This is a genomic window from Rhizobium tropici CIAT 899 (genome assembly GCF_000330885.1).
GTDB lineage: Bacteria > Pseudomonadota > Alphaproteobacteria > Rhizobiales > Rhizobiaceae > Rhizobium > Rhizobium tropici.
On the sequence record NC_020062.1, the window covers coordinates 688,695 to 745,426 of the forward strand.

At 60.6% G+C, this 56,732-nt stretch carries 53 protein-coding genes and 1 riboswitch (1 of these 54 only partly in view); of the genes, 29 read left to right on the forward strand and 24 right to left on the reverse strand.

Annotated elements, in window-relative coordinates; translation table 11 throughout:
* The 5 genes from RTCIAT899_RS25290 to RTCIAT899_RS25310 all read left to right on the forward strand — a co-directional run.
* Positions 1-376: the end of a zinc-binding alcohol dehydrogenase family protein gene (locus RTCIAT899_RS25290; protein WP_015342664.1), read on the forward strand. The gene continues 638 nt to the left of window position 1, outside the view; 376 of the gene's 1,014 nt are visible here — the last part of the coding sequence; the start codon falls outside the window, past its left edge; it ends in the stop codon at positions 374-376.
* A gap of 465 nt (positions 377-841) precedes the next feature.
* The gene (gene msuE, locus RTCIAT899_RS25295) at positions 842-1,402 is read left to right on the forward strand and encodes an FMN reductase (RefSeq protein WP_015342665.1); all 561 of its coding nucleotides are present in this window, start codon (positions 842-844) and stop codon (positions 1,400-1,402) included.
* Positions 1,403-1,460: 58 nt separating this feature from the next.
* Positions 1,461-1,631, forward strand: coding sequence for a hypothetical protein (locus RTCIAT899_RS33575; RefSeq protein WP_154660809.1), 171 nt, complete (start codon positions 1,461-1,463; stop codon positions 1,629-1,631).
* 65 nt (positions 1,632-1,696) lie between these two features.
* Positions 1,697-2,281, forward strand: a complete 585-nt coding sequence (locus RTCIAT899_RS25305; protein ID WP_041678379.1) for an RBBP9/YdeN family alpha/beta hydrolase — start codon at positions 1,697-1,699, stop codon at positions 2,279-2,281.
* 106 nt (positions 2,282-2,387) lie between these two features.
* Positions 2,388-3,047, forward strand: a complete 660-nt coding sequence (locus RTCIAT899_RS25310) for a peroxiredoxin (protein WP_015342667.1) — start codon at positions 2,388-2,390, stop codon at positions 3,045-3,047.
* A gap of 59 nt (positions 3,048-3,106) precedes the next feature.
* Here the strand turns inward: RTCIAT899_RS25310 and RTCIAT899_RS25315 are convergent, their stop codons facing one another.
* Entirely contained in the window at positions 3,107-4,009 is a 903-nt protein-coding gene (locus tag RTCIAT899_RS25315) for a LysR family transcriptional regulator (protein WP_015342668.1), read from the reverse strand.
* Positions 4,010-4,103: 94 nt separating this feature from the next.
* On the opposite strand from RTCIAT899_RS25315, the gene RTCIAT899_RS25320 reads away from it, so the two are divergent.
* Positions 4,104-5,138 (forward strand): aldo/keto reductase, encoded by a 1,035-nt coding sequence (locus tag RTCIAT899_RS25320; protein ID WP_015342669.1) that lies wholly within the window; start codon positions 4,104-4,106, stop codon positions 5,136-5,138.
* A gap of 61 nt (positions 5,139-5,199) precedes the next feature.
* On the opposite strand, the gene RTCIAT899_RS25325 is transcribed toward RTCIAT899_RS25320, so the two are convergent.
* Positions 5,200-6,231: an aldo/keto reductase gene (locus RTCIAT899_RS25325; RefSeq protein WP_015342670.1), complete on the reverse strand. Its 1,032-nt coding sequence runs from the start codon at positions 6,229-6,231 to the stop codon at positions 5,200-5,202.
* Positions 6,232-6,493: 262 nt separating this feature from the next.
* On the opposite strand from RTCIAT899_RS25325, the gene recX reads away from it, so the two are divergent.
* Together recX and RTCIAT899_RS25340 are read left to right on the forward strand one after the other, a co-directional pair.
* Positions 6,494-7,030 (forward strand): recombination regulator RecX, encoded by a 537-nt coding sequence (recX, locus tag RTCIAT899_RS25335; RefSeq protein ID WP_015342671.1) that lies wholly within the window; start codon positions 6,494-6,496, stop codon positions 7,028-7,030.
* Positions 7,031-7,094: 64 nt separating this feature from the next.
* Positions 7,095-7,709, forward strand: coding sequence for a DUF922 domain-containing Zn-dependent protease (locus RTCIAT899_RS25340; protein WP_081598454.1), 615 nt, complete (start codon positions 7,095-7,097; stop codon positions 7,707-7,709).
* 52 nt (positions 7,710-7,761) lie between these two features.
* Here RTCIAT899_RS25340 and RTCIAT899_RS25345 read toward each other — a convergent pair whose 3' ends face one another.
* From RTCIAT899_RS25345 to RTCIAT899_RS25365, 5 genes are read right to left on the reverse strand one after another with little or no spacing between them, the layout of a single operon-like run.
* A complete protein-coding gene (locus tag RTCIAT899_RS25345; RefSeq protein WP_015342673.1) occupies positions 7,762-8,487 on the reverse strand; it encodes a ribonuclease activity regulator RraA in 726 nt (241 codons plus the stop codon).
* Between the two features lie 18 nt (positions 8,488-8,505).
* Positions 8,506-10,242 (reverse strand): L-arabinonate dehydratase, encoded by a 1,737-nt coding sequence (gene araD / locus RTCIAT899_RS25350; protein WP_015342674.1) that lies wholly within the window; start codon positions 10,240-10,242, stop codon positions 8,506-8,508.
* Positions 10,243-10,297: 55 nt separating this feature from the next.
* A complete protein-coding gene (locus RTCIAT899_RS25355) occupies positions 10,298-11,161 on the reverse strand; it encodes an ABC transporter permease (RefSeq protein WP_015342675.1) in 864 nt (287 codons plus the stop codon).
* A gap of 3 nt (positions 11,162-11,164) precedes the next feature.
* On the reverse strand, positions 11,165-11,980 hold the full coding sequence (locus RTCIAT899_RS25360; protein ID WP_015342676.1) for an ABC transporter ATP-binding protein: 816 nt from the start codon (positions 11,978-11,980) through the stop codon (positions 11,165-11,167).
* Between the two features lie 51 nt (positions 11,981-12,031).
* Positions 12,032-13,036 carry an ABC transporter substrate-binding protein gene (locus RTCIAT899_RS25365; RefSeq protein ID WP_015342677.1) on the reverse strand — a complete coding sequence of 335 codons (1,005 nt, stop codon included), beginning with the start codon at positions 13,034-13,036 and terminating at the stop codon, positions 12,032-12,034.
* Between the two features lie 129 nt (positions 13,037-13,165).
* Here RTCIAT899_RS25365 and RTCIAT899_RS25370 point away from each other — a divergent pair, with 129 nt between their 5' ends.
* The 5 genes from RTCIAT899_RS25370 (at position 13,166) to nadC (ending at position 18,307) form a co-directional block, all read left to right on the forward strand.
* Positions 13,166-13,858 (forward strand): GntR family transcriptional regulator, encoded by a 693-nt coding sequence (locus RTCIAT899_RS25370; RefSeq protein WP_015342678.1) that lies wholly within the window; start codon positions 13,166-13,168, stop codon positions 13,856-13,858.
* A gap of 108 nt (positions 13,859-13,966) precedes the next feature.
* Positions 13,967-14,869, forward strand: a complete 903-nt coding sequence (locus RTCIAT899_RS25375; protein ID WP_015342679.1) for an NUDIX hydrolase — start codon at positions 13,967-13,969, stop codon at positions 14,867-14,869.
* Positions 14,870-14,938: 69 nt separating this feature from the next.
* Positions 14,939-15,910 (forward strand): quinolinate synthase NadA, encoded by a 972-nt coding sequence (gene nadA / locus RTCIAT899_RS25380; RefSeq protein WP_015342680.1) that lies wholly within the window; start codon positions 14,939-14,941, stop codon positions 15,908-15,910.
* Positions 15,907-17,448 carry an L-aspartate oxidase gene (locus RTCIAT899_RS25385; RefSeq protein ID WP_015342681.1) on the forward strand — a complete coding sequence of 514 codons (1,542 nt, stop codon included), beginning with the start codon at positions 15,907-15,909 and terminating at the stop codon, positions 17,446-17,448. The genes nadA and RTCIAT899_RS25385 overlap by 4 nt, the downstream gene beginning before the upstream one ends.
* A 1-nt stretch (position 17,449) precedes the next feature.
* Positions 17,450-18,307, forward strand: a complete 858-nt coding sequence (gene nadC / locus RTCIAT899_RS25390) for a carboxylating nicotinate-nucleotide diphosphorylase (protein WP_015342682.1) — start codon at positions 17,450-17,452, stop codon at positions 18,305-18,307.
* A gap of 16 nt (positions 18,308-18,323) precedes the next feature.
* Here nadC and RTCIAT899_RS25395 read toward each other — a convergent pair whose 3' ends face one another.
* Positions 18,324-19,100 carry an SDR family oxidoreductase gene (locus RTCIAT899_RS25395; RefSeq protein ID WP_015342683.1) on the reverse strand — a complete coding sequence of 259 codons (777 nt, stop codon included), beginning with the start codon at positions 19,098-19,100 and terminating at the stop codon, positions 18,324-18,326.
* Between the two features lie 101 nt (positions 19,101-19,201).
* Positions 19,202-20,062: a MurR/RpiR family transcriptional regulator gene (locus tag RTCIAT899_RS25400; protein ID WP_015342684.1), complete on the reverse strand. Its 861-nt coding sequence runs from the start codon at positions 20,060-20,062 to the stop codon at positions 19,202-19,204.
* A 227-nt stretch (positions 20,063-20,289) separates the two neighbouring features.
* Between RTCIAT899_RS25400 and murA the strand changes: the two genes are divergently transcribed.
* The 11 genes from murA to RTCIAT899_RS25455 all read left to right on the forward strand — a co-directional run bounded on the left by murA (position 20,290) and on the right by RTCIAT899_RS25455 (position 34,513).
* Entirely contained in the window at positions 20,290-21,546 is a 1,257-nt protein-coding gene (gene murA / locus RTCIAT899_RS25405; protein ID WP_015342685.1) for a UDP-N-acetylglucosamine 1-carboxyvinyltransferase, read from the forward strand.
* Entirely contained in the window at positions 21,543-22,433 is an 891-nt protein-coding gene (locus RTCIAT899_RS25410; RefSeq protein WP_015342686.1) for a glucosamine kinase nucleotide-binding domain-containing protein, read from the forward strand. Before murA ends, RTCIAT899_RS25410 begins: the two co-directional genes overlap by 4 nt.
* Positions 22,434-22,685: 252 nt before the next feature.
* Complete coding sequence (gene murQ, locus RTCIAT899_RS25415; RefSeq protein WP_015342687.1) at positions 22,686-23,609, forward strand: N-acetylmuramic acid 6-phosphate etherase; 924 nt, start codon at positions 22,686-22,688, stop codon at positions 23,607-23,609.
* A gap of 82 nt (positions 23,610-23,691) precedes the next feature.
* Positions 23,692-25,212 carry an ABC transporter substrate-binding protein gene (locus tag RTCIAT899_RS25420; RefSeq protein WP_015342688.1) on the forward strand — a complete coding sequence of 507 codons (1,521 nt, stop codon included), beginning with the start codon at positions 23,692-23,694 and terminating at the stop codon, positions 25,210-25,212.
* 129 nt (positions 25,213-25,341) lie between these two features.
* Positions 25,342-26,301, forward strand: coding sequence for an ABC transporter permease (locus RTCIAT899_RS25425; RefSeq protein WP_015342689.1), 960 nt, complete (start codon positions 25,342-25,344; stop codon positions 26,299-26,301).
* Positions 26,301-27,140, forward strand: coding sequence for an ABC transporter permease (locus RTCIAT899_RS25430; RefSeq protein WP_015342690.1), 840 nt, complete (start codon positions 26,301-26,303; stop codon positions 27,138-27,140). The genes RTCIAT899_RS25425 and RTCIAT899_RS25430 overlap by 1 nt, the downstream gene beginning before the upstream one ends.
* Positions 27,137-28,876 (forward strand): ABC transporter ATP-binding protein, encoded by a 1,740-nt coding sequence (locus RTCIAT899_RS25435; protein ID WP_015342691.1) that lies wholly within the window; start codon positions 27,137-27,139, stop codon positions 28,874-28,876. Before RTCIAT899_RS25430 ends, RTCIAT899_RS25435 begins: the two co-directional genes overlap by 4 nt.
* Positions 28,877-28,897: 21 nt before the next feature.
* Positions 28,898-29,917: a serine hydrolase domain-containing protein gene (locus RTCIAT899_RS25440; RefSeq protein WP_015342692.1), complete on the forward strand. Its 1,020-nt coding sequence runs from the start codon at positions 28,898-28,900 to the stop codon at positions 29,915-29,917.
* 10 nt (positions 29,918-29,927) lie between these two features.
* Positions 29,928-31,043: an anhydro-N-acetylmuramic acid kinase gene (locus RTCIAT899_RS25445; protein WP_015342693.1), complete on the forward strand. Its 1,116-nt coding sequence runs from the start codon at positions 29,928-29,930 to the stop codon at positions 31,041-31,043.
* Between the two features lie 106 nt (positions 31,044-31,149).
* A complete protein-coding gene (locus RTCIAT899_RS25450) occupies positions 31,150-32,100 on the forward strand; it encodes a lytic transglycosylase domain-containing protein (RefSeq protein WP_015342694.1) in 951 nt (316 codons plus the stop codon).
* A 142-nt stretch (positions 32,101-32,242) separates the two neighbouring features.
* Positions 32,243-34,513, forward strand: coding sequence for an FdhF/YdeP family oxidoreductase (locus RTCIAT899_RS25455; protein ID WP_015342695.1), 2,271 nt, complete (start codon positions 32,243-32,245; stop codon positions 34,511-34,513).
* Between the two features lie 54 nt (positions 34,514-34,567).
* Here RTCIAT899_RS25455 and RTCIAT899_RS25460 read toward each other — a convergent pair whose 3' ends face one another.
* The 7 genes from RTCIAT899_RS25460 to putA form a co-directional block, all read right to left on the reverse strand.
* Positions 34,568-35,641, reverse strand: a complete 1,074-nt coding sequence (locus RTCIAT899_RS25460) for an ABC transporter ATP-binding protein (RefSeq protein WP_015342696.1) — start codon at positions 35,639-35,641, stop codon at positions 34,568-34,570.
* 1 nt (position 35,642) lies between these two features.
* A complete protein-coding gene (locus RTCIAT899_RS25465) occupies positions 35,643-37,574 on the reverse strand; it encodes a glycoside hydrolase family 127 protein (RefSeq protein WP_015342697.1) in 1,932 nt (643 codons plus the stop codon).
* 24 nt (positions 37,575-37,598) lie between these two features.
* Positions 37,599-38,462 carry a carbohydrate ABC transporter permease gene (locus RTCIAT899_RS25470; RefSeq protein ID WP_041678381.1) on the reverse strand — a complete coding sequence of 288 codons (864 nt, stop codon included), beginning with the start codon at positions 38,460-38,462 and terminating at the stop codon, positions 37,599-37,601.
* A gap of 8 nt (positions 38,463-38,470) precedes the next feature.
* Entirely contained in the window at positions 38,471-39,388 is a 918-nt protein-coding gene (locus tag RTCIAT899_RS25475) for a carbohydrate ABC transporter permease (protein WP_015342699.1), read from the reverse strand.
* Between the two features lie 67 nt (positions 39,389-39,455).
* The gene (locus tag RTCIAT899_RS25480; RefSeq protein WP_041678168.1) at positions 39,456-40,694 is read right to left on the reverse strand and encodes an ABC transporter substrate-binding protein; all 1,239 of its coding nucleotides are present in this window, start codon (positions 40,692-40,694) and stop codon (positions 39,456-39,458) included.
* A gap of 45 nt (positions 40,695-40,739) precedes the next feature.
* Complete coding sequence (locus RTCIAT899_RS25485; protein ID WP_015342701.1) at positions 40,740-41,696, reverse strand: LacI family DNA-binding transcriptional regulator; 957 nt, start codon at positions 41,694-41,696, stop codon at positions 40,740-40,742.
* Positions 41,697-41,981: 285 nt separating this feature from the next.
* Positions 41,982-45,686 carry a trifunctional transcriptional regulator/proline dehydrogenase/L-glutamate gamma-semialdehyde dehydrogenase gene (gene putA / locus RTCIAT899_RS25490; protein WP_015342702.1) on the reverse strand — a complete coding sequence of 1,235 codons (3,705 nt, stop codon included), beginning with the start codon at positions 45,684-45,686 and terminating at the stop codon, positions 41,982-41,984.
* Between the two features lie 185 nt (positions 45,687-45,871).
* On the opposite strand from putA, the gene RTCIAT899_RS25495 reads away from it, so the two are divergent.
* Positions 45,872-46,333 (forward strand): Lrp/AsnC family transcriptional regulator, encoded by a 462-nt coding sequence (locus RTCIAT899_RS25495; protein ID WP_015342703.1) that lies wholly within the window; start codon positions 45,872-45,874, stop codon positions 46,331-46,333.
* Positions 46,334-46,476: 143 nt separating this feature from the next.
* Positions 46,477-46,743, forward strand: coding sequence for a hypothetical protein (locus tag RTCIAT899_RS25500; RefSeq protein WP_015342704.1), 267 nt, complete (start codon positions 46,477-46,479; stop codon positions 46,741-46,743).
* Between the two features lie 45 nt (positions 46,744-46,788).
* Here RTCIAT899_RS25500 and RTCIAT899_RS25505 read toward each other — a convergent pair whose 3' ends face one another.
* Positions 46,789-46,974 (reverse strand): 4-oxalocrotonate tautomerase, encoded by a 186-nt coding sequence (locus RTCIAT899_RS25505; protein WP_015342705.1) that lies wholly within the window; start codon positions 46,972-46,974, stop codon positions 46,789-46,791.
* Between the two features lie 116 nt (positions 46,975-47,090).
* Here RTCIAT899_RS25505 and RTCIAT899_RS25510 point away from each other — a divergent pair, with 116 nt between their 5' ends.
* Together RTCIAT899_RS25510 and RTCIAT899_RS25515 are read left to right on the forward strand one after the other, a co-directional pair.
* A complete protein-coding gene (locus tag RTCIAT899_RS25510) occupies positions 47,091-47,975 on the forward strand; it encodes a LysR family transcriptional regulator (protein WP_015342706.1) in 885 nt (294 codons plus the stop codon).
* Positions 47,976-48,045: 70 nt separating this feature from the next.
* Positions 48,046-49,050, forward strand: a complete 1,005-nt coding sequence (locus RTCIAT899_RS25515) for a LacI family DNA-binding transcriptional regulator (protein ID WP_015342707.1) — start codon at positions 48,046-48,048, stop codon at positions 49,048-49,050.
* 40 nt (positions 49,051-49,090) lie between these two features.
* On the opposite strand, the gene RTCIAT899_RS25520 is transcribed toward RTCIAT899_RS25515, so the two are convergent.
* Positions 49,091-49,951 (reverse strand): LysR substrate-binding domain-containing protein, encoded by an 861-nt coding sequence (locus RTCIAT899_RS25520; RefSeq protein WP_015342708.1) that lies wholly within the window; start codon positions 49,949-49,951, stop codon positions 49,091-49,093.
* A gap of 118 nt (positions 49,952-50,069) precedes the next feature.
* Here RTCIAT899_RS25520 and RTCIAT899_RS25525 point away from each other — a divergent pair, with 118 nt between their 5' ends.
* A complete protein-coding gene (locus RTCIAT899_RS25525; protein WP_015342709.1) occupies positions 50,070-50,930 on the forward strand; it encodes an urea carboxylase-associated family protein in 861 nt (286 codons plus the stop codon).
* A 101-nt stretch (positions 50,931-51,031) separates the two neighbouring features.
* Here the strand turns inward: RTCIAT899_RS25525 and RTCIAT899_RS25530 are convergent, their stop codons facing one another.
* The 6 genes from RTCIAT899_RS25530 to thiC form a co-directional block, all read right to left on the reverse strand.
* A complete protein-coding gene (locus tag RTCIAT899_RS25530) occupies positions 51,032-51,376 on the reverse strand; it encodes a hypothetical protein (RefSeq protein WP_015342710.1) in 345 nt (114 codons plus the stop codon).
* Positions 51,377-51,537: 161 nt separating this feature from the next.
* Positions 51,538-52,149, reverse strand: a complete 612-nt coding sequence (locus RTCIAT899_RS25535) for a thiamine phosphate synthase (RefSeq protein ID WP_015342711.1) — start codon at positions 52,147-52,149, stop codon at positions 51,538-51,540.
* Positions 52,146-52,919 carry a thiazole synthase gene (locus RTCIAT899_RS25540; RefSeq protein ID WP_015342712.1) on the reverse strand — a complete coding sequence of 258 codons (774 nt, stop codon included), beginning with the start codon at positions 52,917-52,919 and terminating at the stop codon, positions 52,146-52,148. Before RTCIAT899_RS25540 ends, RTCIAT899_RS25535 begins: the two co-directional genes overlap by 4 nt.
* Before the next feature lie 2 nt (positions 52,920-52,921).
* A complete protein-coding gene (gene thiS, locus RTCIAT899_RS25545) occupies positions 52,922-53,119 on the reverse strand; it encodes a sulfur carrier protein ThiS (protein WP_015342713.1) in 198 nt (65 codons plus the stop codon).
* On the reverse strand, positions 53,110-54,087 hold the full coding sequence (gene thiO / locus RTCIAT899_RS25550) for a glycine oxidase ThiO (protein WP_015342714.1): 978 nt from the start codon (positions 54,085-54,087) through the stop codon (positions 53,110-53,112). The genes thiS and thiO overlap by 10 nt, the downstream gene beginning before the upstream one ends.
* Before the next feature lies 1 nt (position 54,088).
* Positions 54,089-55,915 (reverse strand): phosphomethylpyrimidine synthase ThiC, encoded by a 1,827-nt coding sequence (thiC, locus tag RTCIAT899_RS25555; RefSeq protein ID WP_015342715.1) that lies wholly within the window; start codon positions 55,913-55,915, stop codon positions 54,089-54,091.
* Positions 55,916-56,007: 92 nt separating this feature from the next.
* A riboswitch (TPP riboswitch) is annotated at positions 56,008-56,139 on the reverse strand.
* Positions 56,140-56,732 lie beyond the last annotated feature (593 nt).

Below are 56,732 nucleotides of genomic sequence, written 5' to 3' on the forward strand. Positions count from 1 at the left end.
GGAAGATGTCGTTGCGCGCATTGTCGAGCTGACGGATGATCAGGGCGTCGATGTGGCCTTCGAGGCAGTCGGTCTTCCTGAAACTTTTCGTCAGGCCATCGACCTGGCCGGCTTTTGCGGCCGCGTCGTCTATGTCGGCTACGCCAAGGCGCCCGTTAGCTATCAGACGCAGATGTTCAATCTCAAGGAACTCGATATCATGGGGTCGCGCAACGCAACCAGGTCTGATTTCGATGCCGTCATCGCTTATCTCGAGACGATCGGCGATCGTGCTGCCTCGCTCATTTCCAAGGTCATACCCTTCGCAGATGCCGAGAGCGCATTGCCCTTTTGGGACAAGAATCGCGACGTCTTAAAGGTCGTCGTCGAAAGATAAGTATGTAGGTAAGTATACGATGTTCGCTGCGCTGCCCGATTGGGCGCGCAGCCAACTGGGGTTCCGCGCACAGCGGGATCTTCATTGTGTTCCATGCACCAAGGCTTTTGCAGCCTGCTCGAGAAGACGTGCGCCCCGACCGGTATCGTCGTCAAAAATGCCGGGGATAAGGTAACGAGGTGCTCGACGATTGCGGCACCGCATCTTTTCTTGCCCTGCTCCAACTCCGGCGGGACAATCTACCCCCGCATAGGCCGCTATTTGGCGCCCATGATATCTGAAGACGCGTCTGTCGGCTGATCCGCCTTCCGGTCGGCATCCGTTGCGGTCATCCGATGACCTGCGGCGTAGAAAGAGATTTTCCAATTCCCGCATCTTCGGAGATCGCTGTTTCTTTTAATCTACTATTTTTATCGACAATATTTGCATTATCGAAAATGCATGCGATCTTCGGAAGGGATAAGAATGAGTGCGCCCAAACTTGTCGGCATTGCCGGCAGCTTCAACAGGCCGTCGAAGACTTATGCGCTGGTCCAGACTGTCGCGGATCTGGCAAGCGGGCGATATGGCTTCTCAAGCAGGATCTACGATCTGCATGATGTTGGCCCTTCTCTCGGCGCGGCCCAGTGGCGCAAGGATCTCGACGATCAGGCGAAAGGCGTGATCGATGAAATCGTCTCGGCAGATGCGTTGGTTATCGGCTCGCCGACGTTCAAGGGCTCTTATCCCGGGCTGTTCAAGCATCTGATCGACCTTATCGATCCACACGAGCTGCGCGCCAAGCCGATCATCATCACGGCGACCGGCGGGGGCGACCGGCATGCGCTGATGGTAGAGCATCAGCTGCGGCCGCTCTTCGGCTTCTTCATGGCATATACCCTGCCAACCGCCGTCTATGCGTCGGATCGTGATTTTACCGATTACAGGGTTTCCTCGGAGCCGCTCGCCAACCGCATCCATGAAGTCGTCGGTGAGCTTTCGGCTTTCTTCCCGCATCCGGTAACGGTGCTTGCCGCGGCCGAATGACGGGCTAAGGACGATTTGCTTCAGCCGCCTGGAATTCATCAATCAAATGGAGGGTTACATGAAATGGAATGTCATTAGCCGCCTGAAGACGATTTTCGCGGGGCGTGCGTTGCGGGATGAAGATGGACGCATCCGGTCCGTCGATCGGCCCGAGCCCGGCGAGCGAGAGCTCTCCGCGCGCGATTACGAGATCTACTATTGGTGTACATCCCCCGCGCCTTGGCATTGAAGGGATGCATTTTTGATTTCCTGTCGCAAGCTTTGCATTCGATCGCTTTTCCTCGTGAGGCTTCCATGACCAGAGTACTGATCGTGCCCGGCCTTTTCGGCTCCGCCGAGGGGCATTGGCAGCGCTATTGGCTGCAGGATCATTCCGACGTTCGGCTCGTCGAGCAGGATGACTGGGACTTTCCCAATCTCGGCAGCTGGATGGAGAAATTGGAAGCCGCGCTGGAAGAGGCCGGAGAAGCCTATATCGTCGCCCACAGCTTGGGCTGCGTGTTGACAGCAAGATTGGCTGGCCGCCAGGCCGCACGAAGGGTCAAAGGCGCGCTGCTCGTAGCGCCCTGCGATATTCCGGTGACGGAAACCCTGCATGCCGGACATCTATCCTTCGGCACCATGCCGACGGACGCGCTGCCTTTCCCAAGCATGACGATCGGGAGCTTGAATGACATTTATATGAGCCTCGACCGGCTCGGCATGTTCGGACGGCTCTGGAATTCGGATGTCCGCAATATCGGCCTTGCCGGACATATCAACATAGTGAGCGGTTACGGACGCTGGGCTAGCGGCTATCGTTTTCTGGATATGCTGAAGATGCGCAGCCGGCATCGCAGGCCGCAAGGGATTTCAGCAGCAATCGCGGCGTCCATTTGAAACAAGGGCTTTTCATATCCGACATTCGACGCCATTGTGCGACGGATTTTTTCTCGTTCCTCGGCCATCACAAGCGCGCGCCGGGGCAGGTTTTGGAGGTAAGGCAATGAGTTTGCGCATCAACGATATCGCGCCGGACTTTACGGCGGAGACGACGCAGGGCGAGATTAAGTTCCATGACTGGATCGGCAATGGTTGGGCCGTGCTTTTCTCGCATCCAAAGAACTTTACGCCGGTCTGCACGACGGAACTCGGCGCAATGGCCGGCCTCGAAGGTGAATTCAGCAAGCGCAGCGTCAAGATCATCGGCATCTCGGTCGATCCGGTCGAGAGCCATGGTCGTTGGAAAAGTGATATCAAGACGGCTACCGGTTTCGATGTCGACTATCCGCTGATCGGCGACAAGGACCTGAAGGTTGCCAAGCTCTATGACATGCTGCCGGCAGGCGCCGGCGAAAGCTCGGAAGGCCGCACGCCTGCCGACAATGCCACGGTTCGCTCCGTCTTCGTCATCGGCCCCGACAAGAAGATCAAGCTGATCCTCACCTATCCGATGACGACGGGCCGCAACTTCGGCGAAATCCTGCGCGCGATCGACTCGATCCAGCTGACATCCAAGCATCACGTCGCAACGCCGGCAAACTGGCAGCAGGGCGAAGACGTCATCATCACCGCCGCAGTCTCCAACGAAGATGCCATTACCCGCTTCGGCTCATTCGATACGGTATTGCCCTATCTGCGCAAGACCCGGCAGCCATCAGCCTGATCGGCGTGGTGATTAAGAGTTTTAGCTGACACGATGCGGCCCTGGCGGCCGCGTCGCTTTTACAGATGAACGTTTTCGCGCAAGAAATCCAACAAGGCGCGCACGCGCGCTGGTAGAGGACCGCCCTGTCCGATATAGACGGCGTGGAATTCCTCGATATCTCCGGGATTGAATTCTTCCAGCACGGGCTGTAGCCGCCTAGCCGCGATATCCGATCTGACGGTGAAGGCGGCAAGTCGCGCCAGGCCGGCACCGGCAAGCGCAAGATGCCGCATGGCTTCGCCGTCGCCCACCTGCAGGCTGCGCGCCGCCGGTACCGTCGCAATTTCGCCGTCAATGAGCAAAGGCCAGCCTTCGATCGCCCTGGAATAGCTAAAGCTGATGCGGCAATGTTTTGCCAATTCCGCGGCGGAGTAAGGTGTTCCATGCCTGCGCAGATAGTCCGGCGAGGCGACAATGATACTTCGTGTGGTTCCAAGCTTGCGGGCCATGAGGCTGGAGCTCTTCAGCGGTCCAGCGCGGATTGCAACATCGGCGCGCTCCTCCATCAGGTCGATGACCCGGTCCGTATGGAATATCTCGAGCGAGACATTCGGATGCAGCGCCATGAAAGCGGGCACAAGCGGGGCCAACACATGATTGCCAAAGGAGCCGCTGGTGTTGATGCGGATATGTCCCGCAACCTGCTCTCCAGCCGATGCATGGCGTTCGGCTTCGGCAATATCGGCAAGAATGGCGACGCTGCGCTCGAAGAAGGCGCATCCCTCTGGGGTGAGCTGCAATCGCCGCGTCGAGCGGTGGATGAGCCGCGCACCGAGGCGCTTTTCAAGTCTCGTGACGAGTTTGCTGACGGCTGAAGGCGTCATCCGGCAGGCTATGGCTGCAGCGGTGAAGCCGCCGAGTTCCACGGCGCGCACGAAGACTTCCATTTCACCGGAACGGTTGATCTCTTGGCGGCTCATGATGAATTTAAGTCATAAATGAGTTTCTTTTCGGCAATCTATATCATCTCTCTCGTCGCGTCTATCTATCTGAAGAACCAACAGGAGACAGACGATGGAATACAGAAATCTCGGTGCTTCGGGCTTGCGCGTTCCCGTGCTCAGTTTCGGCGCCGGCACCTTTGCAGGCCGCGGCCCCCTCTTCAGCGCCTGGGGCTCGACGGACGCGATGGAAGCGCGCCGTCTTGTCGATATCTGCCTGGAGGCGGGCGTCAATCTCTTCGACACGGCCGATGTCTATTCGGCAGGCGCATCGGAAGAGGTGCTTGGTCAGGCGATCCGGGGCAGGCGGGATGCTGTCCTGATCTCGACGAAGACGGCTTTGCCGATGGGCGATGGACCGGCCGATTGGGGCAGCTCGCGCTCGCGCTTGATCAAATCGGTCGATGCCGCCTTGCAGCGTCTCGGCACCGATTACATCGACCTCTTGCAACTGCACGCTTTCGACGCCTCGACGCCCATTGAGGAAACGCTTTCCACCCTTGATGGCTTGGTGAAGGCGGGAAAGATCCGCTACATCGGCGCTTCCAACTTCGCCGGCTGGGAGCTGATGAAATCGCTCGCGATCTCCGACAAGCACGGCTACGCACGCCACGTCGCCCATCAAGTCTATTATTCGCTCGCCGGCCGCGACTACGAATGGGAGCTAATGCCTTTGGGCCACGATCAGAATGTCGGTGCCCTCGTCTGGAGTCCGCTGGCATGGGGCAGGCTGACAGGCAAGATCCGCCGCGGTCAGCCATTGCCCGAAAAGAGCCGGCTTCATGAGACGGCGTCATTCGGGCCGCCCGTCGATGACGAGAAGCTGTTCGATATCGTCGATGTACTGGAGGAGATCGCCGGCGAGACCGGGAAGAGCGTGCCGCAAATCGCCCTCAACTGGCTCTTGAGCCGGCCGACGGTCGCAAGCGTCATCATCGGCGCGCGCAACGAAGAACAGCTGCGGCAGAATCTCGGCGCGGTCGGCTGGACGCTTTCGAAAGAGCAGATCGAGAGGCTGGATAAGGTCAGTGAGATGACGGCTCCCTATCCCTATTTTCCCTATCGACGTCAGGAAGGCTTTGCGAGACTCAACCCGCCACTCGTTTGACACGGCAGGCGATCCCAACGACGGCGGCGAAGCAAGCAAATGCTTCGCCGCCGGATGAAACTTAACGGCCACCCTCGATCTTGCGATGGCGCTGGTTCCGGCCGCTTTCGCCATAAGGATAGGCGGCGGGTTGCGGCGCGCTGATCTCGTTCAGCCGATCCATCTCCGCCTCCGTAAGTTTCAGTTTGGCTGCACCCAGATTGTCGGCAAGCTGCTCACGCGTGCGGGCGCCGAGGATGACTGAGGTCACCGCCGGTCGTGCTGCCGTCCAGGCAAGCGCCACCTGCGCCATGGTCACATCTCGTGCCTTGGCAATTTCCTCGACGGTGGCAATTATTGCCCAGGTGCGCTCTTGCGCATTGCGCGGCGCAAAGGATTCGCTGCCACGATTGGGGTTTTCGCCAAGTCTTGTGGCGCCGGTCGGCATTTCGTCGCGCTTGTATTTGCCGGTCAGCCAGCCACCGCCAAGCGGCGACCATGGCAGCAGGCCCATGCCGGCATCGAGGCATGCATCGACGATTTCAAGCTCGATGTCGCGGACAAGCAGATTGTATTGCGGCTGCAGCGTCACCGGCCGCGTATAGCCCTGTGCCTTGGCAATCTCGGCTGCCTTGGCGATGTGCCAGCCGACATAGTTGGAGAAGCCGTAATAGCCGATCTTACCGGCACGCACGGCGTCATCGAGAAATCGCAATGTCTCCTCGATCGGCGTCAGGGCATCCCAGGCATGCATCTGATAGAGATCGATATGCTCGACGCCGAGACGGCGCAGCGAATCGTTCAGCGCTTGGCCGAGATGGCGGCGCGACAGACCGATATCGTTCGGTCCGTTGCCCATCGGAAAGCGGCCCTTGGTGGCGATAACGGCCTGGCGCGCTTCCGTCGGACGCGCCTTCAGCCAGCGGCCGATGATCTCTTCCGACTTGCCGGCGCTGTAGACATCGGCGGTGTCGATGAAGTTGCCGCCCCATGCGAAATAATCGTCGAGAAGCCTGTGCGACGCGGCTTCGTCCGCTTCCGCGCCGAAAGTCATGGTGCCAAGGCAATAGGCCGTGACGACGGCCCCGCTTGGGCCGAGCTTGCGATAATCCATTCCTGCCTCCTCTGAACGGAGCGCTGGCACCCGATCGGCAAAGCGATCGGGAGAGCTGCAGGCTCCGTGATCCATAGCAATAATGTGGTGTTTGAGACGGCCTCCACCGTCGATGGGGTTCGACGCTCGGCGTTTGACCGCCTTGGCCGCGAGACGAGCATAACCAATCATCCCATGATTACCAAGCGCATTCATTGCCTGAGCGGCCCGGCTTGCGTAAAATTCTCCGTGATGATTCTTCTCTCGCCGAATGCCTCCCTTCATGGATGAAGCGCCGACAAGCCGCATGCTTTCTTGGGCGCGCAACTCGACCATCTATCGTTTAGAGCGCCGGATGATGACCGAGAAGCAGCTATTCGATGCGATTTCCAAGAAAGCCAAGCAGAAATTCGAGGATATCAGCGCGGCGCAGATCAAGGCACTTGCCGATTTTGCGGTGAAATTCGCCTATGAACTGAAGGTACTCGATGACGTAGCCTTCGCCGAAATCAGCACACGCTCGGCAGTTCGTTCCGGCAAGTCGAAGAAGGCAATCGCCTTCAAGCTCGCATCCAAGGGCATAGATGGTGAAACGGTCGTCGCAGCGGTCGAAGAGGTCGATGATCTCCATTCCGCCGTCATCTTTGCAAGGAAACGCGGTTTCGGGCCTTTCCGGCGCGGTGATCTCGACGAGAAGCGCAAAGCAAAGGAACTAGCCGCCTTCGCGCGCAACGGTTTCAGCTTCGCTGTCGGCAAAAGGATCTTCGAGATGGAGCGGGAGGATGCCGAGGAAGTGCTCGAAGCGAACTCGGCATTTTGAAGCATCATGCTCGTTGAAATAGCCGGGACCAACGGATAGCTTCGCGGCGCTCAAGGCCGTGGACATGAGGATGGTGGTGACAGCAGATTTTCGATTGCTCGCAATGGCGATGTGCGTCACTTCGTTGCCGATGGCGGCCCATGCCGAGTGGCAGGCGGTCGAGATGATTAAGACCTATGCAATTACCGGAACATCGGGACGCGAACTCTATGATTCCATCGGCGAGCGCGGCCCCTTGCTCGGACCCAAGGTGAGGGCGATCGCCCATACGGACTTCAAGCTGACCTGGACGCGGAAATATGAGCCGCAGCCGGATGGTGCCTGCTTGATCACGGTCAACATACCGAAACTGATCATCACCTACACGCTGCCGAAGCCTTCGGCGCAATTGCCGGCATCGACCCGCAAAAGCTGGCAGACATTCATTGCTGGGGTCGAAGCGCATGAGCGCGTGCATGGTGGCTTCATCAAGGACATGGTGAAGGAAATCGAAGCCATGAGCGTCGGCTTTTCCGTGCCCGACGACCCGAAATGCAGCAAGATCCGCACCGAACTCACAAAGCGGCTCGGCGAGATTTCCAACAAGGAGCGGCGGCGCAACAGCGATTTCGACAAGGTCGAATTCAGCGATGGCGGCAATCTTCAGCAGCTTGTTCTGAAGCTGGTCAAGGAAGAGTAATTAAGAGAACCGCAGCCGGACATGTCCGCCGGCTGCGTCACCTAATGTGGCCTTATCGACCCTTCTGCTTCCGCCATTCCGCGAATTTCTGTTTCGGCGCGTCGCTGGTCGCCGGATAGAGGCCGATGATGGTGGCGCCGTTCATGACTTCCTCGGTGACGAAATCCTCATAGGCCGTCATTTCCACGGTCTCAGTGGCAATCTCATCGGCAAGATGCGCCGGAATGACGATGACGCCCTCATTGTCGCCGACGAGAACATCGCCAGGGAAAACTGCGACATCGCCGCAGCCGATCGGGCCGTTGATTTCGATGGCCTGGTGCAGCGTCAGGTTTGTCGGCGCGGACGGGCGGTGATGATAGGAAGGGATATCGAGAGCGGCGATTTCCGGGCTGTCCCGGAAGCCGCCGTCGGTGACGACGCCGGCCACGCCGCGTACCTGCAGACGCGAGATGAGAATGGAGCCGGCGGAGGCGGCACGCGCATCCTTGCGGCTGTCCATGACCAGCACGAAGCCGGGCGGGCATTGCTCGACGGCGGCGCGTTGCGGATGTTCCGGGTTGCGGAAGACTTCCAGCGTATTCAGGTCCTCGCGCGCCGGAATATAGCGCAGCGTGAAAGCCTGGCCGACCATGTTCGCCTTCTTCGGCGAGAGCGGCCGCACATCCTGAATGAACTGGTTGCGCAGGCCGCGCCGGAAAAGCGCGGTGGCGATCGTCGGTGTTGCGACGCCCATCAACTTGTCGCGCGTCTCATTGCTCAGCACATAATTGCTCATGCTATAAATCCTTTGTGATCAATAGATGTCGGGCTCGCCCGGCGTCGGGCCGAAGCTGTTTTCCAGGAAATCGAAGTCGCAGCCGGTATCGGCCTGCGCAACGTGGCGCGAGAACATCCAGCCATAGCCGCGGCCATATTTTTCCGCTGGCTTGACCCATGCGTCGCGCCGTCGCTGCAATTCGTCTTCGTCGACAAGCATGTCGATGCGCCGCGCCTCGAGATCGAGTCGGACGATATCGCCGTTGCGCAGCAGCGCCAGCGGCCCTCCGACATGGGACTCGGGTGAGACATGTAAAATACAGGCGCCGTAGCTCGTGCCGCTCATGCGGGCGTCGGAGAGGCGAAGCATATCCCTGTGCCCCTTCTTCAGAAGCGCCTTCGGGATCGGCAGCATGCCCCATTCGGGCATGCCGGGACCGCCCTGCGGGCCGGCGCCGCGCAGCACCATGACGTGATCGGGCGTGATGTCGAGATTTTCATCGTCGACCGCCGCCTTCATTTCCGGATAGCTGTCGAAGACGAGCGCCGGACCCTGGTGCTTGTGAAAGCGCGGATCGCAGGCGGCCGGCTTGATGACAGCGCCGGTCGGCGCGAGATTGCCCTTCAGCACCGCAAGCGACCCCTCATGATAGACCGGATTGTCGAGCGAGCGGATGACATCGTCATTGTAACATTTCGCACCTTCGAGCGTTTCGCCGAGGGTGACGCCGGAGACGGTGAGCGCGGAGAGGTCGAGCTTCGAGGAGAGCTTCGCCATCAGCGCGCGCAGGCCGCCGGCATAGTAGAAATCTTCCATCAGATAGGTTTTGCCGGTGGGCCTGATATTGGCGAGCACCGGTGTCGTGCGTCCGGCCTTATCGAGATCGTCGAGCGAGAGATTGATGCCGGCGCGCCGCGCCATCGCGATCAGATGCACGACGGCATTGGTGGAACAGCCCGTCGCCATCGCGACAGCGACGGCATTGCTGACCGCGGCCTGCGTGACGATTTTCGAGGGAACGAGATCTTCCCACACCATCTCGACGATACGCCGGCCGACAGCTGATGACATGCGGATATGATTGGCGTCCGGCGCGGGAATCGAACTGGCGCCGGAGAGCGTTAGGCCGAGCGCCTCGGCGATGGCCGTCATCGTACTTGCCGTGCCCATGGTCATGCAGTGACCATAGGAGCGGGCGATGCCAGCCTCGACATCGACCCATTCCTTCTCCGAAATGGTGCCGGCGCGGCGCTCGTCCCAGAATTTCCAGGCATCCGATCCCGACCCCAGATATTCGCCGCGATAATTGCCGCGCAGCATCGGGCCGGCCGGCAGGTAGATCATCGGCAGCCCCATGGAGAGCGCGCCCATAACAAGACCAGGCGTGGTCTTGTCGCAACCGCCCATCAGCACGGCACCATCGACCGGGTGCGAACGCAAAAGCTCTTCGGCCTCCATCGCAAGCATGTTGCGATAGAGCATGGTCGTTGGCTTGACATAGCTTTCCGACAGCGACAACGCCGGCAGCTCCAGCGGAAAGCCGCCGGCCTGCAAGATGCCGCGCTTCACGTCCTCGACGCGATGCTTGAAATGCGCATGGCACGGATTGGCGTCGGACCAGGTGTTGAGGATGGCGATAACGGGCTTATCCGTCCATTCTTCGGGCGCATAGCCCATCTGCATGGTTCGTGAGCGGTGTCCCGAACTTCTGAGGTCATCGGGCGCGAACCATCTGGCGCTGCGTAAATCCTGGGGCTTCTTCCTGCTATTCATTGTGTTCGAGCCTTGTATTCGAATGTTGGTCGAAGGGATAAAAGCATGCGCCGCATCATTCCTTCATGCCCCATTTTAGCAGGGTGCGGCGTTCGATCGTCTGGAAAACCAAGTTCTCGACAATAAGCCCGATGACGATCACAGTCAGCAGGCCGGCAAAGACCGCGGGGATGTCGAGAAGATTGCGGTTTTCGAAAATGAACCAGCCGAGACCGCCCTGGCCTGAGGAGACGCCGAAGACGAGTTCGGCGGCGATCAGCGTGCGCCAGGAGAAGGCCCAGCCGATCTTCAGACCGGTCAGGATCGATGGGAACGCGGCGGGGATCAGGATACGGAAGACATAGGAAAGACCCGTCAGCCCATAGTTGGCGCCGACCATGCGCAAGGTGCGGGAAACGCCGAGAAAGCCTGCGTGCGTGTTCAGAGCGACGGCCCAGAGAACGGAATGAATAAGCACGAAGACGAGACTTGCCGGTCCCAGCCCGAACCAGATGAGGGCGAGCGGCAAGAGCGAGATGGCCGGCAGCGGATTGAACATCGCCGTCATGGTCTCGAGAAAATCGGTGCCGATGCGGGTGTTGATCGCAACGACCGTCAGGACGGCGGCGAGCACCGTTCCCGAGATGTAGCCCGTCACCAGTATCTTCAGCGTGGTCCAGATGCGCGCCGGCAGGACGCCATCGGCGAACCGGTCATAAAGCGCGGTCAGCGTGTCGCTCAGCGTCGGGAACAGCAGTGGATTGTCGAGATGCCGGGCATAGGCCTCCCATATGACGGCGAGAATGACGATCAGCAATGATTTGCGGAACAGGCCCGACTGCCAGAGGAGTTCCATTGTGCCGAGCTTCTGCTCAACGGCTGCGATATGGCCGGCGGCTTCCGTTGTCTGAGGAGCAAGGATGATCTGTGGCGCGCTCATGGTTTACTCCCTGTGTCCCTGCTCGGCAAACAGCATGTGATGGATCTCCTGTTCCAGCTTGGCAGCGGCAGCGGGATCATCACGGACGGCTTCCACATCGCGCACCTCGGCCTTGACGCGGCCGGGATGCGGCGACAACAGCAGGATGCGGTTGGAGATCTTGATCGCTTCGGCAATCGAGTGCGTCACGAAGATGACGGTGAAGCGCGTATCTTCCCAGAGCTGCAGAAGTTCGTCCTGCATCTGCCGGCGGGTGAGGGCATCGAGCGCGGCAAAAGGCTCGTCCATCAGCAGGATATCGGGCTGCATCGCCATGCCGCGGGCAATGGCGACACGCTGCTTCATGCCGCCTGACAGCATGTGTGGGTAAGTGTCGACCGCGCGGGTGAGCTTGACCTTTTCGATATAATCGCGGGCGATCGCCTCCGCTTCGCCGCGCGGCAGGCGGCGGGCCGTCGTCAGCGGGAACATGACGTTTTCCAGTACCGTCTTCCAGGGCAGCAACTGGTCGAATTCCTGAAAGACCATCATACGGTCGGCACCCGGCTTCTTGACCGCTTGCCCCTTGATCTCAATCCGGCCCGCGGTCGGTGTCATGTAGCCGCCGATGGCCTTCAGCAGCGTCGATTTTCCGCAACCCGAGGGACCAAGGAGGACGAAACGGTCGGACTGGGCAACCGAGAAGCTGACGTTTTCCGTCGCGGTGATCAGCAGGTTCGGCGTCTTATAGCGAAGCGTTACCCTGTCGACATTCAGAAGCGGTTTTGCGGTCATTGTTTCCGTCACCGGCATGTCGGCGTGCGTTTTTGCCTGAAGCATGAGCCTTCTCCGAGGGGGGCTTGAAGGCGGCATTTGCGCCGCCCGCAAGCGTCAGTTGCCATTAAGATCGGCTGATTCCGGCAGGTAATAGTCGGTCCAGGCCTTGGGCATGGTCTTCAGCGTGCCGATTTTATGGAGATGGGTCGCGAACTTCATGGTTCCCTGCGGATCCATGCGGAACTCCATCATGTGCGGCTCGTTCAGGATCGCCACGAGATCTTCGACGCTCGTCTTGTCGCCGCTGACGGTCTTGTAGGCTTCCACGGCCGATTTCGGGTCCTTCTTGATGAGATCGATCGCTTCGGCCGTCGCTTCGCGCACGGCCTTGATGATGGTTGGATTGGCGGTTGCGAACTGCGTCGTGGTGAAAAAGGTGCCCTGGGTCAAATCGCCGCCGATGATGTCGCGGGAATCGATGACCTTGTGAACGCCCGGCTGCTTCAGCTCGAGATATTGGAAGGGCGGGGCGGAGAAGTGGTTCTTGACCTCATGGGTCTGGTTGGCGAGCGCTGCCATCGCGTCGGGGTGACCGAGCTGCACCGTGTTGGTGTCGAACTTGTGCACCTGGTCGTCGCCATACATTTGCGCGGCGGCCATCTGCAGCAGGATGGCCTGCGTGGAGACGCCGACCGTCGGCACGGCGATCTTGTCGCCCGGCTGAATATCCTTCAGCGACTGGATGCGCGGATCGCGCGAAACCATGATGACGGGTTGGGCCGAATTGGTGACGATGCCCTTGACCTTGCCTTTCGTGCGGTCCCAAAGCAGCAGCAGATTGCCGGTGCCGGTATTGACGATGTCGACATTGCCGGACAGCAGCGCATCGGTCTGTGCGCCGCCGCCACTGAAGGTGCGCCATTCGACCTTGACGCCCTGTAGGCCATCGGCCGCCGCATGCTTCTCGATCAGCTTCTGCGTCTCCATCACATGGCTGGCGAGATAAAGAATGCCCGGCTGCCGCGTGATCGAGATGTCGGTCTTTTCGGCAGCACCGGCCGAAAAGGTGCCGGCAATTACCACGCCGACCGCGGTCAGACAGCGAAGAAATCCTCTCATTTGCTCCTCCCAATTGATCCAACCTTTGAGAAAGAGGTTGGTGTCGGCTCACTAAAGCACTAATGTATCAGTGCATCAAGCCCCGAACTGTGTTTAATGAGCAAATGCTCTTGATCAGAAAGGCCGCCAGTGAAGCTCAACCCGAAAGAATTTGCCCTCGACCGCTCCCGCCAAGTCGGGCCGCAGATCTTGGAAATCCTGCGATCGCGCATTCTTTCGATGAGCCTGCCGCCAACGACGGTCTTGTCGCGCATCTCGCTGCAAAGCGAATTCAATGTCAGCCAGACCCCCGTGCGCGACGCTCTGATCCGGCTCGAGGAGGAGGGGTTGGTCGAGGTCTATCCGCAATATGCGACCGTCGTTTCGAGGATCGATATCCGCAACGCTATCGAGGCGCATTTCCTGCGACTATCGATCGAGCTTGAAGCCGTTCGACGGCTGACGCTGGATTCACCCGGTGAAACGGCAGCGTCTCTGGAGACCGTTCTGGTGCGTCAGAAGCATGTCATGTCGCCTGAGACCTACGATCTTTTCGATTCTCTCGATAAGGATTTTCATCGAGTGCTTTACGAGAGAGCAGATATCCTCGGCCTCTGGTCGACCGTCCGGCGCCAGGGGGTGCACATCGACCGACTGCGCATGCTGAACCTGCCGATGCCTGGCAAGCTGGAGCAGATCATCGTCGATCATCAGTCGGTTGTCGACGCTGTCCGTTCCGCCGATGCGGAGACCGCCGTCGCCGCCCTGCGCAAGCATCTCTCCGGCACCCTGTCGATCATCGATCTCATCTGCGAACAATATCCGGACTATGTGAGCCGCTAGCCTATTGGCTTTCGCACCGACGTGAGATGTGGAGCGTGCCAGCACCCGCATTGGCTTGCGCCTCGCTTCATGCGACAAAGTCATAGGGAAACAAATCATGGAGTTCGCTTGACCATCGGGCTTGCGCATGCGGAGCTGATCGCGGTTCTGACGGCCGTTACAGGCAGTGATCCCAGGGTAATGACGGTGCGGTCGGGCGATGCCTTGCCGTCCGGTCCGTTCGAGCTTGGTCATCGCACGCTGCAAAGCGGGTTACGCGAATGGGTTCAGGATCAGACCGCCCATCCCGTCGGCTATCTGGAGCAGCTCTATACCTTTGCCGATCGCGATCGAAACAATGACATTCTCGGCGGTCGCACGATTTCGATCAGCTATCTCGGGCTCGTGCGCGAACAGGCTGCCCCCGGCGGCGGCATGCCGGGCTGGCACGGCTGGTACGAATATCTCCCCTGGGAGGATCATCGAGATGGCCGGCCGCCGATTCTCGAGGATATCACCGCTCGGCTCACATCCTGGATCGAGGAGGATGCGATGCGCAGCGGCCAGCGCCGCCGGCGCGCCGATTTCGACTTCGGGCTGAATGGTGCCGTATGGAACGAGGATCTCGTCCTGCAGCGCTATGAATTGCTCTACGAGGCGCGTCTCGTCGCCGAGGCGGGTTGCGATCTCAAGCATAATTTCGGCCGATCGATGTTTGCCGATCATCGCCGCATCCTTGCAACCGGCATGGCGCGGCTTAGAGCCAAAATCAAATATCGGCCCGTCGTCTTCGAACTCATGCCGGAAAACTTCACGCTGCTGCAATTGCAGAAAACCGTCGAGGCGCTGGCCGGTCTGACGCTGCACAAGCAGAATTTCCGCCGGCTGATTGAGCAGCAGGAACTGGTCGAGGAAACCGGCGGCACCGAAAGCGAGACCGGCGGCCGTCCGGCCAAGCTTTTCCGCTTCCGCCGCGCAGTCCTCGAAGAACGCGAATTCGCTGGAACGAAATTACCGCTCTCCCGCAATTGACATATGCTCATATTGAGAATATCCGTTTGCTCACGATATACTCAAGATGAGTATAATAAGGAGCCGGCCATGAATCTTCCCATATCCGCATCCTCCCTCTACGATCGTGTCAGCCGCGTCATCCCGAAAGCCGAATGGCTGTCGTTCCAGGATGATGTCGAGGCGATCCTTGAATTGAAGCGACGGCACAATGCTGTCATTCTCGCCCACAACTATCAGACGCCGGAGATCTTCCATGGCGTTGCCGATATCGTCGGCGACAGTCTTGCGCTCGCCCGCAAGGCCGTCGAAGTGGACGCTGACATCATCGTCCTCGCTGGCGTGCATTTCATGGCAGAGACCGCCAAGTTGCTGAACCCAGAAAAAACGGTTCTGATCCCCGACATGGAGGCCGGTTGTTCCCTTGCGGAATCGATCACGCCCGAGGATATTGCGCTGCTGCGCCAGGCCCATCCGGGTGTTCCGGTCGTGACCTATGTCAATACGTCGGCAGCGGTGAAGGCTGCCTCCGACATCTGCTGCACGTCGGGCAATGCCCGGCAGGTAGTGGAATCGCTTGGAGTGCCGAAGGTGCTGATGCTGCCGGACGAATATCTGGCCCGCAACGTCGCGCGCGAAACCAACGTCGAGCTCATTGCCTGGCATGGGCATTGCGAGGTTCATGAACTCTTCACCGCGGACGATATTCGCCAGCTACGTGAGAATTATCCCGGCGTAACGGTGCTTGCGCATCCGGAATGCCCGCCCGATGTCGTCGAGGCAGCGGACTTTGCCGGCTCGACGGCCGTCATGTCCGATTATGTCGGCAAGAAGCGCCCGTCGCGCGTCGTTCTTCTGACCGAATGTTCGATGAGCGACAATGTCGCCGTGCATCATCCGGACGTCGAGTTCATCCGCCCCTGCAATCTCTGCCCGCACATGAAACGCATCACGCTTGGCAATATCCGCAAGGCTTTGGAAGAGGGGCAGCATGAGGTGATGGTCGACCCGGCGATTGCGGCCGATGCCCGCCGGGCGGTTGAAAGGATGCTGGCGATATGAGCGAGATCCTCGAAGAACTTGGTGGCCGCATCGTCGTTGTCGGCAGCGGCCTTGCCGGATTAATGACGGCGCTGACGCTGGCGCCCGAGCCGACCGTGATCGTCACCCGCGCCCTGATCGGTGCGGAGACATCGAGCGCCTGGGCTCAGGGCGGCATTGCGGCCAGCATCGGCGAGGGCGATAGTGCCGCCCTGCATCTCGCGGATACGCTTGCCGCCGGTGACGGGCTCTGCGACGCGAAGGTGGCGGCAAGGATCGTCGCCGAAGCACCTGCCGCCATCGCGGCACTGGAGTGCTTCGGTGTTGAGTTCGACCGCAACGATGCCGGCGAATTGTCCCTCGGCCTCGAAGCTGCACATTCGTTTCGGCGTATCGTGCATTCCAAGGGTGATGGTTCGGGGGCCGCCATCGTCCGCGCGCTTGCCGAGGCGGTTGCCCGCACGCAGTCGATCACGGTACTCGAGGGCTATCAGGCACAGCGGCTGTTGCTGGACGGCGATCGTATCGCCGGCCTTCTGTGCCTCACCGACAAGGGCAGCGTCGTTCTACAGTCATCGCGCATGGTTCTCGCTACGGGCGGTATCGGCGGGCTGTTCGATGCCACGACCAACCCGGTCGGCAACTTCGGGCAAGGCATTGCGCTTGCGGCAAGAGCCGGCGCGCGGCTTGCCGATATGGAGTTCGTGCAATTTCATCCGACGGCGCTCGACAGCCGCAGGCGCCCGTTGGCGCTTGTCAGCGAAGCCGTCCGTGGGGAGGGCGCGCTTCTCGTCAATGAAAGCGGTGAGCGCTTCATGGCCGACGTCGAAGGTGCCGAGCTTGCGCCGCGCGATGTCGTCGCGCGCGCCATCAGCGCGCAGATCGCCCGAGGCGGCCGGGTCTTTCTCGATGCGCGAGCTGCGCTCGGCAATCGCTTTGGCAGCCGCTTTCCGGTGATCGAAGCCCTTTGCAACGAGGCAGGCGTCGATCCGGCGAGCGACCTCATTCCAGTACGTCCTGCCGTTCACTATCACATGGGCGGCGTTGCCACCGACGAGAACGGCCGCAGTTCCGTTCCTGGCCTTTGGGTCGTGGGCGAGGCGGCTTCCACCGGCCTGCATGGCGCCAATCGCCTTGCCAGCAATTCGTTGCTGGAGGCGGCTGTCATGGGCATGCGGGCGGCGCACGATATTGCAAGTAGCGATGTGAGCCCTGCAAGCTTGCCGAAACATTTCCCCGAGACTTTTGCGCCAGATCCGGCGCTCGTCCGGCCGATTGTGTCGCGGCATCTCGGCGTGCTACGCAATGGCGGCGCCATCCATGGCGCCATTGCTGCCCTCCTGCCGTTTTGTGAGAACGAAAGCACAGTAACCGACCCTGCGCTAGTGGCCTTGCTGATCGCCGTCTTCGCAAGTCTCCGGATGGAATCGCGCGGCGCCCATGCCCGCACTGATTTTCCGCTCAAGCTGCAGCGTGCGCAGCGCCGCATGATGCATCTCACAGACGCGCTGGATATTGCCCGGTCTGTTACCCCCTATTCCATGGCAAGGAGTGCCTGATATGACACTTGCTCCCCTCCCGCGCCTGATCGTCGAGCCGCTGGTGCGCAATGCATTGGCCGAAGATCTCGGCCTTGCCGGCGATGTCACAGCCACGGCGGTCATCCCGGCGGAACATCGGTCCCGCGTTGCGATGGTCACCCGACAGCCGGGCGTGGTCGCGGGCCTCGATGCCTCCGAGTTGGCCTTCCAGCTGGTCGATCCTGCCATCGCCATGACCCGTCACGTCCCCGACGGTACGAAGGTAGAAGCAGGCGATGTCATCGCGACAATCGAGGGACCGTCTCGCGGCCTGCTGACGGCGGAACGCACCGCACTCAATTTTCTCGGCCATCTCTCCGGTATCGCCTCCGTGACCGCCAGCATCGTCGAGGCGATCGCCGGCACGAAGGCCTCGATCGTCTGCACGCGCAAGACGACACCCGGCCTCCGAGCCTTGGAAAAATACGCCGTGCGCGCCGGCGGCGGCATAAACCATCGCTTCGCGCTCTATGACGCGGTGTTGATCAAGGACAATCACGTCGCAATTGCCGGGGGCATCACTGAAGCCATCCGCCGAGCCAAGGCGGGGGTGGGTCACATGGTCAAGATCGAAGTCGAGGTGGATACGCTGGCGCAGCTTCGCGAAGCGATGCAAGAAGGCGTCGATGCCGTGCTGCTCGACAATATGACACCGGATCAGCTGCGCGAGGCGGTCGATATCGTCGGCGGCGGGGCCATCACAGAAGCCTCCGGCCGCATCACGCCGGCAACAGCTGCCGCAATCGCCGCCTCCGGCGTCGATCTCATCTCAATCGGCTGGCTGACGCACAGCGCGCCGACGCTGGATATCGGACTGGACTGGAGGGCGGCGGCTTAGAGCCGCCGATCCCGGGTCAAACGACCACCGGCACTTGTGCGCCATCCATGCTGATCACGACGCCAGTGACGTAGCCGGCTTTGGCCGAACTCAGAAAAGCGACGACATTGGCGATGTCGGAAGGATCGGCCATGCGGCCGATCGGGATGCGCTTCAATGCGTCGGCAAGCGCCTCTTTCTCGGTCGAACCGGAAGCCTTCGCTGCCGCCTTGAGGCCTTCGGCGACGCGATCCGTTTCGGTGAGGCCGGGATTGAGGCCGACGACGCGCACGCCTTTGCCGGCATAGGCACTGGCAAGCCCGACGCTTGCGAGCATCAGCGCGGCATTGGCCGATCCGCCGGCCAGATGGACCGGCGAGGCGATCTTGCCGCCATTACCGATGATATTGATGACGGCACCTGAGCCGCGCATGCCCATGCGCTTGATGACGGGATCGATCACATTGATGTAGGAAAAGTATTTCGCATCCATCGCAGCCCGCCAGATGGCAGGGGTCAACTCATCCGCCGGCGTGCGGGCCGCGGCACCCGCGCTGTTGACGAGGATATCGATCGGGCCGATGTCGGCCTCCACCTTATCCACCACGGCAAGCGCCTGCTCATCGGAGATCAGATCGGCGGCATAGCCATGCGCGCCGGGAAGCCTGGAGAGGGCGGCATCGATATTGGATTGCGAGCGCGAGCAGATCGCGACCCTCGCTCCCTCCTGCAGGAAGAGTTCGGCACAGGCATAGCCAATGCCCTTCGAGCCGCCGGTGATCAGAACGACTTTATCCTTGAGGCCGAGGTCCATGGAATGTCTCCGGTATGATTTGCTTGGATCGCCAAGCTACGTCCCGAAATCACCACCGTACAGGGTCGCGGTCGTCACAGCTTGGTTACCGGAGCGCGATCTTACGAAAGACGCTTCGCCTTCAGCACGGAAACGGCTGTCTCGCTATTATGGACATAGTCGTTGGCATCGGGCTGACGCTGCACCAGCAGAATGAACAGCAGATCGGTCAGCATCAGCTGCGCGTCGCGGGCGGTGATTGCCGAGGAGCGGACGCGATCCTCGTCGCCGACGGTATGGAGGCAGATATCGGCGACGCGGGCGAGCGGATTGTCCTGCAGCCCGGTGACGGCAATGACGGTTGCCTGGCGCTGGCTAGCCAATTCCGCAATCCGCAGCGTCTCGATGCTGGCGCCGGAATAGGAAAGCGCAAAGAGCAGGTCGTCCGGCCCAAGCGTCGACGCGTTTGCCATCTGCACATGACTATCGCTGTCATGCAGCACATTGCGGCCGAGCTTCATCAGCTTGTAGGAAAAGTCGCGCGCAACCAGCGAAGAGGCGCCGACGCCAACCAGATGGATACGCCGCGCGTCATGAAGCGCCTCGAGCGCCTTTTCGATATCGGCTTCGTTGTTGACCGAGATGGTCTGCTGCATGGCCTGCATCTTGCTGCCGAGCAGCTTCTGCAGGATCGTGAGGTAGCCATCGCCCACTTCGATCGTGCCGTGGATCATGCCGGCCGGCGCCTGCCATTCCTGCGCTTTCGCCTCGCTGACGGCAAGTTTCAATTCCTGATAGCCGGCATAGCCGAGCTTCTGGCTGAACTTGACGACGCTCGACTGGCTGCGGCCGGTTTCGACCGCGAGCGCTGCTGAGGACAGGCGCAGCATCTGGTCGGGATTATCGATGATGAACTGTCCGATCTGGCGATCGGCGGGAGCCATGGTTTCGAGTTGCGCGCTGATTTTCTTTAAGATCGACATTTGTCCCTTCGAGCCATAGAGGCCGCTTCACCCGCCGACACGAGCGCACCGAAAATAGCATCCGGTTCAAGCTCGGCAATCTCGCTTTCTGCAAGCGGACATTATCACAGCAAATTGGAATAAAAAATTCCAAATCTTGTTGACACTCTGGAATGGCCGATTAGTCTTTGGAAGAAATGCGTGAAGGACTCGCGGTGTCCTCACCTTTTCCTCGACGGATACTCATCATGGACAGACTTCGCATCTCCGGCGGCAGACGGTTGCAGGGCGCGGTGACCATCGCCGGCGCCAAGAATGCCGCCTTGCCGCAAATCGCAGCGGCGCTCTTGAGCCCGCATCCGCTGGAACTGACGAACCTGCCCGCAGTCAGCGACGTCGAGAACATGCTCGATGTCATTGCCCTTCACGGTGCCAGAGTTGAGCGCGGGCCGCATGGCACCACGATCGATGCGAATAACATCGTCTCGAAGGAGACGTCCTACGATACGGTCAGGCGCATGCGGGCGACCGTGCTGGTGCTTGCGCCGTTGCTTGCCCGCTTCGGCCATGCGCGTGTTTCCCTTCCTGGCGGCTGTGCCATCGGGGCGCGGCCCGTCGATATGCACATCAAGGCCCTGGCGACGCTGGGCGCCGATATTGCGATCGAAAGCGGCCTGATCGTCGCATCGGCTTCAAATGGGCTGAAGGGCGCGCGGATCGTGCTGAGTTCGCCCTCCGTCGGCGCGACGGAAACGGCGATGATGGCCGCCTGCACCGCCAGAGGCGAAACCGAGATCTTGAATGCCGCCCGCGAGCCGGAGGTGGCGGATCTCGCGGCCTGCCTCAGTGCTATGGGTGCGCGGATCGAAGGGGCGGGGACCCATCGCATCCTCATCGATGGTGACACCGATTGGCGTCCCGCCAAGCACCACGGCATTCCTGACCGTATAGAAGCCGGCACCTATGCCGTGGCGGCGGCGATCACCGGCGGTCAGCTCGAGCTTATTCATGCCCGGCTGGAAAATCTGGCCTCGGTCGTCCAGGCGCTTGAGGCCATGGGCGTCAGCGTCTGGCCGAGCGATCGCGGTCTGGTGGTCTCTCGAGACGGCCCGCTCAAAGGCGCCGATATTACCACCGAACCCTATCCCGGCTTCCCGACGGATCTGCAGGCGCAGTTCATGGCGCTCGCCTGCTGCGCTGAAGGCGCGACACTGATCCGCGAGACGGTGTTCGAAAACCGCTTCATGCATGTGCCGGAACTGACGCGGCTCGGCGCCAATATCACCCTGCAGGGCACGACGGCACTGGTGCGTGGCGGAGCGCCGCTCAAGGGCGCACAGGTGATGGCGACGGATCTGCGCGCCTCCGTGTCGCTGGTTCTCGCCGCCCTCGTGTCCAAGGGCGAAACCATCGTCAACCGCGTCTATCATCTCGATCGCGGCTATGAGCAGCTAGACCGCAAGCTGCGCCTCTGCGGCGCCGATATCGAACGGCTGACGTCATGACTGCCGCATCGAAAGGCGCGCCTTATTTCCTCGGCATCGATGGCGGTGGCACCGGCTGCCGGGCGCGCATCGAGGATGCTGAAGGCACGGTTTTAGGGCAAGGGTTGTCTGGGCCGGCGACGACCAGGCTCGGGATCGCCGAAGCATGGGCGTCGATTTCGCGTGCCTTTGACGCAGTAATAGAAGAAGCCGGGTTGAGTGCCGACGATATCGGGCGCATCCACGTCGGCGTCGGGCTGGCGGGCATCGGCCGCAAGGGCGCGCTTGATGCGTTGAAGGCGATAAAACACCCCTTTGCCAGTATCGAGTTCATCAGCGATGGCGAGGGCGCCTGCCTCGGGGCCCATTCCGGCCGCGATGGCGCTATCGTCATCGCCGGTACCGGCTCGATCGGGCTCGGTCTCGTCGAAGGACGGCAATTGCGGGTCGGCGGCTATGGTTTTCCGATTTCGGATGAGGGCAGCGGTGCCTATCTCGGGCTGAAGGCAGTCCAGCTTGCGCTGCGCGCCCATGATGGCCGCGAACAGAAGACGGCGCTGCTAGCCGAAATCATGCAACGCTTCCAGAATGATCCGATGGAGGCGGTCGCCTGGATGGACCGGGCTTCGGCCACGGATTATGCGGCCCTTGCACCGATGGTCCTCCGTCATGCCGATCAGGGCGATGCCGCCGCGCGGCGGATCGTGCAAAGTGCAGCCGCCCATATCGATACGCTGGTTCGCACCCTGTTCGAAAAAGGTGCGCCGCGCGTCTGCCTGCTTGGCGGTCTCGCAAGCCCGCTCGAGCCTTGGCTCTCGCCCGATGTACGCCGTCGCTTGAAACCCATCGACGGTGACGCCGTATCCGGTGCGATCATTCTTGCCAGGAGAGCCATTTGCCAAGATTAACGAGGGATCTGTGGAGGCTGAATTTCGCACGATCGAAATGGAATATTTTATTCCTTTTTAGATTGACGGAAGGAATAAACAGACATAATGTTAACCAAGGTAAACAGGGAATGGACGGGGAACGAAGCCGAAAAGGCCATCCTGCGTCCCGGCTGACTGAAACCGATTTTGCGGCGGCAAGCTCGATCTTGAAGTGATCGAACTTGACACTGCGAGTTATTGATATCGAGGCGTTATTTCGCGAGCAGGCCCATGACAGAGCAGACGTTGATATCCGAACTGGAGCAGTTGGTTTCCGAAGGGCGCAATCCGAATACGATGCATATCGATCTCTTGCCGACCTTCGATATCCTGCGTGAAATGAACTATGAGGATCAGACGGTGCCGCTCGCCGTCGAGAAGGTCATTCCGGCGATCGCCGCCGCCGTCAATCAAATCGTCGCCGCCCTCCAGAAGGGCGGACGGCTGATCTATATGGGTGCCGGCACGAGCGGCCGTCTCGGCGTTCTCGACGCTTCTGAATGCCCACCGACTTTCAGCGTGCCGCCGGACATGGTCGTCGGCCTTATTGCCGGCGGTCCGGATGCGCTGCGGCGCTCGATCGAGGGGGCGGAGGACGATCCGGCGCAGGGGCGCCAGGCGCTGGAAGAGATCAAGCTGAGCAAGGATGACGTGGTCGTCGGCATCGCCGTCAGCGGCCGCACGCCCTATGTGATCGGTGGCCTGAATTACGCCAAGAGCATCGGTGCCTTTACGGTTGCGCTCTCCTGCAACCCGAACTCCATCATCGCCGGTATTGCGGATCTGGCGATCTCGCCGGTCGTTGGTCCGGAAATCCTGACCGGCTCGACAAGGCTAAAATCGGGCACCGCGCAGAAACTCATTCTCAACATGCTGACGACGGCAAGCATGATCCGCATCGGCAAGAGCTATCAGAACCTGATGGTCGATGTCAGCGCCAGCAACAAGAAGCTCGTGGCGCGCGCCTCGCGCATCGTCATGCAAGCGACCGGTTGTACCCAGCAGGAGGCGCGCCGCGTGCTTGATCTGACCGGGAACGACGTCAAGCTTGCCATTCTCATCGAAATTACCGGGATGGGCATTGAAGAAGCCCGCACGGCATTGCAAAACGCTGATGGATTCCTGCGTAAGGCCATCAACGCCAGGACTGCTTGAGACAACCATCGCGGCACGCCGCGACGGCAATCAATAGGCTAAAATCGGCCGGGGACTTTTAAAAAAATTTGGAGGACTGAAAGTGAAAGGGAATTTTGCAAAGACGCTGATTTCGGGAGTGGCGCTGGCCGTGGGGGTTGGTCTGGCGACCGTCGCGATTCCGGCGCAGGCAGCGACGCTGCGTATGGCATGGTCGCAGGACGCGACGGGGCTTGATCCGCATAAGCAGACCGCCTTCTCGTCCATTCGCCTGCTGGAACTGATCTACGAGCCGCTCGTTCGCCTCGATGGCAATCTGCAGATCGCGCCCGGTGTGGCCGAGAGCTGGCAGTTCTCGCCCGACGGCAAGCAGCTGACCTTCAAGCTCAATGCCAAAGCCAAATTTCAAAACGGCGCAGCCGTCACCTCGGCCGACGTCAAGGCCTCCTTCCAGCGCATTCTCGACCAGGCGACCGGCGCGGTCGCCCGCGCCAATTTCCTGTCGATCGCGAGCATCGATACGCCCGATGCCAATACCGTTGTCTTTAATCTGTCGCAGCCCGACGTTCCCCTTTTGACGGCGATGACCAGCCTCAATGCTGCCGTCGTGCCGGCCAGCGAAATCACCGCCGGCACGATCGGTACCAAAGCGATCGGTTCCGGCCCCTTCAAGCTCGACAGCTGGGTTCCGAATTCCAAGGAAGTCCTGAGCGCGAATAAGGATTGGGCCGGGGGCGCCACCGGCGTCGACGGCATCAACATCAGCGTGCTGCCGGATGAAACCGCGATCCTTGCCTCGCTTCGCACCGGTCAGATCGATTTCGCGCTGCTCAACGATCCGCTTGTCGCAACGCTGGTGCCGAAGGAGCCGAAGCTGCAGCTCACCCGCACGCCGATCCTTTCCTACAACGTTCTGCAGCTCAATCCGTCGCGCAAGCCGATGGATCAGCTGGTCGTGCGCCAGGCGATCTCCTGCGCCATCGACCGCAAGGACGTGATGGATACGGCCGCCCTCGGCGAAGGCAAGGTGACGGGGCCGCTGACGATGCCGCTCTATGCGACAGATCCCAGCGCGCTCTTTTGCTACACACGCGATGTCGCCAAGGCGAAGAAGCTGATGGCCGATGCCGGCTTTGCCAATGGCTTCTCCGCGACGGTGATCGCCGCAACCGGCGAGCCGCCGACCGCCACGGCCGAGGCGCAGGTCATCCAGTCGCAGCTTGCCGAAATCGGCATCAAGCTCGATATCAAGGTGATGGAACTCAACGTCTATGTCGACACCTGGCTGAAGGGCAATTTCGACATGGCCGTTGCGCTCAACGGCGGCAGTGCCGACCCCTATTCCATGTACAACCGTTATTGGACCAAGACGGGCAACCTGCAGAAGGTCGCCAACTATATCGACGACACGCTCGACAGCCTGATGCAGAAGGGCCGCGCCGAAACCGATCCCGCCAAGCGCAAGGAAATCTTCGCCGAGTTCGAAAAGCATCTTGCCGAAGTGTCGCCCTGGATTTGGCTCTATACGGCTTATGGCTACACGGCCGAACAAAAGAACGTCGAGGGCTTCGTCCCGACGCCGACCGGCTCGCTGTTCGGTCTGAGCAAGGTCTCGATCAAGTAGCGATGACCGGGACCTGGAGCATTTCCCTTTCGAGCGATATCATGGAGATGCTCTATCTCTTTGTTTTTACGCAATTTCAGCTGTCAGTTCACGTCTTGGTTTAGCTGAAATTGTTCTAGAGGAATTGCAATGTCATATCTGACGCGCCGGCTGATGACATTCCCGCTGATCATGCTGGGCGTATCCATCTTCGTCTTCGTCGCCATCCGGCTGGTGCCTGGCGATGCGATCACGGCGATGCTCGGAACCAATGCGGGCCTGCTGACGTCGGAGCAGCGGCAGGCCCTTGCCGCCTATTTTGGTATCGATCAGTCATGGCCTGTCCAATACTGGCATTGGCTGCTCGGCGTATTCCAGGGCAATCTCGGCATATCCGTTACCTATGGCAAGCCGGTGCTTGATATCATCCTGGAGCGCTTTCCGTTGACGCTCGAGCTTGCCTTACTTTCCATGGTGATTGCGCTTGCCATCGGCCTACCGGCGGGCGTCTTTGCCGCCACGCGCAATGAAAAACTGTCCGATCTTGCCGTGCGCATCGTCGCCATGATCGGACAATCGACGCCGAACTTCGTTCTCGGGCTTCTGCTCATCTATGCCTTGTCGGCCGGCTTCGGCGTGCTGCCGACCATGGGCGCCTTCACGCCCCTTTGGGAGAACCCGCTTGAAAATCTCGGCCAAATGCTCCTGCCGGCGCTGACGCTTGGCTTCGCCTTCGCCGCCTCGGTGACGCGTGTCGTGCGCTCCGCCATGCTCGATGTCTTGAGCGATGACTATGTCCGCACGGCCCGCAGCCGCGGCGTGCCGGCGCGTGGCGTCATCTGGCGGCATGCTCTGCCGAATGCTCTGATCCCCGTGGTGACGCTGAGCGGCGTCGAATTCGGCTATCTGCTCGGCGGCGCCGTACTGGTTGAGCAGATCTATGCCCTGCCGGGACTGGGGCGTCTGGTGCTGGATGCGATCCAACAGCGCGATTATGCGCTGGTCCAAGGCTGCGTGCTGTTCATCGCCTTCAATTTCATGATCGTCAACCTGCTTGTCGATCTCGCCTATGTCGCGCTTGATCCGCGCGTCCGTCTGGGAGAAGGCTGATGCGGATCGCCAGGGCTATTTTCTCACATATGAGCGGCCGGATCGGCGGCGTGATTGTGCTCGTCTATATCGTCATTGCCATCCTTGGTGTGCTTGGCTTGACGCCGCATGATCCCGTCGCGCGCAATCCATTGGCTCGCCTGCAATCGCCCAATCCTGCATATTGGATGGGCACCGATCTGCTGGGGCGCGATGTAGCCAGCCGCTTGATGAATGGCATCGGTGAATCCTTCACCGTCGCCTTCTTTTCGGTTGCGTTTGCGACCCTGATCGGCACCGTGCTTGGCTTGACCGCCGCGTGGTCGGGCAAGCGCTGGGATGGCGTCATCATGCGCACCATGGATGTGCTGCTCGCCTTCCCGGCGATCCTGCTGGCACTCCTGATCATCGCCATCGTCGGGCCTGGCACCTGGACCAGCGTTGCCGCGATTGCGATCGTCTATACGCCGATTTTTACCCGCGTGGTGCGAGGCCCGGCCCTTTCGCTGAAGGCGCGCGATTTCGTCGACGCCGCCCGCACTTTCGGCAGCAGCCGGTCCTACATCCTGACGCGGCATCTCCTGCTCAATCTCGTAGCGCCACTGACGGTGCAGGTGACGCTGGCGCTCGCCTGGTCGTTGCTGACCGAGGCGGGTCTCAGCTTCCTCGGCTTGGGAACGCAGCCTCCGGCCTCGTCTTTGGGCCTGATGTTGAGCGATAGCCGCAATCTCATGGAGACGGCACCCTGGCTGCTGATCTTCCCAGGCGTGACAATCATGATCTCTATTCTCGGCTTCAACCTGCTCGGCGATGCCCTGCGCGATATCCTTGATCCGAAGATGCGGAGGGCGACGGTATGACACCGCTTCTTTCCGTCTCTGATCTCTGCGTCGGCTTCGGACGCAACCCCGAGACCAAGCCCATTGTTCGCGGTGTCAGCTTCGATCTCGATGCCGGCGAGACGCTGGCGATCGTCGGCGAGAGTGGTTCCGGCAAGTCGGTAACAGCATTGTCAATCAATCGCCTCGTCGATTTCGGCGGTGGCCGGATCACCGGCGGCTCGATCCGGCTCAAGCGTGCCGACAACAGCATCCTCGATCTCACCAAGGCGAGCGAAGCAGAACTGACGAAGATCCGTGGTGCCGAGATCGGCATGATCTTTCAGGAGCCGATGACCTCGCTCAACCCGGTTCTAACGATTGGGACGCAGATCGAGGAATCCTTCCGGCTGCATCGCGGCCTGACCGGCGGCCAGGCAAAGGCGGCGGCCAAGGACGCGCTGGATCGCGTGCGCATTCCAGATGCCGAGCGGCGACTTACCTATTGCCCGAACCAGCTTTCCGGCGGCATGCTGCAGCGTGTGATGATCGCAACGGCGCTTGCCTGCAATCCGCGTCTATTGATTGCCGATGAGCCGACGACGGCGCTCGATGTCACTGTGCAGGCGCAGATCATGGCGCTGCTTGCCGAATTGAAGCACGAGACCGGCATGTCGATGATCTTCATCACCCACGATATCGGGCTTGTCGCCGGCATCGCCGACAAGGTGATGGTGATGCAGGCCGGCGAGGCGGTGGAGCAGGGCGAACTCGATCAGGTTCTCGATCATCCCGCGCATCCCTATACCCGGCATCTGCTGCATTCGGTCCCGCATTTTTCATCGGGGCAGGCGGCACGCACCGATTTTCAACGCGATGAGCCAGCACTAAAATCGGTTTTGAAGGTGGATGGCTTGACGGTTCGCTTTCCGGTCAAGGGGAGTTTCCTGCGTCGATCGACCGATGCGGTTCACGCCGTCGAAGGCGTCGGTTTCGACCTGATGCCCGGCGAGACGCTGGCGATCGTCGGCGAAAGCGGCTCGGGCAAATCCACCACCGCCCGGGCGATCCTCGGATTGGTGAAGTCGATCCGCGGCACGTTTACGACCAATGGCGGCAAAGCCGCCGATCGCACCAGCGCGGTGCAGATGGTCTTCCAGAACCCCTATGCCTCGCTCAATCCGAGACTCCGCATCGATAGCATCCTTGCCGAACCGGTGATTGCATCGGGTGCGCGCGTTTCGGCCGAGATGCGCGAACGCATGCTAATGCTGCTGAAGCGCGTGGGATTGCCGGAAAATGCTCTGGAGCGCTATCCGCACGAATTTTCCGGCGGCCAGCGTCAGCGGCTTTGCATCGCGCGCGCATTGATGCTCAATCCGTCCGTGCTGGTGCTGGACGAAGCGGTGTCCGCGCTCGACGTCTCCGTTCAGGCGCAGGTCCTGGAATTGCTGATCGAACTGCAGCGCGAATATGGGCTCGCCTATCTCTTCATCTCGCATGACATGGCGGTCGTGGAGCGGATCGCCCATCGCATCGCGGTGATCTATGCCGGGCAGATCGTCGAGATCGGCGATGCCGCCTCGGTCTTGTCGGAGCCCAAGCATTCCTATACCAGGCGGCTGATCGCGGCGGTTCCGACGGTTGCGCGGCGCAAGGAAAACTTTACGCTCGATACCCGCCAGGTTCCGTCCCTGGTGCGTCCTTTGGGCTTCGAGCCCGCCCTTCCTGAGTGGCGCCGCTTTGCGCCGGATCACATCGCGCTGGCGGAAGCTTGAGCGAGGCCGAGGAGAGGCGAGATGGCAAGCAGGGGGAGCATGCAGTTTCAAGAGCGTTTTGATCGAGCCTTTGCACCGATCGAGCAATCGGTTTCGGCGGCGCGCATCCCAGGCGGCGTGCTTGGTATGGTCGACCTCGACGGTATCAGGCAGGTCCGTGCCGTCGGTTCGGCACAGAAGGTGCCTGATATCAGGCCGATGCTGGTCAATACCTGGTTCGATCTTGCCTCGCTCACCAAGGTTATTTTCACCACGCCGCGCATCCTGGCCCTGGCCGAGGCGGGCACGATAGACCTCGATTCTCCCTTGATCGAACTCCTGCCTGATCTTCGCCAATACAGTGCCGAGGCCTGGGAACGGAAGGTGACGTTCCGCCAATGTCTCGGTCATCAGACACCATTTCCGGCGGTCGAGCCGATCTACACCTATGGCCGTGACCCCGACCTCCTGCGCACCTTCATCCTGCAGCGCGAATGGCGCGCCGGCCCGCCCGTCTATTCCGATATCAATTTCATACTGCTCGGCTTCGTGCTGGAGCGGCTGAACAGAAAGACAATTCGCGCCATGGATCCGGGGCCGGGATTTGCCTTTTCCGCGCCGCCGGAATTGGCCGCCGCAACGGAAGACTGCACCTGGCGTCACCGCGTTCTATCGGGCGAGGTTCATGACGACAATTGTTCGGCATTGCAGGGTGCCGGCCATGCCGGCCTGTTCGGCACGGTGGATTCGATCCTCGATTTCGCCAAGGGATTGCTTGACGGTAGCGGCGCGTCGGCGCAGTCAATCGCGCTGATGCGGACACCGCTTTCCGCCACTCGCACCCATGGCTGGGAACGGCCCCATGACGGTTGGCATGGCGGCACTCTCTGCTCGCCCGGCACGATCGGCCATACGGGGTTTACAGGCGTGGCCCTCTGGGTCGATTTCGACCAAGGCCGAGCCTGGACCCTCCTTACCAACCGCATCCATCCGACGCGCCACTTCGACAGCGGCATACTGGCGCTTCGTCAGTCCGTCAGCGATCTCGTCAACGCAGCATAGGAGCCTGACCATGGAACCAATCTGGGCAGTCGGTCTGATGACCGGGACCGTCCTCGACGGCAATATCGATGTCGCCATGCTGAAGACGGACGGCGAGCGGATCGAGGAGTTCGGCCCCTATGTTCTGGCTCCCTATCCCAGCTGGATTCGGGAGCTGCTGGAAGAGACGCTGCGGCAGGCACGCCCATGGAATTTCGAGGGACCCGAACCGGCGATCTTCAAGGCGGCCGAGGAGGCTTTGACGCGGGCGCAATCGGAGGCGGTGAGAGAACTGGTTGAAGGAAACGGCATGACGATGGCCGATATCGGTGTCGTCGGTTTCCATGGCCAGACTGTCCTGCATCGCGCGCCACAGAAGGATCGGTTGGGGCAGACGCGCCAGCTTGGCGATGGCGAGCTGATGCGGTCCATTCTCGGCACCAAGGTCGCCTATGATTTCCGCTCGGCCGACATGCGCGCCGGCGGGCAGGGCGCACCGCTTGCTGCCGCCTACCATACCGCGCTGTTGCGCGGTGCAGGTGCTGCGGGCGAGGCGGCTATTCTCAATCTCGGCGGCGTTGCCAATGTCACCTGGTGGGATGGAGAAGGCAATTTCGTTGCTTTCGATACCGGCCCGGCCAATGCGCCGCTCAACGACTTCATCAAGTCGCACGGGCTTGGCGAGATGGACCGCGACGGTGCGCTTGGACGTGCCGGCAAGGTCGATGAAGCGCGGCTCGAGCGGCTGCTGCAGCATCCTTATCTGACCGCACCCTATCCGAAATCGCTGGATCGTTTCGATTTCGGCGCCTCGATGGCGGATGGCCTTAGCCCGGAGGATGGCGCCGCCACGCTTTCGGCCTTCACGGCAAGCGCAGTCGGCAAGGCGCTGGATCTCCTTCCTCGCAGGCCCACCAAGGTCGTCGTCAGCGGCGGCGGCCGGCACAATCCGACGATCATGTCGATGCTCAGGAGCCGGGCTGGCGTCGAGCCGATCTTTGCCGAAGATCTCGGTTGGCGCGGCGATGCGGTGGAGGCGGAGTGCTTTGCGTTTCTCGCGGTGCGCGTGCTGCGGGGCCTGCCGATCAGCTTTCCCGGCACGACGGGCGTGCCGGCGCCGATGCGCGGTGGTCGCCTCGCGCAATAGCCGCCCGCGAACCAGCTGTCGCCTGAGAGGTTTTCGCTTCCGTCCATCGATGATATGAAGAGGCCGCGAATTTGCGATCGGTTGGTCTCGGACGGATATCGCTTATATGGCAGGCAGGCAGTATAAGGCAGGCTTCGTCGGTATCATTGTCGCTTTCGCGACCGCACTTGCCATCGATGCTTTTGTTTTTAGCCCAGCAGCTGCGCAACCGGAATGGCGCGTTGCGCCTCCCGTCTGCGTTTCCGGCCCAATGACGACGGAGACGGGCGAGACGCTTTGCCTGCGCAAGGACAGCTACAATCGCGATCTCTGTACGGCCATCGAGTATTTCGCTCACAGCAATCGTCTGCCGCCGGAATATCTGGCGCGGCTGGTCTGGCGCGAAAGCCTGTTTCGCTCCGATGCCGTCAGCCCTAAGGGTGCGCGCGGCATCGCGCAGTTCATGCCGGGAACGGCGAAGCTGCGCGGCGTGCGCGACAGCTATGATACGCTCGAAGCGCTCGGCAAGGCGGCGACCTATCTCGATGAGTTGCGTGACCGTTTCGGCAATCTCGGTCTTGCTGCCGCTGCCTATAATGCCGGGGAAGGCGGTCTTGCCAATTTCCTCAATTCTGGCGGGCTTCCCTATGAGACGCGCAACTATGTGAGCGCGATCACCGCGCACAGCGTTGAGGAATGGCGCGACGATCCGCCCGAAATCGCAGCTCCCGTGCTGGATAAGAGCAAGCCGTTCGTCGATTCTTGCGTCGCGCTCGCGCAAAGCCGTCGCCTGAAGCCCATTCCCTTGGAGCAGGAGCGGCCTTGGGCGCCCTGGGGCGCACAATTGGCCGAGCATTTTCAGGTGGATGCCGCTCGCCGTCTGTTTACCGCAAGCATAAGAAAACTGCCGTCACCGCTGAATACGGAGAGGCCGTTGATCGTGCGGCAGCGCAATGCCGACTTCGGCCGCCGTGTCCGTTATGCGGCGCGCATTCCGCGGCAAACGCGGGAGGAAGCGGATGCCGTTTGCACGGAGGTCCGGCAGCAGGGCGGCTCCTGCCTGGTCTTCAAGAACTAACGCAACGCACAGCTCCATCGTGCTCGTTGGTTGTTTGATTTTCTGTCGCTTGATTGTGCTTTACTCCCTGATGTCGCAAGCTTATTCCTTGTAGGCCCGACCTTTGGGAGGAAGCCGTTTTGGGTAGCCAAAGGAGCGTATGATGACGCAGAAGCGTGAAGTCCCCGGTATTCGTCCCTACAACAGCCCCGCCGGCGGTTGGGGCGCGCTAAAAGCCACGGCAAAGGCTGTCCGCGACCAGATGGATGTCACTGAGGCGCCTGGTCTTCTCCTGCGCACCAATAAACCCACGGGTTTCGATTGTCCCGGCTGCGCATGGCCAGACAAGGAGCATACCTCCACTTTCCAATTCTGCGAAAACGGCGCCAAGGCCGTCACCTGGGAGGCGACGAACAAGCGCGTAACGCCGGAATTCTTTGCCGAGCACACGGTCAGCGAACTTCTGACCTGGAGCGATTACGAGCTGGAAAACTCCGGCCGGTTGACCCATCCGATGGTTTATGACCACGCATCCGATACCTACCGGCCGATTGCCTGGGAGGACGCCTTTGCCCGCATCGGCGAGGTCATGCGCAGCCAGCCCGATCCGGATATGGTCGAGTTCTACACCTCTGGCCGTGCTTCCAACGAAGCTGCCTTCCTGTTTCAGATATTTGCCCGCGAATACGGCACCAACAATTTCCCCGATTGCTCGAATATGTGCCACGAGGCGACCAGCGTCGGCCTGCCGCAATCGATCGGCATCGGCAAGGGTACCGTCTCTCTCGACGACTTCGACGAATGCGATCTGATCATCTCAATGGGGCACAATCCCGGCACCAATCATCCGCGCATGATGGGTACGCTGCATGAATGCTCGCGTCGCGGCGTGCCCATCATCGTCTTCAACCCGCTGAAGGAGCGGGCACTGGAGCGCTTTGCCGATCCGCAGGATCCGATCGAGATGGGAACCTTCGGCTCGACGCGGATCGCGTCGTCCTATTATCAGGTCAAGATCGGCGGCGATGCCGCAGCACTCAAGGGCATCATGAAGGCGGTTCTGGCGCTGGCCGAAACCTCGGAAGATGTTCTCGATCATGCTTTTATCGCGGAGCATACCAACGGCTTCGATGCGCTCGTTGCCGACATCAACCAGACGGAATGGACTGACATCGAGCGTGTCTCTGGTCTTGCCCGCGCTGATCTGGAGCGGGTCGCCGACGCCTACGTCAAGTCAAAGGCGACGATCGTCGCCTATGGCATGGGCATCACCCAGCATGCCAAGGGGACGGCGAATGTCCAGCAGATCGCCAACCTCTTGTTGCTGCGCGGCAATTTCGGCAAGCCGGGTGCCGGCATCTGCCCGCTGCGCGGCCATTCCAATGTGCAAGGCAATCGTACCGTCGGGATTACGGAGAAGCCCACTCCTGCGCTGATCGAAGGCATCGAACGCGCCTTCGGTTTCACCTCGCCGGCTCATCATGGTCACGATGCCGTTGCCGCCATGCAGGCGATGGCGGAGGGCCGCTCCAAGGTGCTGCTTTGCCTCGGCGGCAACTTCTCGATCGCGCTTCCCGATCCGGAACTTTGTGCGCAAGCGATGCGCAAGCTCGATCTCGCCGTTCACATGAACACCAAGCTCAATCGCTCCAATCTGCTTATTGGCAAAGAATCCTTCCTGTTTCCTGTGCTCGGCCGCACCGAGCAGGACGTTCAGGCAACCGGCGCGCAGTCGGTTACGATCGAGGATTCGATGTCGATGGTGCATGCGTCGCGCGGCAGGCTGAAACCGGCCTCCGACCAGCTGCGTTCGGAGCCGGCCATCGTTGCCGCTATGGCGCAGGCGACCCTGCCGAACAGCAAGGTCGCCTGGATGGAACTCATCACCGACTACGATCTGATCCGCGACAAGATCGAGATCGTCTATCCGGATTTTGCCGATTACAATGAGCGCATCCGCGTGCCGGGCGGCTTTCGCCTGCCGCTTGGGCCGACGGAACGCATCTGGAAGACACCTTCCGGCAAGGCAGAATTCAAGCTCTTTGATGGTCTGAACGAAGACATTTCGCTTTTGGATGGTACCATCCTCAAGCTCGCCACCATCCGCAGCCATGATCAGTACAATACGACCATCTATGGTCTGGACGACCGCTATCGCGGCGTCTTTGGTCGCCGCGACGTGCTGTTCATGAACGATAGGGATTTGAAGGCAAAGGGGCTGGAGCATGGCGATCTCGTCGAGATCGAGACCGCGTTGCCCTCAGGCGGCAAGCGGCTCTTGAAGCTGACGGCGATTTCCTACGATATTTCCGAAGGCTCTGTCGCTGCCTATTACCCGGAGGCAAATTGCCTGATCCCGATCGACTACCAGGATAAGGAAAGCGGCACTCCTTCGTATAAGTCCGTTCCGGTGCGGGTCAGCAAGGCGGCTTGATTTTCACGCGATCATCCAGCCAACGTTTGTTACCTTGTTGGCTGGGTAAAGCGCCTACCGCAGCCGATCTCCTTGTTTGTCGAAATAGCGGCGGCGCTCAGACGGGCAGTAAAGATGCAGCGTGTCGCCGCGCTCGATCTCCGGCCCGTCGCGATATTCGGCGATGATCGCCTGGCCGTCCTCTGTCTGGCAGTAGAGATAGCGGGTGCCGCCCAGATATTCGGTGACGTCGACCGTGACCCGCACGGCATCGGCCGCATTGGACGCGACGACGAAATGTTCGGGGCGCATGCCGAGCAGGATCTTTTCTCCGGATGATGGCTTGGTCTGTGAAAGGTCGACCTTGATACTGCCGTTTCCGACCTTCGCCGTCCCGTCGCCAGACCACGCGGCTTCGATCATGTTCATCCTCGGCGAGCCGATAAAGCCGGCGACGAAACTGTTGGCTGGGTCTTCATAGACCTCGCGGGGGCTGCCCACCTGCTCGATCCGGCCGTCCCTGAGCACGACGATCCTGTCGGCAAGCGTCATGGCCTCGGTCTGATCATGGGTGACATAGATCATCGTATTGCCGAGCTCGCGATGCAAGCGGGCAATTTCGATGCGCATGGAGACGCGCAGCTCCGCATCCAGGTTGGAGAGTGGTTCGTCGAAGAGAAAGACATCCGGCTCGCGAACGATGGCGCGTCCGATGGCGACACGCTGGCGCTGGCCGCCGGAAAGCTGCCCCGGCCGGCGTTCGAGTAGATGGTCGATCTTGAGGATCGCGGCGGCGGAGCGCACGCGCCTTTCGATTTCGGATGCGTCGGTCCGGGCCATTTTCAGCCCGAAACCGAGATTGTCGCGAACGCTCATGTGAGGATAGAGCGCATAGGACTGGAAGACCATGGCGATGCCGCGCTCGGACGGATCGAGATCGGTGACATCTCTGCCCTTGATGGCGATCTCGCCGTCGGTGACTTCCTCCAGCCCGGCAATCATGCGCAGCAGCGTGGACTTGCCGCAGCCGGACGGGCCGACGAAGACGACGAAAGCCCCTTCCGGTATGTCGAGGTCGATGCCGTGGATGACCGCGAGCCCGCCGAAGCTTTTGCGGACGCCGGTCAGGCGCATGCCGTTCTTCGTCATGTCAGGCTCCGTGCTGCATCTGATCGGCGCGGATCCAGACAAGCATCTCGCCGGGCTCGCGATTGTCCCAAAGATGATAGGGGATGAAACGTGCGGTGGAGGCGGTGCTTTTCGGCGGTGCCGTCCGGTAGAGATCGGAACCCCAGTCGGCCGTCTCGCGCGTCACGGAAACATCGAGCGCCACAGCCCCATCCAGCGCGGCAATTTCAGCCGTCTTGGCGGATGCCGGATCGCTCGAAAGCGAAATGCCGTTGAGGTCGTGGCCATTGTCCGTCGTCTCGACGCAATAGACGAGCGGGCCGCGCATCAGGGTAGCGCGTCCGGCGTCCTGGCGGACTTTCGGATTGGCAAACAGCGTGCGCGGGATGAGCGGAAGGGTAAGGTCGACGCTATCGCCCGCCTGCCATTCCCGCTCGATGCGGGCATAGCCGTCGACGGTAACCGTTGCGAGATCGACCGATGCACCGTTGATTGCGAGCGTCGCGCCCTCGGCCCATTCGGGAATGCGCAGCGATAGTGCAAATTTAGCTGCGCGATCTGGATTGACCTCGAAGCGAATGGCGCCGTCCCAGGGGTAGCGTGTCTCCTGAGAGAGTTGCACGGTCACGCCACCGGCGAGTGGCACGCGGGCTTTGCTCTCGCCGTAGAGATGAACGGCAATCTCGTTGTCGGCAGCCGCATACATATAGGAGCCGACCGAGGCGAGCAGGCGCGCGATGTTCGGCGGGCAGCAGGGGCAATGATGCCAGGTCCAGCGGTGATGCTTGCCGGCGCTTTCCAGGGGGTTTTCATAGAAGAAGGTCTTGCCGTCCTGCGACAGGCCCGCCATCGCGCCGTTATAGAGCGCCACTTCCATGATGTCGGCGTAGCGGCGGTTCGGACCGCGGCCGAGCATGCGGTTGGCCCAGAAGACCAGGCCGACGGAGGCGCAGGTCTCCGCATAGGCGCTTTCGTTCGGCAGGTCGTAATAGTCCGTAAAGCCCTCGTTGGAGGCAGCCGGTCCGATGCCGCCGGTCACATACATCTGCTTGGTGGTCAGGTCGTCCCAGAGCGTTTCGAGGGTCGAGGTCAGCGTATCGTCATTATATTCCGTGGCGATATCGGCCATGCCAGAATAGAGATACATTGCACGCACGGCATGGCCCACGACCTTGGTCTGTTCGCGCACCGGCAGATGCGACTGGCTGTACTCATAAGTCTTCTGTACGAAATTCTTCGGGTCGCGGCCGTCGCGAAGCGCTTCCTCAGTGAAGAAATGCGGTTCCTGGCCGCGCTCGTCGATGAAGTATTTCGCGAGATCGAGATATTTCTTCTCGCCGGTGACGCGGCCGAGCTTGACGAGCGCCAGCTCCACCTCTTCGTGGCCGCAATAGCCGCGAAGCTGGCCTTCGCCGTGCCCGAAGACGGTGATCATGTAATCGGCAAAACGGCTCATGATGTCGAGCAGCTTGCGCTTGCCCGTTGCCTGGTAATAGGCGACAGCCGCCTCGATCAGATGGCCGGCGCAATAAAGCTCATGGTGGTCTCGCAGATTAGTCCAGCGACGGCCGGGCTGAACGCGCTGGAACCAGGCGTTCAGATAGCCGTCTTCCTGCTGCAGCTTTTCATACATGTCGATGATGGCGTCCGCGCGCGCCTCCAGTTCCGCATTGGGACGGCGATAGAGCGAATAGGCGATGGTCTCGATCGATTTGCCGAGGTCGCTGTCCCAGAACATCTGTGTGGAGCCCGACCATGTCTGCAACGGAATGACGATGCCAGGACTTGGCTGGCTGACGTCAATCGCCTGGATCATGCCGGCTTCGACGCAACGGTCGAGCAAGGTTGCGGCGGTCGAATTGCAGATTGCATCCTGGCGAGAGCCAAACAGGCCGGCTAGCTCGACATTCGGGACGGGCAGGGGGCGAAACTGGCGGTTTTCTCTGTCAGACATAGCTTTGATCCGTTGTTGAAAGGGTTATTTCACCGCGCCGGCCATCAGCCCGCGCATGTAGTAGCGTTGCAGAAGCAAAAAGACGATGACGCAGGGGATGGTCATGACGGCGATGCCCGCCTGGACCGCGCCCCAGTTGACGGCGCCGAGGCGGCCGGTCCTGACGGCGATCATCAGCACCGGCAGGGTGAATTTCTCGTTGCTCGACAGGAGCACCAATGCTGCCAGGAATTCGTTCCAGGCGTTGAGGAAGGCGAAGATCGCGACGGTCGCGACACCCGGCAGCACCAATGGGAAGAGGACGCGAAAGAGAAGTTTCAAATGGCGTGCGCCGTCGATGCGTGCCGCTTCCTCGATTTCCTTCGGCACCGCGTCGAAGGCGTTGCGCATCATGAAGACCGAGAAGGGAAGCTGTAGCGTCACGTAGACGAGCGTCAGCCCGATCAGCGAATTGTTGAGGCCGAGCCTTGCCAGGATGATGAAGAGCGGTGTCAGGATCGACTGGAAGGGGATCATCAGCGTCGCGATGATCAGGATGAAGAGCGCGCCCTTGAAGGGAAAATGATAACGCGAGAAGCCGTAGCCGGCGAGCAGGCTGACGATGACGGTCAGAAGCACCGTTGCGACCGAGACGAAGAGCGAGTTCAGCGTATGCTGGATGACCCCGGCGCCGAAGCCATCGAGCGAGCGATAGGCGTCGAAGCTGAAGCCCGTCGTCGGCCATGGCGGTAGCGGCGGCAGGCTCGCCTCGGTTCCATGCCGGAACGACGATAGCAGCGCGATGGCGAACGGCGCGAAGAAGAAGATGACGATGACGACGCCGATGCCGTGATAGCCGATGCCATCTAAGAGCTTGCGCCGCGCGCGGCGTTCCTTTGCCGTAGTCATGGTTTGGGTCATGGCTTGTCCTCCCCGACACGCAAGAGCCAGAGCTGAACGATGCTGATCAGCACCAGGATGACGAGGAGCGCGATCGAGAGCGCCGCGCCATAGCCGAGGTTGAAGGAGACGAAGGACTGGTTGAAGATGTAATAGACCACCGAAATCATCCGGTTCTGCGGGCCGCCTGATGTCATGATGTAGAACTGGTCGAACGCAAGCACCGAGCCGGTGATGGAGATGATCAGCGCGAGTGCGATCGTGCGGCGCATCAGCGGCAAGGTCAGGTGCCGGAAGCGCTGCCAGCGCTTCGCACCATCGATCCGGGCGGCCTCGGTCAGTTCGGAGGGAATTGCCTGCAGGCCGGTCAGGAGGATGATCATGGTGAAGCCGGCGATCTTCCACACCACCATGACGATGATCGTTGCGAATGCCATGTCGAAATCGGCAAGCAGGTTCGGCCTCTTGTCGACGAGACCGAGCGCCAGAGCGACTGGCGCGAAGAAGCCGGCGTCGACATTGGCGAGCCAGACCCAGAGCAGCGACGCCGTTGCAAGTCCGACGACGACGGGAAGGAAGATGATCGTTCGGTAGAAGCCGACGAACGGCCGATGCTTCTCGACGAAGAAGGCGAGCGGGAAGGCGACTGCGAAGATCGCGATGGTGACGATGACGGTGTAATAGGCGGTGAAGCGCAACGCCGCCATAAAGCGCACGTCCGAGACCATGCGGATATAATTACCGAAGCCGATCCAGCGGGGATTGCCGAGCAATGGCCAGTTGTGGAAGCTCATCCAGAAGGTAAAGACCACGGGTAGCACGAAGAAGACGATCACGAGCGCCATGGCCGGCGCGATATAGAGAAACCCGTGCCAGCCGGCACGCCGTCGTCGTTTTCGGGGACGTGCGGTTGCGATAGCTCCAGGGCCAGCCATGGAATGCTCCCGATATTGCGATGGAGGAACCGGGGAGCGTCAAAGCTCCCCGGCGCGGGTGAGTTTACTATTGTTGGGCATTGTCGATGATCGACTGCATCTCCGTTTGGGCGTTGGAGAATGCGCCATCGACGTCGCTTCCGAAGATGGCTGCATTGGTGAAGCCTGCCCAGGGACCGTTGGCGCTGTTGATCAGGTCGTTGAACTGCAGCGTATAGGGCGTCTTGGCGACGGCGATCGCCTTCAGCCCGACCTGCATACGCGGATCCAGGCCCTGAAGCACCTGGTCGGCGATATCGCCGCGGGTCGGCAGGCTGCCGTATTTCGCCATGATCTTCTGTCCGTCGAGCGAATAGGTATATTCGAGGAACTTCTTCACGGCATCGAGCTTCTTCGTGCCCTTGGAGATGACGAAATTGTCGCCGCCGGCAAAAGAGGACGGTTTACCGTCGACGCCGGGGATCAGCGTCACGCCGAAATGGATATCGGGATATTGCGTGATCAGCGTACCGATCGAAAAGGCGCCGATGCTCTGCTGGCCGATCTTGCCGTTGCTGATGCTGAGGAAATTGGCGCCTGTGTCGCTTGCGGCACCCGCTGGCACCAGATCCTTCTTGACCATGTTGCGGTAGATGTCGACCGCCTTGCGCATTTGCGGCGTGTCGAGCGTCGCCTTCTTGCCGTCCTCCGAGAGAATGTCGGCGCCCGCGCCCCAGACGAGCGGCGTGAAGGTGAAGATCATGCAGCCGCCACAGCCACCGCCGGAGAAATAGAACCCATAGGTATCGCCGCCGAGCGCGCGTATCTTTTCGGCGTTGTTCGTAATCTCCTCCCATGTGGTCGGAGCCTTTTCAGGGTCGAGGCCGGCCTTCTTGTAGAGATCCTTGTTCCAGGCGAAAACCGAGGTTTCGACGGATAGGGGCAGGCCATAGATGTGACTGTCATAGGTGCCGAGCTTCACATGCGAGGGCGACAGCGAATTGAAATAGGGCAGGCTCTTGGCCCAGTCGGTCAGGTCCTCGAGCTGGCCGGCCGCGGCGAAAGCCGGCGTATAGATGAGATCCATCGACAAGGCGTCGGGTGCCTGGCCGCCGGCAATGGCCGTCGCATATTTCTGCACGAGTTCGGCAAAGGGCACTTCGGTCAGCGTGACCTTGTCGTCATGGCCGGCATTATAGGCCTCGACGACTTTCTTGAAGGAATCGCCGATGCCGCTTCGAACCCACATGGAGATGTTTTCGGCGGATGCGGCGGATGCAAGGCATAGAGATATGAGGCCGGTTGCGGCCAGAAATCGCTTCATCATGTTCTCCTCCCATGGGGCTACTCCCGTCAGCCCCTTTTTCCTCTATCAACGATCGGGGCTTCCCCCGCATGATTGCCGGACGATAAGCTCGCACGGCAAAGTTCTGATACCCGGGTCGACGCTGCGTCCCTCCGCAAGTGCGAGTACCGTCAGCCCGGCTTCGCGGCCAAGTGCCTTGAGATTCATGTCGACCGTCGTCAGCGGTGGCCGGGTCTGGGCGGCCACGATCTCCCAATTGTCGAAACCCACCACCGAGACATCCTCCGGCACCCTTACGCCGCGCTCACGAAGCGCATCGACGACCGCGCGGGCGATCTGGTCGTTGCCGCAGAAGATCGCGTCCGGCTTTGCTCCGGCCACGCTCCAAAGCTGTGCGACGGCACGGTGTCCCCAGGCCTCGGACCATGTACCATACATGACCGGCAGCCCGTCTCCGGCGAGGTCGCGATAGGCCTTGGCGCGCTCACGCACTGAAACGAAGCTTTCAGGGCCGGTCACATGGGCGATCCGGCTTCGGCCGAGCCCCTGCAACCATTCGACCGCAAGGGCGGCCCCCTGATAGTCATCTGCGCAGAAGGTGACGCTGCCCGGTGCGCCCTCGGTGAATGCATAGATGACCGGGACAGGCAGATTGGACAGATCCACCGGTAGGCGGCGATCGATCCGCTTCCCCGAGGCGATGATGCCATCCACATGCTTGTCCAACAGCGCGTCCACATGAACCTTTCCAAGCGCCGGATCGTCCTCGATCGTGCAGAGGAAGACCGATACCCCGTGATCGACGAGCGCTTCCGTGATTCCGGCCATGACCGGCAGCGTGAAGCGGCCATATGTATCGTTGGTCAGAAGACCGATCGTGAACGTGCGATTGCTGAGCAATCCCTTGGCGAGCGCGTTCGGACGGAAGCCGATTTCGGCGGCGGCGCGCTTGACCCTTTCGCGCGTCTCGTCGCCCATGCGGCCGGTGTTGTTCAAGGCCTTGGATGCCGTTGAAATGCTCACGCCTGCAACCGCCGCAACGTCATGGATCGTTGCGCGTCCGCTTTTCGCACGCTGATTTTCCAGATGTCTTCTCCCAGTCAGTTTTCATGAGAAAAGCTTTTCTCATGGCGAGAGTCAATATGAGAAAAGCTTTTCTCAAAAATTTTGGGGCGGAAGAGAAGGAGGCCGAAAAGCTGCGTGAGGGCCGTAGCGAATTGGCAGGTCACTGCAGAATGTACGCCATGAAACGAAGCGGCGGCCGAGACCTTGCCGGTTCGGCCACCGTGTTCTAGATCGCCATTAGTTTCAGCCGATCGTCATCAGACTGGCATTGCCGCCGGCAGCCGCGGTGTTGATCGATGTCGTCACCTCTTCGAGCAGCCAATTCAGGCAATAGGCGTCAGCGTTTTTAGCGATTTCTTCGCTCGAGGCCGCCTGGGTGAGAACCAGCGGACCTGGAGTTGCCGAGATCGTCTTGATCGCCTGCTGGACGCGTGCAGCGTCACCTTCGATGAGAGCGCCAGCGAAAGGTCCATCGGCGGCCCAATCTTTCGTCCAGGAAATGCGGTTTGCGACCTGCGTCGGCAGGCTATGAAGCTCTTCCTGCCAGCCGGATGCCGCATCAATGACGATCGAATTGCCTGTTGCAAGGCCTGCGGCGATCTGGACATGGAGGCCAAGTGCCGTCTGCGGAACGAGCAGGATTCTGCCGCGGGGATGCAGAGCATAGAGATTCAGCTCGCCGACCGGCCCTTGCAGTTCGGTATTGAAGCCGAGCGGCGACTGGCTGGCGACAGCACGGGCCTGTTTGGTCACATCCACAGCACCCTTGCTTTCGAGCCAGGCGATAAACTGCTGCGCAGCCGGATCGACCTGCACGGAGGCATCGCGCAACGGTTCCGTCGAGGAGGCGACCAGACGGCGCAGATACATCGGGCCGCCGGCCTTCGGACCGGTACCGGAAAGGCCGCGGCCGCCGAAGGGCTGGACGCCGACGACGGCGCCGATGATGTTGCGGTTAACATAGAGATTGCCGGCGCGCACGCGCTCCGTGACATGGGCGATCATATCGTCAAGCCGGGTGTGCAGGCCAAAGGTCAAGCCGTAGCCGGAGGCATTGATATCGGCAATCAGCTTGTCGAGCCCCTTGCGTTGATAACGCATGATGTGAAGGACCGGGCCGAACACCTCGCGCTTCAGATCGCTCAGCTTCTTCAGCTCGATGATGGTGGGAGCGACGAAGGTACCCTTGGCAGCGCTTTCGGGAAGGTCGAGCTGTTCGACATTGCAACCGAGCTTGCGCATGCGTTCGATATGTTCATCGATGCCGCGCTTGGCGTTGTCGTCGATGACGGGGCCGATATCGACGGCAAGACGGTCGGTCCGGCCGACCGAGAGCTCGCGAAGGGCGCCGCGCAGCATGGTCAGCGTACGATCGGCTACATCCTCCTGCAGGCAAAGGACGCGCAGGGCCGAGCAGCGCTGGCCGGCACTGTCGAAGGCCGAGGCGATGACATCGCCGACGACCTGTTCGGCAAGGGCGGAGGAGTCGACGATCATGCCGTTCTGCCCGCCGGTTTCGGCGATGAGAGGGATCGGCTTGCCGAATTTGGAGAGCCGTTCGGCAAGCTGAGCCTGGATCAGGCGAGCAACTTCCGTCGAGCCTGTGAACATGACGCCGGCGGTTTCGGGAGCACCGACGAGGGCTGCGCCCGTTCTGCCACCGCCGGGGACAAATTGCAGGACATCGCGCGGGATGCCGGCTTCATGCAGGATGCGGACGCCTTGGGCTGCGATCAGCGGCGTATTGCCGGCGGGCTTGGCGACGACCGGATTGCCGGCGACCAGCGCGGCCGCAACCTGACCGGTGAAGATCGCCAGCGGGAAGTTCCATGGGCTGATGCAGACGACAGGGCCGAGCGGCACGCTCTCCGGCTTCAGCACCTGGCGCGCCTGAACGGCATAATAGCGAAGGAAGTCGATCGCTTCCCGGATTTCGCCGACGGCGTTTGCGGCCGATTTGCCAGCTTCGCGGATAGTCAGGCCGACGAGAACAGGCATCTCGCTCTGCATGAGCTCGGCGGCGCGTTCAAGGATGGCGGCCCGCTCTGCGGGGCTCACGGCGGCCCAACGCTCGGCTGCCGCGGCTGCAAGCCGCATGACGTCGGGCGCATCTTCCGGCTCCAGTTCGGTGACATGGCCAACGAGGTCCGTATGGTCGGCAGGATTAAGAACTGCACGGGCCACGCCGCGCTCGGAGCGGTCGGCGAGAAGTGGCTTGGCGGTCCAGTCTTTGGCTGCCGAAGCTTGCAGCTGCGCAGAGAGATCGTTGAGCGCGGTTTCATTTGAGAGATCGACACCAGCGGAATTCTGCCGCGCGCCGCCGAACAAATCGGCCGGGAGAGCGATCTTGTCGTGCTGTGCGCCGACCACGGTCATGCCGCGCACGATCTCGACGGGATCGGCGATCAGCTCGGATACCGGGACGGCAGGGTCGGCGATCTTGTTGACGAAAGACGAGTTGGCGCCGTTTTCGAGCAGGCGGCGGACGAGATAGGCGAGCAGCGTTTCGTGGGTGCCGACTGGCGCGTAGATCCGGCAGGGGCGATTGAGATTTTCGGCGCCCACGACCTCTTCATAGAGCGGCTCGCCCATGCCGTGCAGGCACTGGAATTCGTATTTGCCGACCGCAAACTCGTCGCCAGCCATATGGTAGATGGTGGCCAGGCTCTGGGCGTTGTGGGTGGCAAACTGCGGGAAGACCACGTCGGTCGCGGCCAGCAGCTTCTTGGCGCAGGCGATATAGGAAACGTCGGTGTAGATCTTGCGGGTATAGACGGGGAAACCTTCGAGGCCGTCCAACTGCGCGCGCTTGATCTCGGCGTCCCAATAAGCGCCCTTGACGAGGCGGACCATGAGGCGATGCCCGGAGCGGCGGGCGAGATCGATGATGAAATCGAGGACGAAGGGGCAACGTTTGCCATAGGCCTGCACCACGAAGCCGATGCCATCCCAGCCAGACAGATCCGGATCGAGGCACAGTTCTTCCAGAAGGTCGAGCGAGAGTTCGAGACGGTCTGCCTCTTCGGCGTCGATGTTCAGGCCAATATTATAGCCTTTTGAAAGTAGCGCGAGCGCCTTCACCTTCGGCAGAAGTTCGCCCATCACCCTGTCGGCCTGCGAGCGCGAATAGCGCGGGTGCAGCGCGGAGAGCTTGATGGAGATGCCGGGGCCTTCATAGATGCCGCGGCCGGCTGATGCCTTGCCGATTGCATGGATGGCGTTTTCATAGTCGCGATAGTAGCGCTCGGCATCGGCGTGGGTCGTCGCCGCCTCGCCGAGCATGTCGTAGGAATAGCGGAAGCCTTTCGCTTCAAGCGCACGTGCTCGCTTCAATGCTTCATCGATGGTCTCGCCGGTGACGAATTGTTCTCCCATCATGCGCATGGCCATGTCGACGCCACGGCGGATGACGGGCTCGCCGGCGCGGGCGATCAGCTTTGTCAGCGCGGCGGAAAGGCCGCCTTCGTTGACCGTCGAGGTCAGCTTGCCGGTGACGACCAGTCCCCAGGTCGCGGCATTGACGAACATCGAGCGGCCGCCGCCTATATGCGACTTCCAGTCGCCGCCGGCGATCTTGTCGCGGATGAGTGCGTCGCGCGTCGCGGTGTCCGGGATGCGCAGCAGTGCCTCGGCAAGGCACATGAGCGCGACACCTTCCTGGCTCGACAGCGAATATTCGTGCACCAGTCCTTCGACGCCATCGCCCTTGTGCTTGGCGCGCAGCGCTTCGATCAGCTTCCTGGCGGTCTTTCCAGCAGATTCGCGCGCGGCGTCCGGTAAGGTCGCCGCTTCCACGAGGAAGGGCAGGCATTCCGTTTCGGGACGCCGGTAGGCGGCGGTAATCGCCTGGCGAAGCGGACTCTGGGCGCGGATGGACGGAGCGAAATGCGAAAATGGGGCAGCGTCTGGAGCTGGTTCTTCAGTTGCGAGCTTGGCAGAGACAGTCATGATAACCTCAAGATGCAAGGGCCTGGATGGCTGTGGTTGATGCCAGCGATATCGCCACCCGTAGCCCTCCCGTTGCTTCGGCCAGAACATACTTCATTCCAAGAAAGCATTCCGCCTTGAAACTGCGGCTTTCCAGTCATATTGAACTTCAATAGCGCTTATTTCAAATAGGAATGCCTGCGAAAATGACCAAGTCCAGTGAAATTGACCAGTTCGACCAAAAGATCCTCGACGCACTCGTCGAAGACGGTCGCATGTCGATCACGGAGCTTTCCGAGCGGGTCGGCCTTTCCAAGACTCCCTGCCAGGCACGCCTCAAGAAACTGATCGATTCCGGCTATATCGACGGCTTCAAGGCCATCCTCAATCCGATCAAGCTTGGCCTCGATCACGTCGCCTTTGCCGAAGTAAAACTCACGGATACCCGTGAGGAGGCCTTGCTCAGCTTCAACAATGCCATCAAGAAAATCAAGGAAATCGAAGAGTGCCACATGATCGCCGGTCGCTTCGATTATCTCCTCAAGGTGCGAACCTCGGATATTCGCCGCTATCGCATTGTTCTTGGCGAGAAAATTTCCAGCCTGCCTTTCGTGGCAAGCACTTCGACCAATGTGGTGATGCAGTCGGTCAAGGAAAACTGGTCGTAATTCCGCTTCCTATTTCATCTGCTTTCCCATCCGCCGCGTAAGGCTTCGCCGCCCGATCCATCCTGCCGGCTAAACAATGACCTAGATTCCGCCATTCGAATCGGATCATTGCGAGGCGCTAAAATAAGTAGGATGGAGTATGCATGGAGACCAGTGCAGGCGACCGCGACCTTGTTGAGGTCATGAAGCGATACTTTGCGGTGAAGGCCGAAGTCGAGGAAATGAAGCTTCGCCTGGAGACGGCGAGGCGAGAGAGTGGCGAAGAGATCGATGCATTCTACAATCCGCGCAGCAATCTGAGCCACGCCGCCGATATTATCCGTTCGCATGCTCTCAGGCAGGAGATGGCGCGTCTGATGGATTGGGCCGAAGCCTGGGGGCGGCAGAGCCTGGCGCCAAACGAGGCCTGACGGTCGATAAAAACCGCCAGGCCGCGATCACGAAATCGGGTCGTTTCAGCTATCCGATTTCAGCTTTCCTGCTGTCGCCCAGGACTCTTTCGAAATCTCGGTGATGATGATTTCCACCGATTCCGGCGGGCAGGCGAGTGTTTCTACAGCGGCTTTGGTCGCTTCACGAACGAAAGCGCGCTTCTGGTCTTGCGTGCGGCCGGGATGCATTTCCAAGCGCAGGATGGGCATGGCAACTCCTTGAGCAATTATCGCCGGATGTTCGGCGCCTACGGACTATCTTGCAAAACCATTTGGCGATAAATACGCTTCCATTTGCTTCATTCCGAACCTGTGGGTACGCAATCATGGACAAGTTGGCGGGAATGGCGATGTTCGTCAAAGTAGTCGAACAGGGCAGTTTTGCCGCAGCTGCCGACATAAGCCAGGTGTCGCCGGCCATGGTTGCCAAACATATCAGGACGATCGAACAGCGGCTCGGTGCGCGCCTGCTTCACCGCACCACACGCCGCCATCAGCTGACCGAGGTCGGCAAGCTTTATTACGAGCGATGCAAGACGGTGCTGGCGGAGGTGGAGCATGCCGAGCAATCGGCCTCCGAACTGCAATCGGCACCGCGCGGGCGCCTGCGGCTCGTCGCTCCTGTCAGTTTCGGAACGCAAAGCCTCGTGCCGGCGCTTGTCGACTATCTGCATGAGAATCTTGAGGTCAGCGTCGATCTGGCGCTCGACAATAATCCACATGATCTGATCGGCGAAGGCTACGAACTCGGGATCCATATCGGCGATCTGGCGGACACTAATCTCGTGGCGCGTCCGCTAAAACCCTATCGACGCATTCTTGCGGCGTCGCCGGATTATCTGGATCGCTGCGGCCGGCCGCAAAGCCCCGAGGACCTCGCCAATCATATGTGTCTCGGCCATTCCTACTGGCGGCTCCAGGGGCGCTGGCATCTCGTTGGTCCGGACGGGGAAACGCGTGAGATCGCCATCAAGGGCAGATTCACCACCAATCAGGGCGGGGCTTTGCGCGTTGCCGCTCTGCACGGAGCCGGCATAGTGCTGCAGCCGGAACTGCTCTTGGCGGCCGATCTCGATGCCGGCCGTCTTGAGCCCGTCCTGCCCCTTTGGTCGTACCAGCCGACACCGATGCACCTTGTCTATGCGCCGGACCGGCGTCCGACGGCCATGCTGCGCAGCGTCATCGATTTTCTCGTCGCTCGCTTCGGCTGAGATTCCCCCTCTTTCATCCGCCGCGAATCCATGATCAAATCTGATCATCGGATTGGAAAATGAGGAAAGCGTGGCCAAGGTTACGTTGAAGGATGTGGCGACGGCCGCGGGTGTGGGAGCAGCCACCGTCGAGCGGGCGCTGAACGGGCGCGGCAATGTTTTGCCGGAAACGGCGGAAAAGATCTTCATCGCGGCCAAGCGGCTCGGCTACCGCACGCCGCCGGCGGGGATCAGGCACGGTCTGGTGCGCATCGAGGTCGTGCTGCTGCGGCCTGAAACCTATTTCTATTCAAGGCTCAATCGAGCCTTCGAGCGCATCGCCGCCCTGCTCGACAAGGATATCCAGATCCAGCGGACTTTCGCTAGGGAAGACGATCCCGCCGATTTTTCGCGCCATATCGCCAATCCGCAGGCACGGCGCTCCGCCCTGATCGTCGTTGCGCCCGATCATCCCGATGTGGTCGGCAGCATCCGCAAGGTCGCCGGCGGTGGCATTCCCGTCGTGCAGATCATGACGCGGCCAGCACTGGAGCTGCCTTACGTCGGCATCGACAACGAGGCGGCCGGCCGCACCGCCGCCTTCTACATGGCGCGCATGCAGTCGAATATCTCCGGCACTTTCGTCGCACTCTGCCACAGCGGCGCTTATGAGAACCACAAGGCGCGTATCCGCGGCTTTTCCAACTATCTGCTCGATCATGCGAACCCATCGCATCGCTTCGTTGAAGTCATGTTCGATGAGGACGATGAAATGAAGACGATCGAGCTGCTGACCAACGCCTTCGCCCGGTATCCCGATATTATCGGCCTTTACAGCGCCGGCGGCGACAATGCCGCGATCGCGACGGTTCTGCGCCGGTATCGCCAGCGGCCGGTATTCTGGGTCGGGCATGAATTGTCCGATGCGACGCGCGGCTATCTGAAGGAGGGTTTGATGACGATCGTTCTCGATCAGGCTCCCGAGGTTCAAGCCCGGCGTGCCATCGATCTGACGCTGAAGCGGCTGGGCCTGATCGATACCGATGTCGATCTCGAGCCGGTGCGTTTTCTGACCGTTACCCCGGAAAGCCTCTGAGAACGTTGGCTTACCGCAGATGGGGATGCTGCTCCGGTGTCTACTTGTTCACGGAAACAAGCCAGTTGCGAAACGTTTCAGCATCGTTGGAAAGATGGCTGGCTTCGAGCAGCCAATAGGATTTATCGGTGTCCAGTGCCGTATTGAATAGGGCAACCAGCGTTCCATTGGCCAATTCATCCGAGATCAAGGCAGTGGGGCAGAGGCCCACACCTTGACCGCCGATGACCGACCCGATCATCAAGCCGAAATCGGCAAAGATCGGGCCGGCTCTTGGAGGCTGGTGGATACCTTCGAGGGCGAACCAGCGTGTCCATGCGGCCGCCGTTTCATCGTGCAGGAGGTCGAGATTAAGGAGATCGGCTGGCGTCCTGATCGGTCCGTGACGGCGCTCATATTCTCTCGAACAGGTCGGCCGCGTTTCGGCCGTCAATAGCGAGATGGCATGCGTCGAAGGTCTTGGTCCGTGACGGATCAGAAGATCGACGCTTGCCGCCTCCGGCGTCCTCGCATCGAGCGCGTAGACGATATTGATCTGGATTTCGGGGTATTCCTTCCTGAATGCCGACAGTCGGGGTATCAGCCAACGGGTGGCGACAGAAGCGATACAGGCCACGCTGACCGGCCGACTGTTGCTGGCAAACCGCAGCTGCCGGGCGGCGATATCGATATGTCCGAGGCCGTTTGCCACGGCAGCCCCGAAATCGCGGCCGGCCATAGTCGCCGTGACACCACGGGCATGCCGCGTAAAGAGCTTGATGCCGAGCCATTCCTCCAAGGTGCGCACATGCTGGCTAACGCCGGCGGCCGTAAGATTGAGTTCAGCCGCCGCCTTGGCAAAACTTTCGTGGCGAATGGCCGCCTCGAAGGCGCGAAGGGAGGCAAGCGGGACATGTTGCATCGGACGAGGCTAAGTAAAACTTGGCCAAAGCACAAGCCCGATCACCGTTGCGCAAGGAACTGGCATCCTTACAGTGCTGCCGAAACGAATGTCGGATCGGTGAGGAATGAAAGCCACCATGAACAGTATTTTCGATATGCCAGCACCCGCCGATGCCGAGGAGCGGCGCGGCAAGCCCCCCGTTGTCGTCTATCCGAACGGAACGCTGCCGCCGGTCGACATGGATGTGCTGCGCGTGGCAAGGCAAACCATGACCAAGGTTGCCGAAACCATCGTCGCACCGCGTGAAGGCGGCAGTTTCCGTGTGCCGAAGGGACATTTCTTCCGGATCGTCAGCGTCGAGGGCGCGCAGGTGGGCGATCTCAATCTGTGGAATGCTGCCGATCTTTCCGAGCGCTTTTTCAGCGGCAAGACGAGGGCTTTGCACGCCACCCATGTCGGTGTCGGCGATCGGCTGTGGAGCACGCTGCCCTATCTGCGGCCAATGGCGACGATCACGCATGATACGCTTGGCTGGTATGGTTGGGACGCGGATGGAGCCGGGGTCCACGATGTCATCGGCACCCGCTGCGATCCCTATACGAACCGGCTGCTGAAGGGTGACGACTATCACCATTGCTGCCATTCGAACCTGTCGCGTGCGCTCGCCAAGGAAATGAACATCTCCATCCAGGAGGCGGAGTTCCATGTTCACGACGTGCTGAACGTGTTCATGTGTACCGGATTTACGCGCGACACCCACCAGTATTTCATGAAGGCAAGCCCCGTGCGGCCGGGCGACTTCCTCGAGTTCTTCGCGGAGATCGATCTGCTCGGAGCGCTCTCCGCCTGCCCCGGCGGCGATTGTGGCAGCGAACATTCGAGCGATACAGTGCCCTGCTATCCCTTGCTCGTCGAAATTTGGCGTCCCGGGCCCGAAAGCCTTGCTGGGCGAACATTTCCGGAGCGCAATGCCTATTCAAGGACGCACGGATTATAATTTGCCCGCCTAAAATAGTTTGCCGGCGGTTTTGACCGCCGGCAAATCCAAATCATCCATCAAACGACGCATCCGCGCAGTGTGGATGCATTGCTTATCGCTTAGTTACAAACGCGAATGCGCTCGTAATGCCAGCCATAGTCATACTCGTTCTGGACGCGGCGATCTTCGTACCAGCATCTGGGCTGCGGCGGGGCGACCTCGTAAACCGGGCCTCGGTTGGCAAGAGCGCCGCCGACGATCAGTCCACCGAGAAGACCCGCGGCAACACCGCCAGCGATCGCGCCGCCGTTGCCACGATGATGATGACGACGCCAATCGTCATGGCCGCGCCAGTCACCGCGATGGCCGTCGTAATACTGTGCCTGTGCGCTGCTGACGGGCGCCAATGCGCCGCCTACGACCGCAGCGGCCAGCAAAACCGTAAGAACCGTCTTCTTTATCATGACTACCTCCAAAGCAGTCTTTGTGCTCAGCGAAAACGCGAGTCATCTAATTAACGCCTTCAGCATGATTATGTTCAGCTGAATATTCCATGAATGGCCCGTTCATCGGGCAATAGCGGCTGAAAATAGCCCCTTGCATGGGCTCCTGAGGGGCGATCTTGTCAATTTGGAGGCATCTGCCGGGTCGCCGCCACCCATTCGAGCGTTCGCGATTCGGGGTCAGGATTGCGGGTGATATCCGTTACGACCGCGGCGATATCGGCGCCATGCTCGAATACGCCCGCAAGACGTTCGACCGTCAGGCCGCCGATCGCAACGAGAGGCCGATTGCCGATGCGCGCCTTCCACGCGCCGATCCGATCGAGGCCTTGGGGCGCCCAGGGCATGACCTTGAGCACGGTCGGGTAGATCGGCCCCAGCGCAATATAATCGGGTTCGGCAGCAAGCGCCGTCTCGAGCTCCGCCTCGTCATGTGTCGAAAGCCCCAGCTTCAATCCGGCATCCCGTATGGCGGAGAGATCGGCGGAAGCGAGATCCTCCTGGCCGAGATGGATGAAATCGCAACCCTCCTCGATTGCCAGCTGCCAATAGTCGTTGACGATCAATTGGCACTCATGCGCGGCGCAAATTGCCTTCGCCTCGCGAATTTCGGCGCGGATCTCAGACGTTGAGCGATCCTTGATGCGCAACTGTACCAGCTTGACGCCGAGCGGCACCAACCGCCTGATCCAGGCCGCACTATCGACAATGAGGTAGAAGGGATCGATCGTCACGCGAACACCGCCTTTCCGATCACCGGTGTCGAGGGTACCGCCATATCGCGCGGCTCCAGCATGCCGGCGCCGTATGCCTGTCGGCCGGCATCGATGGCCTTGGCGAAGGCTTCCGCCATCGCGGCCGGATCGCCAGCCCCGGCAACTGCTGTGTTGAGCAGCACGGCATCGAAGCCAAGCTCCATGACGGTCGTTGCATGCGAAGGCCTGCCGATGCCGGCGTCCACTACCAGCGGCACCTCGGGAAAATGGGCCCGCATCGATCGCAGGGCGGAGAGATTGAGCGGCCCGGCCGCCGTTCCGATCGGTGCGCACCAGGGCATCAGCACCTTGCATCCGGCTTCCAGCAGCCGCTCGGCGACGATGAGATCGTCCGTCGTGTAGGGAAAGACCTCGAAACCGTCATTGGTGAGGATTTTTGCCGCTTCCACCAGCGCGAAGACGTCGGGCTGCAGCGTATCGTGATTGCCGATCACCTCGAGCTTGATCCAGTTGGTCCGAAAGACCTCGCGCGCCATTTTCGCGGTCAGAACCGCTTCGGATACGCCGTGGCAGCCTGCTGTATTGGGAAGCACGCGAACACCGAGTTCGCGAATCATCTCGAAGAATGCGCCGCCATTACGCCCGCCTGCCGTTTCCCGGCGCAGTGATACGGTCACGATCCCGGTTTGCGAACGTTTGACGGCTTCCGCCAGTACGGCCGGGGAGGGGTAGCGCGCCGTGCCGAGAAGAAGGCGCGATGTAATTTGGGTTCCGTAGAGTTCAAGCATCGTCAGCCTCCCTGCATGGGCGTCAGGATCTCGATCCTGTCGTCGTCGGTTAGGATGTGGTCGCCGCGTTCCTCGCTATGGACGAGTTCGCCATTGACGGCGGTTGCCAGCCATTCGCCCTCATATTCGAGAGCCGTGAGAAGCTGCGAGAGCGTCGTTGCTTCGACAATCTGCGCTTCGCCGTTGATGATCAGGCGCATTGGCGGCTCCTTTCGTCGTGTCCGGAAAAGACGAGATCAGCGGCTTTCTCGGCCATCGCGGGCGCGAGCAGAAAGCCGTGGCGATAGAGGCCGTTGACAAGGATGGCTTTGCCCTGCCGCATCACGCGCGGAAGGTTGTCTGTAAAGGCAGGGCGGATGCCGGTGTCGGTTTCGACCACGGCGGCTTCGGCAAAGGCCGGGTGCAGCGCATAGGCTGCGTTTAGGAGTTCCATCAGCGAACGGGCGGTGATCGGCCCTTTGAAGTCGGTCTCGATCATCGTCGCGCCGACCATGAACAGGCCTTCGCCGCGCGGCACGATATAGACCGGAAAACGTGGATGCAGCAGGCGGACAGGGCGCGAAAGCGCGATTTCATCGCTCTGCAGATAGAGCATTTCGCCGCGCACGCCGCGCAAATCGCGGATGCGGCCGATGCTGGCAGCCCCTGTGCAGTCGACGATGTCAAAGAAACTATCGTCATCCAGGAGTTCGTCGACAAAGGTGACGCCTTTTGCAGATAGATCGTCCTTCAACGATTGCAGGACCTCACGGGGATCGAGATGTGCTTCCTGTGGAAAGAACAGGCCCTGGCGGAACCGGCCGTCAAGCGAAGGCTCAAGGGCAGCGACTTCGTCTTCGTCTACCCAGCGGTAATTCGTCGTGCGGCTGGCGAATCGTCTCAGCTCGTTTTGATCGCGGTTCGGCGCGACGACGAGCGTTCCATTGCGGACGATCTCGCCGGGCAGAATCGCTTCCCATCGATCGGCGGAATCACGGCCGAGCGTCAGTACAGCCTCATCGGCACTTTCGCACTCGCACCATGGCGCCAGCATGCCGCCGGCAAGCCAGGAGGCGGCATGATGAAAAGTCCGGCTTGGATCTGAGATCGTGACCTCGGCTCCGCGCCGGACCAGCTCGCGTGCGACCGTGAGGCCGGCAACGCCGGCCCCTTTAACGAGAATACGCATGTCATTCAGCCGGGTGCGAGGCCGTATCGACCGGCATATAGAGGTCTCCGCCCTCTCGATACTTGGCGGCCATGGCTTCCAGCCCTTCCTTCTGCGCTTCGGCGCGGATGTCGTGCGAAATCCGCATCGAGCAGAATTTCGGGCCGCACATCGAGCAGAAATGGGCCACCTTATGAGCTTCCTTCGGCAGGGTTTCGTCGTGGAAGCTGCGAGCCGTGTCCGGGTCGAGCGAAAGGTTGAACTGATCTTCCCAGCGGAATTCGAACCGGGCGCGCGACAGAGCATCGTCACGAACCTGCGCGGCCGGATGACCTTTGGCGAGATCCGCCGCATGCGCTGCGATCTTGTAGGTGATGACGCCTGTCTTGACGTCGTTGCGATCGGGCAGACCAAGGTGCTCCTTCGGCGTGACGTAGCAGAGCATCGCCGTCCCGAACCAGCCGATCATGGCAGCGCCGATGCCCGATGTGATGTGGTCATAGCCGGGCGCGATATCCGTCGTCAGCGGTCCGAGCGTATAAAAGGGCGCCTCGCCGCAGACGGAAAGCTGCTTGTCCATGTTTTCCTTGATCTTGTGCATCGGCACATGGCCGGGGCCTTCGATCATCACCTGACAATCCTTGGCCCAGGCGATCTTCGTCAACTCGCCGAGTGTCTCCAGTTCGGCGAACTGCGCGGCGTCGTTGGCGTCAGCTATCGAGCCGGGGCGCAGGCCGTCGCCGAGCGAGAAAGAGACGTCATAAGCACGGCAGATATCGCAGATTTCCTCGAAATGCTCATAAAGGAAGCTCTCGCGATGGTGATGCAGACACCACTTGGCCATGATCGAGCCGCCGCGGGAGACAATGCCGGTGACGCGGTTGACGGTCAGCGGTATGTAATGCAGTCGCACACCGGCATGGATGGTGAAATAGTCGACGCCCTGTTCGGCCTGCTCGATCAGCGTGTCGCGATAGACCTCCCAGGTCAGTTCCTCGGCAATGCCGCCGACCTTTTCCAGCGCCTGATAAAGCGGCACAGTGCCGATCGGCAGCGGCGAATTGCGGATGATCCATTCGCGGATGTTGTGGATGTTACGGCCTGTCGAGAGGTCCATGACGGTATCGGCGCCCCAGCGCGCGGCCCAGACCATCTTCTCGACTTCCTCCGCCATCGAAGAGGTCACGGCGGAATTGCCGATATTGGCGTTGATCTTCACCAGGAAATTCCGGCCGATGATCATCGGCTCGCTTTCGGGGTGATTGATGTTGGCCGGAATGATCGCTCGGCCGCTTGCAACTTCCTGGCGGACGAATTCCGGGGTGACATGATCCGGAATATGGGCGCCGAAGCTTTCGCCATCGCGAATCAGGGCTTCTGCCTTCGCCTTGCGGCCGAGATTTTCGCGGATGGCGATGAATTCCATTTCCGGCGTGATGATGCCGGCGCGCGCATAGGCGAGTTGGGTGACCGCCTTGCCGTCTTTTGCCCGCAGGGGCTGGCGCCTGGCCGGAAATTCCGGTGTCAGCCGCTCGCCGGTGACGAAACCATTGTCTTCAGGGCGCACATGCCGGCCTTCATAAGCCTCGACATCGCCGCGGGCGAGAACCCAGTCGCGGCGTAGCTGAGATAGACCCTCCTCGATGCGGATATCGGCGCCCTCGATCGTGTAGGGGCCGGAAGAATCATAAACAATGACAGGCGGCTCGCCTGAGGTCGGATGGACGCTGATTTCGCGCATCGGCACGCGGATGTCCGGGTGGATCTCTCCGGGAACATAGATTTTCGTGGATGCCGGCAGCGGGCCGGTGGTGACGGTCGGAGTGAGGTTCTTTGCGGCAATATTCATGGTTTGAGGCTCCAAGTTGCAGTTGGAGACCCAGTCAATCAGCCGGAATGATGGAAAGACGCCGGCATGGAATCCACGCGGGAATCCGAAGCCTTCAAGCGCTTGCACCGTCCCTACGCCAGTATGAACTGGATCAGGTTCAACGGGTCACTGCGCCACAGGAGGCAAAGCCTCATTGTCCAGCAGTATCTCAGCCCCTTGCCGGGACCCCCCTGGTGAATACGAAAAGGCTATGCCTTACCCTTGTTCTCTGTCAACCCCGCAACGACGGTCGCATCTTCTCAATCGATTGATCAGTGTGGCGCGGGAGCGCGTAGATTCTACAGGGGGCGAGCCTCCGATAGGCGCGATCGTCATCTCCGATGACGCTGCTCTTGATCCATGCCCGTTCCCGCATAAACGGTACCGATGAAAATTCTGGATCGCGAGTCTGATTGGGGAAGACTGCCTCGATTTGGGGCGAATTCTTAAACCTTGGCGAGGCTGAATACTCCGGCAGTAAAAGGCCCAGCCAGCCGCCAGTTGCATTTAAGCAACAGCAATCAAGTCTAGTGCCGGGGCGGGTTTCACAGAATTGACAAACATACGGGCTGTTTGTAAACCAAACATAGGACATAAACTGTCTTACGGACGAGCAATCGGCCGGATCGGTAGAGGCATTTCAAAACCTTTGCCGCGGGGTGAATTATGGAGGTTAGAGGGGACTCAAGCCGACATCAGGTGCGTATCTGCCGGACTGCCCGGTTGCGTTTAAGCTGACGTAATCCTCAGGGTGGTGTTCCAGCTTTGTACTCGCGGTAAATTGGAATGCATATTG

Coding starts and splice junctions, on each gene's coding strand:
- msuE (WP_015342665.1), top strand. CDS start 842: ATGAGTGCGCCCAAACTTGTCGGCATTGCCGGCAGCTTCAACAGGCCG.
- RTCIAT899_RS33575 (WP_154660809.1), top strand. CDS start 1,461: ATGAAATGGAATGTCATTAGCCGCCTGAAGACGATTTTCGCGGGGCGT.
- RTCIAT899_RS25305 (WP_041678379.1), top strand. CDS start 1,697: ATGACCAGAGTACTGATCGTGCCCGGCCTTTTCGGCTCCGCCGAGGGG.
- RTCIAT899_RS25310 (WP_015342667.1), top strand. CDS start 2,388: ATGAGTTTGCGCATCAACGATATCGCGCCGGACTTTACGGCGGAGACG.
- RTCIAT899_RS25315 (WP_015342668.1), bottom strand. CDS start 4,009: ATGAGCCGCCAAGAGATCAACCGTTCCGGTGAAATGGAAGTCTTCGTG.
- RTCIAT899_RS25320 (WP_015342669.1), top strand. CDS start 4,104: ATGGAATACAGAAATCTCGGTGCTTCGGGCTTGCGCGTTCCCGTGCTC.
- RTCIAT899_RS25325 (WP_015342670.1), bottom strand. CDS start 6,231: ATGGATTATCGCAAGCTCGGCCCAAGCGGGGCCGTCGTCACGGCCTAT.
- recX (WP_015342671.1), top strand. CDS start 6,494: ATGGATGAAGCGCCGACAAGCCGCATGCTTTCTTGGGCGCGCAACTCG.
- RTCIAT899_RS25340 (WP_081598454.1), top strand. CDS start 7,095: ATGAGGATGGTGGTGACAGCAGATTTTCGATTGCTCGCAATGGCGATG.
- RTCIAT899_RS25345 (WP_015342673.1), bottom strand. CDS start 8,487: ATGAGCAATTATGTGCTGAGCAATGAGACGCGCGACAAGTTGATGGGC.
- araD (WP_015342674.1), bottom strand. CDS start 10,242: ATGAATAGCAGGAAGAAGCCCCAGGATTTACGCAGCGCCAGATGGTTC.
- RTCIAT899_RS25355 (WP_015342675.1), bottom strand. CDS start 11,161: ATGAGCGCGCCACAGATCATCCTTGCTCCTCAGACAACGGAAGCCGCC.
- RTCIAT899_RS25360 (WP_015342676.1), bottom strand. CDS start 11,980: ATGCTTCAGGCAAAAACGCACGCCGACATGCCGGTGACGGAAACAATG.
- RTCIAT899_RS25365 (WP_015342677.1), bottom strand. CDS start 13,036: ATGAGAGGATTTCTTCGCTGTCTGACCGCGGTCGGCGTGGTAATTGCC.
- nadA (WP_015342680.1), top strand. CDS start 14,939: ATGAATCTTCCCATATCCGCATCCTCCCTCTACGATCGTGTCAGCCGC.
- RTCIAT899_RS25385 (WP_015342681.1), top strand. CDS start 15,907: ATGAGCGAGATCCTCGAAGAACTTGGTGGCCGCATCGTCGTTGTCGGC.
- nadC (WP_015342682.1), top strand. CDS start 17,450: ATGACACTTGCTCCCCTCCCGCGCCTGATCGTCGAGCCGCTGGTGCGC.
- RTCIAT899_RS25395 (WP_015342683.1), bottom strand. CDS start 19,100: ATGGACCTCGGCCTCAAGGATAAAGTCGTTCTGATCACCGGCGGCTCG.
- RTCIAT899_RS25400 (WP_015342684.1), bottom strand. CDS start 20,062: ATGTCGATCTTAAAGAAAATCAGCGCGCAACTCGAAACCATGGCTCCC.
- murA (WP_015342685.1), top strand. CDS start 20,290: ATGGACAGACTTCGCATCTCCGGCGGCAGACGGTTGCAGGGCGCGGTG.
- RTCIAT899_RS25410 (WP_015342686.1), top strand. CDS start 21,543: ATGACTGCCGCATCGAAAGGCGCGCCTTATTTCCTCGGCATCGATGGC.
- murQ (WP_015342687.1), top strand. CDS start 22,686: ATGACAGAGCAGACGTTGATATCCGAACTGGAGCAGTTGGTTTCCGAA.
- RTCIAT899_RS25425 (WP_015342689.1), top strand. CDS start 25,342: ATGTCATATCTGACGCGCCGGCTGATGACATTCCCGCTGATCATGCTG.
- RTCIAT899_RS25430 (WP_015342690.1), top strand. CDS start 26,301: ATGCGGATCGCCAGGGCTATTTTCTCACATATGAGCGGCCGGATCGGC.
- RTCIAT899_RS25435 (WP_015342691.1), top strand. CDS start 27,137: ATGACACCGCTTCTTTCCGTCTCTGATCTCTGCGTCGGCTTCGGACGC.
- RTCIAT899_RS25440 (WP_015342692.1), top strand. CDS start 28,898: ATGGCAAGCAGGGGGAGCATGCAGTTTCAAGAGCGTTTTGATCGAGCC.
- RTCIAT899_RS25445 (WP_015342693.1), top strand. CDS start 29,928: ATGGAACCAATCTGGGCAGTCGGTCTGATGACCGGGACCGTCCTCGAC.
- RTCIAT899_RS25450 (WP_015342694.1), top strand. CDS start 31,150: ATGGCAGGCAGGCAGTATAAGGCAGGCTTCGTCGGTATCATTGTCGCT.
- RTCIAT899_RS25455 (WP_015342695.1), top strand. CDS start 32,243: ATGACGCAGAAGCGTGAAGTCCCCGGTATTCGTCCCTACAACAGCCCC.
- RTCIAT899_RS25460 (WP_015342696.1), bottom strand. CDS start 35,641: ATGACGAAGAACGGCATGCGCCTGACCGGCGTCCGCAAAAGCTTCGGC.
- RTCIAT899_RS25465 (WP_015342697.1), bottom strand. CDS start 37,574: ATGTCTGACAGAGAAAACCGCCAGTTTCGCCCCCTGCCCGTCCCGAAT.
- RTCIAT899_RS25470 (WP_041678381.1), bottom strand. CDS start 38,462: ATGACTACGGCAAAGGAACGCCGCGCGCGGCGCAAGCTCTTAGATGGC.
- RTCIAT899_RS25475 (WP_015342699.1), bottom strand. CDS start 39,388: ATGGCTGGCCCTGGAGCTATCGCAACCGCACGTCCCCGAAAACGACGA.
- RTCIAT899_RS25480 (WP_041678168.1), bottom strand. CDS start 40,694: ATGATGAAGCGATTTCTGGCCGCAACCGGCCTCATATCTCTATGCCTT.
- putA (WP_015342702.1), bottom strand. CDS start 45,686: ATGACTGTCTCTGCCAAGCTCGCAACTGAAGAACCAGCTCCAGACGCT.
- RTCIAT899_RS25495 (WP_015342703.1), top strand. CDS start 45,872: ATGACCAAGTCCAGTGAAATTGACCAGTTCGACCAAAAGATCCTCGAC.
- RTCIAT899_RS25500 (WP_015342704.1), top strand. CDS start 46,477: ATGGAGACCAGTGCAGGCGACCGCGACCTTGTTGAGGTCATGAAGCGA.
- RTCIAT899_RS25505 (WP_015342705.1), bottom strand. CDS start 46,974: ATGCCCATCCTGCGCTTGGAAATGCATCCCGGCCGCACGCAAGACCAG.
- RTCIAT899_RS25510 (WP_015342706.1), top strand. CDS start 47,091: ATGGACAAGTTGGCGGGAATGGCGATGTTCGTCAAAGTAGTCGAACAG.
- RTCIAT899_RS25520 (WP_015342708.1), bottom strand. CDS start 49,951: ATGCAACATGTCCCGCTTGCCTCCCTTCGCGCCTTCGAGGCGGCCATT.
- RTCIAT899_RS25525 (WP_015342709.1), top strand. CDS start 50,070: ATGAACAGTATTTTCGATATGCCAGCACCCGCCGATGCCGAGGAGCGG.
- RTCIAT899_RS25530 (WP_015342710.1), bottom strand. CDS start 51,376: ATGATAAAGAAGACGGTTCTTACGGTTTTGCTGGCCGCTGCGGTCGTA.
- RTCIAT899_RS25540 (WP_015342712.1), bottom strand. CDS start 52,919: ATGCTTGAACTCTACGGAACCCAAATTACATCGCGCCTTCTTCTCGGC.
- thiS (WP_015342713.1), bottom strand. CDS start 53,119: ATGCGCCTGATCATCAACGGCGAAGCGCAGATTGTCGAAGCAACGACG.
- thiO (WP_015342714.1), bottom strand. CDS start 54,087: ATGCGTATTCTCGTTAAAGGGGCCGGCGTTGCCGGCCTCACGGTCGCA.
- thiC (WP_015342715.1), bottom strand. CDS start 55,915: ATGAATATTGCCGCAAAGAACCTCACTCCGACCGTCACCACCGGCCCG.